This window comes from Paracidovorax oryzae ATCC 19882 (assembly GCF_000687165.1).
GTDB classification, from domain to species: Bacteria; Pseudomonadota; Gammaproteobacteria; order Burkholderiales; family Burkholderiaceae_C; genus Paracidovorax; species Paracidovorax oryzae.
In genome coordinates this window covers 112,570-163,714 of record NZ_JMKU01000014.1, presented here as the reverse complement: position 1 = coordinate 163,714, position 51,145 = coordinate 112,570, and the positions used below count along the sequence as shown (strand labels likewise).

The following is a 51,145-nucleotide window of genomic DNA, read 5'->3' as shown; positions in this document are numbered from 1 at the left end:
CGGGGGCCCTGGCAGTGCCGCAGGCCCCGGCACGGGCTCCACGGGCTACCTGCGCGACAACCTGGTGCGGGTGTACGAGGACAAGCGCTTCGCCTACGACGGCTTCGCGCGGCTGCGCGAGAAGCGCATCGGGCGGCACACGGTGCAGCGCTTCGAGTGGGACGACGAAGACCAACTGGTGGCCGTGGAAACCACGCGCCAGCCGGGCACGGCCCAGGCCACGCGCCAGCGAGTGGAGTTCCGCTACGACGCGCTGGGCCGGCGCATCGCCAAGCAGGATGCGTTCGGGCGCACGGAGTTCATCTGGGAAGGCATGCGGCTGATCGAGGAGCGGCGCGGCTCCAAGGTGGTGAGTTACGTGTATGAGCCGGGCAGCTACGTGCCGCTGGCGCGCATCGATGCGGACGGGCAGCGGCTGGAGGGCAGCGGGCATGGTGGGCTGGTGGGCGGTGACGGCGCGGGCCCGGCAAACATCGAAGGCCATCCAGGCAACCCTCGTGGAGGCTACGCCGCGCTGAACCCGATGGCCGCGCCCGGCAGCAGTGCGGCAGGGCATGCTGCTTCTGCTTCAACCCAGGTACCGGCACAAGCCCAAGCACTGACCCGGACCCCGGCTGAATCGCGCCTGCGCGCCAGCGCCCAGGTGAGCTACTTCCACAACGACCCCTCGGGCCTGCCGGAAGAGGTGACGGATGAGGCCGGCGAGGTGCGCTGGCGCGCGAGCTGGCGCACCTGGGGCAGCGCATTGGAGGAGCGCTGGGAGGCCGTGCGCATCGACGGCAGCGCCATTCCTGCGGTGCAGCAGCGGCACCGGGACGAGGACACGCTGGAGCAGAACCTGCGCCTGCAGGGCCAGTACCTGGACCGCGAGACGGGGTTGCACTACAACACCTTCCGGTACTACGACCCGGATGTAGGGCGGTTCATCAGCCCGGATCCGATCGGGCTGGCGGGTGGGCTCCACCTGCAGCGGTATGCGCCGAATCCGTCTTCATGGATTGATCCATGGGGCTTGGCTACTGTTGATGCGACCTTTGAAATAGATGGTCAAGTCTTTACTGGGGCCAATCCTACCGAGCGAAACCCGAGAACTTCAGGAAAAACCCTGCCAGGGTTGGGCTATCCGAATAATGACAGATTTACGATGCATGCCGAGATCGACGCAATGATGAAGGCCCACGACGCGGGTATTCGTGGAGGAACCGGAAAACTAACAGTTGAAGGCCTGCCTGTCTGCAATTTCTGCAAGCGTAGTTTGAAGAATATGGCCCAGCATCTCGATTTGGATAGCTTTGAAATTCATGAAAAATCTACCGGAAAAGTTTTCAAATTCAACAAGAAAGATTTGATGAAGATAAGGCAGGGCGGAAAGGGGTTCAAAGGTTGTTGATATGGTTGATATTCTAAAAGCTTCAGAGATATACTTGGATAATGAGGAATCCGATGATGGTTATTATTCTGCCGGATTTTTGATTGATAAAAAGGAAGCAGGCGCTCCAAATAATGTGGGATTCTGCCGGGACGAGGTTGAAGATCCCGGTTGGATATATGTCGAGGCTGATGATCAGATTTATGGATTCAAAACGAAAAGAATTAAATTTTCATTTGAAGATTCAGTTCTCGTTGTGGAGTTGCTGGATGGAAATAAGTTTTACTGGAATAATGGAAAGATTTTAAAAATACTAATACCCGATAGCAGGATCAAGGAGGTGGCAGATTGCTTGAGTTGCATTTTTGAGTTGAATGATTAACAATGAAAATGTGACTTTGGCAATGGATGAATTTCACCGCTACGTCTGAAACGGGGTGCCGTTGATGCCGAGGTGCTTAGAGCGGCTAACACGACCCTTCTGGCGTCGTTGCCGCATCTTGTCGTACTACCCGTACTGCCTGCGATACGGCGTCTAGCCAGAACCGCTTCGCTGGGTCGTGTTAGCCGCTCTTATTGCTGCCTTTGCGATCAATGAATACGCGCTGGGGCAAAATCGAACTGCTGCTTCTCGATCCTGTAGATCTCGTCGTTGTGGTTGTTGACCCAACATGAGAAACCGGGATTTCTTCAGAAGACTGAAGCCTTCGATGGCACTGCCGGTGCCGGAGGTAACGGGTTGGAATGCGGCAACCTGGACGGGGATCCGAGATACCGGCCGCACCCGAGCACAATGGCGATGAAGGACATCATGCGCCGCTACGGGCAACCGATGTCATTCCCCCTTTCAACACAGACCAGTAAACCACCATGCCGATCATTTCACCGGACCTCATCGCCGCCCTGGCACCCACCGGCCGGCTCCGCGCTTCCATCAACCTGGGCAACCCCCTGCTGGCCCACCGGAAGACCGATGGCGTGCCCGATGGGGTGTCCGTGGACCTGGCCCGTGCATTCGCCCGCCAGCTGGGTGTGGAACCTGAGTGGCTGGTGTTCGACAAGGCGGCCGAATCGGTCCAGGCCGTCAGGCAGGGCCAGGCGGATATCGGCTTCTTCGCGGTGGACCCATTGCGCGGCGAGGGCATCGCCTTCACCGCGCCCTACGTGCTGATCGAGGGCGCCTATCTGGTGCGGGACGGCTCGCCCATCACGGACAACGCGCAGGTGGACCAGGCCGGGACGACGGTCACGGTGGGGCAGGGCAGTGCCTATGATCTTTTCCTGACGCGTGAGTTGAAGGCTGCGCGGATCGTGCGCGCGGCCAATTCCCAGGCAGTGGTGGAAACCTTCCTGGCGCAATCGCTCGACGTGGCTGCGGGCGTGCGGCAGCAATTGGAGGCCGATGCACTCCACCATGCAGGATTGCGCCTGCTGCCAGGGCGGTTCATGGTGATCCAGCAGGCCATGGGTCTGCCCGGGGACCGCCCGGAAACGGCCGTGCTGTACCTGCGGGATTTCGTGGAGGACATGAAGGCCCGGGGTTTCGTGGCCGAAGCGCTGAAGCGGCATGGAGTCCAGGGCGCGTCGGTCGCACCCGCCGCAGCGGCCACCTGATCCGCTGGGGCCTGCACTCCCGCTGCGATGGGCGGCCGGCCGACATGGGACTGCTGCTCGTACCGACAGGCAGGTGGAGCCGTGACGCTGCAGCATGGGTGTTTTGCTTCCAAGGAGAACCGCCGTGCGATTCCTGTCGCCCCGTCATCCCGTCCCCTCCCGTCGCGACGCCCACCTCGCCCTTGCGGCCGTGGTGCTGGCCTGTTCTGCGGCGGGGCCCGTCCTGGCCCAGCAGACTGCTCAGCCGCCCAAACCCATGTCGGCGCCCCTGCCGGAAAAGAAGACCCAGGGTGCCTTGCGCTACACCTGCGGCGGTATCGGCCTGGACGAGTCCACTGCCATGCGCGCCGCGATGAAGGACCATCCCCTGTCGCTGCTGTTCGCCGCGGGTGGTGGCGACTACCTGGCGGACGTGCAGGTGAAACTGGTTCCGCAGGGCTGGGGCGATGCCGGGGCACTTTCTTTCACCGCCACCGGTCCCGTCTGCCTGCTGGACCTGCCGGCGGGCAGTTATGAAGTGGAGGCCACGTCCGCCGGCAAGCAGAAGCGCCAGACGGTGATGGTGGACAAGGAGCCGAAAACGCTGGACTTCCGGTTCTGAGGCCGGTCACCGCACTTCCAGCATGTGCTGGACGATCTCCTTCCATTCCTCGGGCTCGACCGGAGTGATGGACAGGCGATTGCCGCGCTGGAGCACCCGCATGTCCGCCAGCGCGGGACTCTCCCGCAGTTCGGCCAGGCCGAGCAGGCGGGTTTTGCGCAGCGCCTGCACATCCAGCAGCAGCCATCGGGGTCGGGCGGACGTGGACTGGGGGTCGTAGTAGGGCGACGCCGGATCGAATTGCGTCGGATCGGGCCGGGTGCCCGAGGCGACGCGCGCGATGCCGGCAATGCCAGGCTCGGGGCAGCTGGAATGGTAGAACAGCACCCCGTCGCCCACGCGCATGGCATCGCGCATGAAATTGCGGGCTTGGTAATTGCGCACGCCGGTCCAGGGCACCGTGGCGCCGGGCGCCGCCAGCGCATCGTCGATGGAGCATTCGTCCGGCTCGGACTTCATGAGCCAGTAACGGGGCGCGCCAGGTTCGGCGCTGTCGTCGGGGGCAGGAGCGGGCGCTGTCATGGCCCGATTGTGCGCCGCCTGCCCGTACCGCCCCAGCGTGGGTCACCATCATCCGGAATGGCCAGGGGATTGCTCAACGGCTCCGACAAGGGCGCCAGCAGGGCACGCAGGTCGTCTTCGCTGAATTTCGGCGCGCCGGCGGTGTCGTGGCCCAGCACGCCATCCGCCAGCGCCTGCTTGCGCGCCTGCAGCTCCAGCATGCGCTCCTCGATGCTGCCTTCGACCACCAGATGGTGGACGAAGACGGGCTTGTCCTGGCCGATGCGGTGGGCGCGGGCCGATGCCTGCTCCATCACTGCAGGATTCCACCAGGGGTCGAGGTGGATCACGGTATCGGCGGCCGTGAGATTCAGCCCCGTCCCGCCGGCCTTCAGGCTGGCCAGCAGGATGGGGGCAGAGTCTTCTGCCGATGGATCCTGGAACCGGCGCACGACGGATGCGCGCTGGCGCGGCGCGGTGGCACCCGTCAGCGACAGCCAGGGCAGGCGCAGCGCGTCCAGCCGCTGCCCAGCGAGTTCGAGCATGCCGGTGAACTGCGAGAACACCAGCACCCGCCGTCCTTCGGCGACCAGGGGTGGCAGCAGTTCGGCCAGCCGGTCCAGCTTGGCGCTTTCCATGCCATGGGCGTCCGGCAGCCCTTTCACCAGCCGAGGATCGCAGCACACCTGCCGCAGCTTGAGCAACGCGTCCAGGATGGTGAGGAGTCCACCTTCGAAGCCCCGGCGCTCGAGCACGCGCCGCACCTGCTTGTCCGCACCGGTGCGCACCGCCTCGTAGAGCTCGCGCTGCCGGCCCTGGAGCGCGACGCGCTCGGTGATGGTCGTGCGCGGCGGCAGTTCCGGTGCGACATCGTCCTTGCGGCGCCGCAGGATGAAGGGCCGCACGCGCCGGGCCAGCAACTCGGCGCGCAGGGTTTCGCCGTTCTCCTCGATGGGTTTGCGCCAGCGCTGCGCGAAGCTGCGCGCGTTGCCGAGAAAGCCGGGCATGAGGAAGTCGAAATGTGTCCAGAGCTCGCCCAGGTGATTCTCCAGCGGCGTCCCGGTCAGGCACAGCAGATGGTCCGCGCGCAGCCGGCGCAGCACGCGCGCCCCCCGGCTGCCCGCATTCTTGGCCATTTGCGCCTCATCGAGAATGAGCAGGTGCCAGGATTGGGCCGCCAGTGCATCGGCATCCCGCCAGAGCAGGGGATAAGTGGTCAGGACGAGGTCGCTGGCGGCCGTGCGCGGAAAGTCGCGGGCCCGGTCGGGGCCGTGCAGAGCCAGCACGCGCAGGCCGGGTGCCATGCGCGCGGCCTCGGCCTGCCAGTTGAAGAGCAGGGAGGTCGGCACGACGACCAGGGCCGGCCGCTGCAGCCTGCCTGCCTCTTTCTCAGCCATCACGTGCGCCAGGGCCTGCGCGGTCTTGCCCAGGCCCATGTCGTCCGCGAGGATGCCGCCCAGGCCCTGGGCGCGAAGGTACTGCAGCCAGTCCAGTCCTTCGCGCTGGTAGGGGCGCAGAGTGATGGCCAGGCCGCCTGGGACCGGCACGGGCCGTGGCGTGCCTTCGTCCTGCAGCCGCTGCGCGAGCTGTGCGAGTCCCGCGTCGCCCAGCAGTTGCCAGCCGAGATCGTGCCCGGTGTGCGCCTGCCTGCGTGCCACGCGGCCGGACTGGTCCAGGGCCGCGCGCAGCGCCTCGATGCGCCGTGCCTCCCAGGCGCCGAGCCGGAACGGATCGCCTGGACGCCGCAGGTGCAGCGCCGGGTCGGTGAGCAGATCGACCATGGCCCCCACGATGGCCTTGAGCGGCGCGGCGGGCGCGTCGATGCGGCGCCCGCCCGGCGCACGCAGCTGGACCGTGGAGTAGTCATCGATGGCCGCGAGAGCGCGGGCATCCAGCCATCGCGGATCGCGGCGCAACAGGTCGGCCACCATGGGCGCGAGATCCAGGGTTTCTCCGTCGATGTCCACGCCCAGGCTGAGCAGCCACGCCCCTTCGCGCTCCGGCAGCCGCAGCTTCTGCACGGGCCGCGCGCGCGGCGCCACGGTGTCCGCCTCCCGTCCGAGCACCTCGCCCGTGGCGTGGTCCAGGATGAGCCGCCAGCGCGATACCGGAGTGCTTTCGTGGGCAAACCCGGGGGCCACGACCACCGACCACCCGGCGGCCCGCAGGCGCGGCACCGCATCGGCCCAGAAGTCGCCGAAAGCCGCTTCCTGCGGCAGCGTCCACGCCGGTCCCGGAGGGATGGCTACAACGGCGGCGCCGTCCCGCACAGGTGCCTGATCCGCCAGCGCACTGCCCACGAGGCCCACTGCGTCGCCCGGCCCGCGCCACTGCAGCCGATCCGCGGGTACCGGCACGAGCCCCGTGTCGCGGATGGCGTCCATGGCGTCGGCCTCTGCATGCACATCGCGGTGCAGCCACACGCCCGCGGCGCCGGGCACGGCCATGCGCGCAGGCGGCCGCGTATTGAGGATGCTGGCGGGGGCGGGCGCCGTCCAGAAGGTTCCATCTGGCAGCCGGTAGGTCCAGTCCACCCAGGCCAGCGTCACCTGGCCACCGCGGGGGCCCGTGCCGCCGTGCGCCCGCATGCCCAGAAGGCCGTCGCCACGGCCCAGCGTGCGCAGGGTGAGCCGGGGTTGGAAGGGGCGCGCGCTGGAGGAAGGAGGGACGGTAGTGGCACCGCCCGCGGAGGTGATGTGTGCCGGGGGGGACTCCGGCGCGGGGGATGCCTGCCGTGCAGCGCGTGCCTCCTGCAGCCGTTCCATGGCCTGGCGCGCCTGGACATCCGTCAGGGGCGGAAGGCTGGCCAGGGCCTCCGCACCGAGCGATGCGCCCAGCGTGTCCACCCAGGCCTGCACGGCAGAGTCATCCGGCACGCCGGAGGATGAGGGAGAAGGCAGCGGCGCGCCGGGAGGACGGGGCATGGCGGCATTGTGCAGCCAGGCCCGGGCGGCTGGCGCACCCGGGGCTGCGGCCTCAGTGCGCCGGGGGCACGCCCTCGCCAGGGGCGGGCAGCAGCAGCCCTGCCGCCTTGGCCACCTGCACGCAGTCGCGCAGGTGGAGTTCGCCCAGGTAGCGCAGCGTGGCGTAGCCCAGTGCGGCGGATACGGCCTGGCCTGCCAGGGGGGCGAACTTGGCTGCCTGCTGGGCAGTGAGGCGCACGCCGATGAGGCGCAGGGCCCGCATCACCAGTTCCCGCGTGACGATGCGGCCGATCAGTGCAGAGCCCACCATGCCCACCGCCTTCTGCACCTGCTCGCGCTTGTGCGGCGTGAGCCGGTCGATCTGTTCGGGCGTGAGGCCGAACTCGGCGTTGATTTCCGGTATGAGGCGGGTGAGCAGGGCCGCATCCACCGCCCAGTCGAGTCCGGGAACGGGAACGACGCCGGCAGCGGCGGCCATGAGGGCGCGGCGATGGAGAAGCTTCCGGCTTCGCTTCACCGCCGATTCCAGCGCCGGGTGGCCGCTGGCCATGGCGCGGGCATCCGGTGCCGGTACGGAGCCGGCGGCCTGCTTGGATTCGCGGGAAGTGGAGGTAGACGGACCTGCCATTGCCTTGCGGTGCAGCGGCCGGGTCAGGACTTGCTGCGGATCATGCCGTAGAGAACCAGCAGCACGATGGCGCCGACGATGGAGGCGATCCACCCCGCGGCTTCGCCCTGCTGGTACCAGCCCATGGCGACACCCACGTAAGTGGCGAGGAAGGAGCCAGCCACCCCGAGCAGGGAGGTCATGATCCAGCCTAGCTTGTCATCCCCGGGCTTCAAGGCACGGGCGAGCAGACCGACGACGAGGCCGACGAGCAGGGTACCGATCAGGGAAAACATGGCGTTCGATCGCTTTCGATGGAAGAAGGGGAAGCGGGAGGAGGGCCGGCACGGATTGTCGCGTGCCTGTTCCTCAATCTACCCGGCCCGGCAGTACCGCCGTGTCGGACAAGGCGCCTAGCGGCCGCTGAAGGCTTTTCGTGTCTTCCGGATATGGGCGCGGTGTCGGAGCCTTCCCACATCCGGACGGGAGGGCTTCCGGTGGCAGGGGATGGGCGGCGCGTCTATCGTTTGAACCTGTGCAGGCCAGCGAAGGGAGCCAAGTATGGCGAGACGGCACAGGGCAGTTCCGTGCATGCGGATGGACTGCTGCGCAGCAGAACCAGAACGCCCGGCAGAACCGGGCGTGAAAGGCGATCAGTTCAGCGGATTCTGTGCGGAAGCGGACGGGGTGGCGGCCGCCTGGTCTTCGCTGAGCACGCGGCGCGCGCCGTTGAAGCGGCGTTGCCAGTACGAAGCGCTCATGTCTTCCACCCGGACTTCCGCACCGCTGCGGGGCGAGTGGATGAACTTGCCGTCGCCCAGATAGAGGCCCACATGGCTGTAGGCGCGGCGCATGGTGTTGAAGAAGACGAGGTCTCCGGGCTGGAGGTCCTTCTTGTCGATGGTTTCCGTGGCTGCGGCCTGTTCATTGGCCCGGCGCGGAAGGGCGAGACCGATGGTCTGGCCATAGATCGCGCGGATGAAGCCGCTGCAATCGAAACCGCTGTCGGCCGTGTTGCCTCCACGGCGGTACGGGACGCCGAGAAAGCCCATGGCAGTGGAGATCAGCTCCCCGGTGCGGTCCTGAACGCTGGCCCGCACTTCCCGCAGCTGGTTGAGCACCTGGTGCCTGTCGATCAGGAATCGATCCAGGTCATCAGGCGCCGAAGTGGCTGCGTTGTTGTGGGGAGCGGCATGGGCGGTGGCGCAAACCAGTAACAAAAGGCAAATCCAACGTGACATGGGGCGCGAGGGTATCACGCGTTGGCCTTGTTTTAATTGCAAAAAATGTAGCTGCAGGTCTTTTTTCATGGCTTGGGGCTATCGCCGAGCGTGTCTCTGCAGCACGTTATCCAGTAACACCCTGGAGGTGGAATGACTCTCCGTCCGACACAAGGAAGCGCTTTGGAATCACAAGAAATCGGTGCAATTGCGAAAAATTCGCTGAAGTTCGCCACCGTTTGCGTGTTCATGACGGCGGGTGCAGGGAGTGCCACGGCAGCGGAAACCTCCCCTCCGCCGGTCCGTCCCGTGGAATCCCCGGTGTCTGTCACAGTTGATGACATCGCGGATGGGTTGTCCAATCCATGGGGGCTGGCATTTCTCCCCGATGGCCGTTTCCTCGTGACGGAACGGATCGGCCGGTTGCGGGTGGTGGAGGCCGACGGTAGGAAGGGGGCTCCTTTGCTAGCACTGCCTCCCATCGCCGCGGGTGGCCAGGGCGGGCTGCTCGACATCGCGACGGATGCGCAATTCGAGCGCAACCGCCGCATCTTCTTCTGCTTCTCCGAGCCGGATGGGCGCAATGGCGATGTGAACAGTACCGCATTGGCCAGCGCCGTGCTGCCGCCGGGCGAAAAGGCGCTGCAGGACGTGCGCGTCATCTTTCGCCAGCAGCCCAAGGTGGCCAGCCGCCTCCATTTCGGATGCCGCATCGCCCAGGCGGGAGACGGGTCGGTCTTCCTCACGCTGGGTGAGCGTTTCGAACGCAAGGACGATGCGCAGAAGCTGGACAACCACCTGGGCAAGGTCGTGCATGTGATGCCCGATGGTTCGCCCGCACCCGGCAATCCGTTCGTCGGGCGCTCCGGAGGCCTGCCCGAGATCTGGAGCTGGGGACACCGCAACTCCCAGGGCGCCGTGATCGGGCCGGATGGAAGGCTGTGGATGCACGAGCACGGCCCGCAGGGCGGCGATGAAATCAACGTGCCGCAGGCCGGCCGCAACCATGGATGGCCCTTGGTCACCTTCGGCGAGAACTATGGGGGCGGAAAGATCGGCGAGGGGCTGACGCAGAAGGCCGGCATGGAGCCGCCGCTGCATTACTGGGTACCGTCGATCGCCCCTTCGGGCATGGCGTTCCTGACGAGCGATCGCTACGGGCCGGCTTGGAAGGGCAGCCTGTTCATCGGTTCGTTGAAGTTCGCGCGCCTGCACCGCCTGGAACTGAAGGATGGGAGGGTGGTGCGAGACGAGTTCCTGCTGGCGGGCCTGGGCCAGCGGATCCGCGACGTGCGCCAGGGACCCGATGGGTGGCTCTATGTGCTGACGGACAGTCCGCAGGGCCGGCTGCTGAGGCTGCGTCCGCCCGGCTCCTGAAGACGCGCCGCGCCGGACAGGCCGGCCATGTTGCGACAATGCACCTTTCCTTGTTCATGGCTTGCCTTTTCAAACGATGCTGCTTGATGCCCTCGAATCCCAACTCGTGCTGGTGGACTACCAGGAACGCCTGATGCCCGCCATCTCCGACGGCCCGTCCGTGCTGGCCAATGCACGGCTGCTGGCGCAGGTGGCCCGCGCGCTCGACGTGCCCGTGTGGGGCACCGAGCAGAATCCCTCCCGGCTGGGACCGAACGATGCCGCGCTGCGGGCGCTCTGCCGCAGGACGCTGGCCAAGATGCAGTTCAGCGCGGCGGAAGAAGGCCTGGGCGAATGGCTGCGTCCGCCGGCCAGGCCGCAGCAGGGCGGCAACGCCCGCAGCCTGCCGCGCCACCTGCAGAAGCCCGCCCAGCCGCAGGCCGCGGCCGATGCGCGCGGCAGCATCGTGATCGCTGGCTGCGAGGCGCACGTGTGCCTGCTGCAGACGGCGCTGGACCTGCTCGAGGACGAGTTCGAGGTCTGGGTGGTGACCGACGCGTGCGGCTCGCGCACCGAGCGCAACCGCGACGCCGCGTTCGACCGGCTGGCGGGGGCGGGGGCGGAGCTGGTCACCACGGAAATGGTGGCGTTCGAATGGCTGCGGGGCTGCGAACACCCGGCATTCAAGGAAGTGCTTGCATTGGTGAAATAGCGGGTGGCGGCGCGGCTGTCAGCCTGCCGCAAGCGGGGGGTGAATGATGTGGTCTGCCGAGCCTGCGCGCGAACATGCGCGGGCCATAACGACAAGCAGGAGACACCCATGGGCCGCTATGCCGATTTCCACCGCCGCTCCCTGCAGGAGCGCGACGCTTTCTGGGCCGAGCAGGCCCGCCTGATCGACTGGCAGGTGCCGCCCCGGCGCATCTGCAACTACGACCGGCCGCCGTTCGCGCGCTGGTTCGAGGGCGGCACCACCAACCTCTGCCACAACGCGGTGGACCGGCATCTCGCGCAGCGCGGCAGCGAGGCGGCGCTGATCGCGATCTCGTCCGAAACGGATTCCGAGCGCATCTACAGCTTCGCGGAACTGCATGCGGAGGTGCAGCGCATGGCGGCCGCCCTGCGGTCGCTCGGGGTGCAGGCGGGGGACCGGGTGCTGATCTACATGCCGATGGTGGCCGAGGCTGCGTTTGCCATGTTGGCCTGCGCCCGCATCGGGGCGCTGCACTCGGTGGTGTTCGGCGGTTTCGCGTCGGGCGCGCTGGCTTCGCGGATCGACGATGCCGAGCCGGTGGCCATCGTCAGCGCGGACGCGGGCTCGCGTGGGGGCAAGGTGGTGCCGTACAAGCCGTTGCTGGACGAGGCGCTGCGGCTGTCGCGGCACCAGCCGGGCGCGGTGCTGCTCGTGGACCGGGGGCTGGCCCCGATGGAACTGCTGCCTGGACGGGACCACCGTTGGGAGGATCTGCGGACGCGGCATCTGGACGCGCGGGTGGACTGCGAGTGGCTGGAGGCGACCCATCCGAGCTACACGCTCTACACCAGCGGCACCACCGGCCGGCCGAAGGGCGTGCAGCGGGATACGGGCGGGTACGCGGTGGCGCTGGCGGCCAGCATGCGGCACATCTTCGATGCCGGGGTGCAGGGTTCCGGTGGCGCGCAGGCCCCGGGCGTGTTCTTCGCCACCAGCGACATCGGCTGGGTGGTGGGGCACAGCTACATCGTCTATGGCCCGCTCATCGCCGGCATGGCGACGGTGATGTACGAGGGCCTGCCGATCCGTCCGGACGCAGGCGTCTGGTGGCGCATCGTCGAGCGGCACCGCGTGACGCACATGTTCTCGGCACCCACGGCCGTGCGCGTGCTGAAAAAGCAGGATCCGGAATGGCTGCGGCGCTACGACCTGTCGAGCCTGAAGGCGCTGTGGCTGGCGGGCGAGCCGCTGGACGCGCCCACGGCGCAGTGGATCGGCGAGGCCCTGGGCGTTCCCATCGTGGACAACTACTGGCAGACGGAGACCGGCTGGCCGATCCTCACGCTGGCCAACGGGGTGGAGCCGCAGCCGTCCCGCGCGGGCAGCCCGGGCAAGGCCATGTACGGCTACGACGTGAAGCTGATCGACCAGACCACGGGCGACGAGCTCACGGAGCCGGACCGCAAGGGCGTGCTCGCCATCGAGGGGCCGCTGCCTCCGGGCTGCATGCAGACCGTGTGGCGCGACGACGAGCGCTTCGTCCAGGCGTACTGGAAGAGCATTCCCGGGCGCCTGGTGTACAGCACGTTCGACTGGGGCATCCAGGACCGGGACGGCTACTACTTCATCCTGGGACGCACCGACGACGTGATCAACGTGGCCGGGCACCGGCTGGGGACACGGGAGATCGAGGAGGCGATCGCCGCCCATCCGCAGGTGGCGGAGGTGGCGGTGGTGGGCGTGGCCGATGCGCTGAAGGGCCAGGTGGCGATGGCCTTCGCGGTGGCGCGCGATCCGGCGGCCGTGGCCGACGCCGCAGACCGCCGGCGGCTGGAAGGGGATGTGATGCAGATCGTGGACCAGCGCCTCGGCGCGGTGGCCCGGCCTTCGCGCGTGCATTTCGTGACGCTGCTGCCCAAGACGCGCAGCGGCAAGCTGCTGCGCCGCGCCCTGCAGGCCGTGGCCGAGCAGCGCGACCCGGGGGACCTCACCACCATGGAAGATCCCTCGGCGCTGCAGCAGGTGCGGGACCTGCTGGCTGGAGCAGCGTAGCGCAGTGAGCCGGGGGCGGTGCATGCACCGCCCCCGGCTCACCCGGCGGTGCGCAGCTGCGCGCGCAGGATCTTGCCCACGGGTGACTTCGGCAACTGCGTGCTGAAGACGATTTGCCGGGGCACCTTGTAGGCCGTGAGCTGCGTGCGGCAATAGCGCTCGATGGCCTCCGCGTCCAGCCCGGTGCCGCGGGGCACCACGTAGGCCCGCACGGCTTCGCCGGTGGCGGCATCCGGTACACCGACCACTGCCGCCTCGAGGATGCCGGGATGCGCCGCCAGCACGTCTTCCACTTCATTCGGATAGACGTTGAAGCCCGACACGAGAATCATGTCCTTCTTGCGGTCCACGATGCGCACATGCCCATCGGCATCCATTTGCGCGATGTCGCCCGTGCGGAGCCAGCCATCGGCGATGGTGCTCGCGCTGTCCTGCGGCGAATTCAGGTAGCCGGCGGCCACCTGGGGCCCTTGCACGAGCAGCTCGCCCCGTTCGCCGACGCCCAGGTCGTTGCCGTCCGGATCGACGATCCGCACCTGGCAGCCGGGCATGGGCAGGCCCGCGGAGCCCGTGCGGGGTGCCCCGGTGGGTGGATTGCACGACACGATGCAGGTGGTTTCCGTCATGCCGTAGCCTTCCAGGATGGGGCAGACCAGGGCCGTCCATGCCTGTGCGGTGGAGGGGCGCAATGCCGTTCCGCCCGAGAAGGCGAAGCGGAGCTTCGGGGGGCGCTCCTGGAACCATGGCTCCGCGAGCAGCCCGGCGTAGAGCGTGTCCACCCCGGACATCCAGTCCACCTCGAAATCCTCGAAGGCGCGGCGCAGGTTGGCGACCGGCCTGGGATTGGGCACGAGCAGGTTTCTCGCGCCGAAGGTGAAGAACACCAGGAAGTTCACCATGAAGGCGAAGATGTGGTACAGGGGCAGCACGGTCAGGATGGTCTCGCCGCGGCGGGGACCGTCGTAGGCCTGCAGGAAGTCCCGCGTCATCTGGAGCGTGGCGAGGATGTTCTGGTGGGTGATCACCGCACCCTTGCTGCGACCCGTGGTGCCGCCGGTGTATTGATAGAGTGCGACGGGGTGGTTTCGCCAGGTGGGCCTGCCTCGCGCCTGTCCTGTCTGCAGGGCATCGACCATGCGGATGGGCGCCGCGTCCGGTGCGGGGCGGCCTGATGCCGGGAGGGCATCGCGGATGGCCGAGGCGACGGGCTCCGCGAAGAAATCCGCCGGGCTGGCGGTCATGAGCCGGAGCCCCAGTTCCGCGGCGACGGGCTGCGCCACCTGCAGGAACAGGTCGGAAGCCACTAGCAGCTTCGCACCGGAGTCCTGCAGCTGCAGCCTCAGTTCCCGCCCTGTGTACAGGGGGTTGACGTTTGTCACGATCAGCCCGGCCTTCCACGCGCCGAAGACCGCGATGGGGTAGTGCAGGCACGTGGGCAGTTGCACTGCGATGACCTCTCCGGCTTCGAGCCCCATCTCGTGGACCAGGAACGCCGCGAAAGCGTCGGACAGCGCATCCACTTCCTCGAAACTGTGGAAGGTGCTGGCACCCGCCGGGAGCACGAAGCCGAATGCAGTGTCTCCCTGGTAACGGCTTGCGGCTTCGGTGGCCAGCGTGGCGGCATTCGCGGGCAGGGACGCGAGGTCCACGCGGTAGCCGCGCAGGCTGGGGGGAAAGGAGGCTTCCCAGAGTCCTCGGTGCAGGGCGGTCATGTCTCTTGTGTCTCCATTCTTTTTCTTGTGCTTCCGGCGTCAGGCGCGGGTCTTGAATGCGGGCATGCTGTCGGCGAGGCGCCTGCCCATTTCCGCTCCCAGGGCCTGCAGGCCGCTCATCGGACGCACCATGACCTCGAATTCCACGATCCGTCCCTGTTCATCGAAGCGGATGAGATCGATGCCCTTGAGGTCCTTGCCGGCGACGCTCGCGCTGAACTCCAGCACCACGTTCAGGCCGTCGCCGCTGACCAGCTGGCGGTGGTAGGTGAAGTTCTCGAACACCTGGATCACGGTGGTGAGCGCCAGGATGAGCGCCGGGGCCGGCGCATAGGCCGTGTGCGCCATCGGCGAGCGGAACACTGCGTCCGGATGGACGATGGCGTGCAGATCGCCGAGATCCTTCCTGGCGATCATTGCGTGCCACGAGTCGAGCGATCGGGCGACTGCGGGATGGGTGTGGGATGGTGACTGGGTCATGGGGATGTCTCCTCTGTGGGGTGGAACGACGGGGATGGAACGGGCCCTGCGATCAGATGCGCGCGGCGAGGGTGGTGCCCTGGAGAATGGCGCGCTTGGCGTCCAGCTCGGCGGCCACGTCGGCGCCGCCGATCAGGTGCACGGAACAGCCGGCGTCGCGCAGGGCGTCGTGGAGTTCGCGCAGCGGTTCCTGGCCGGCGCAGACCACGATGTTGTCCACCTCGAGCACCTGGGGCTGGCCGTCCACGGTCACGTGCAGGCCGGCGTCGTCGATGCGGTCGTAGGACGCCCCGGACGTCATGGCGACGCGGCGGGCCTTGAGGGAGGTCCGGTGGATCCAGCCTGTGGTCTTGCCGAGCTGGTCGCCGACCTTGGTGGTTTTGCGCTGCAGCAGGTGCACCCGGCGCGCGGGCGGCTCGACCTGGGGGTGGCCCAGGCCACCCGGATGCGCGTAGGTGGTGTCGATGCCCCATTCCTCGTAGAACCTGGCCGGGGCGACCGCGCCGCTCTCTCCGACATGCGTCAGGAATTCGCCCACGTCGAAGCCGATGCCGCCCGCGCCGATGACCGCCACGCGCTGTCCCACGGGCTTGCCGTCGCGTAGCACGTCCAGGTAATTCAGGACCTTGGGGTGCCCCACGCCATCGATCGCGGGAACGCGCGGTGCGATGCCCGTGGCGAGGACCACCTCGTCGAAGCCGGCGCCGGCCAGTTCGTCCGCGCCGATGCGCGTGCCCAGCTTCACGGTCACGCGGTGCAGTTCGAACTGGCGCTGGAAATAGCGCAGCGTTTCATGGAACTCTTCCTTGCCGGGCACCTTCTTCGCGATATTGAGCTGGCCGCCGATCTCCGCGCCCGCATCGAACAGGGTCACGTCGTGGCCGCGCTGCGCGGCCGTGACCGAAAAGGCGAGGCCGGCCGGACCGGCCCCGACCACGGCGATGCGCTTGCGCGCCCTGGTGGGTTCGATCACCAGTTCCGTTTCGTGGCAGGCGCGGGGGTTGACCAGGCAGGAGGTGATCTTGCCGCCGAAGGTGTGGTCCAGGCAGGCCTGGTTGCAGGCGATGCAGGTGTTGATCTCGTCGGCGCGGCCCTGGCGGGCCTTGCGCACGAAATCGGCATCGGCCAGCAGCGGGCGGGCCATGGAGACCATGTCCGCGTAACCATCGGCCAGCAGCCGCTCGGCCACTTCGGGCGTGTTGATGCGGTTCGAGGTGACGAGCGGGATGCCCACGTGCCCCATGACGCGCTGCGTGACCCAGGCGTAGGCTGCGCGCGGGACCTTGGTGGCGATGGTGGGAATGCGGGCCTCGTGCCAGCCGATGCCGGTGTTGAGGATCGTCGCGCCTGCCGCCTCGACGGCCTTCGCCAGTTCGATGACTTCTTCCAGCGTGGAGCCGCCCTCGACCAGGTCCAGCATGGAAAGCCGGTAGATGATGATGAAGTCCCGGCCCACCCGCTCTCGGGTGCGGCGCACGATCTCGACCGGAAAGCGCATGCGGTGGGCATAGCTGCCGCCCCACTCGTCGTCGCGGTGGTTGGTGCGTGCGGCGATGAATTCGTTGATCAGGTAGCCCTCGGAACCCATGATCTCGACGCCGTCGTAGCCGGCGTATTGGGCCAGCGCGGCGCACCGCACGAAATCGTCGATGGTCTGTTCGACCTCGTCCGCGGTGAGCGCATGCGGCACGAAGGGGTTGATGGGGGCCTGCAGCGCACTGGGCGCCACGAGTTGCGGATGGTAGGCATAGCGCCCGAAATGCAGGATCTGCATGGCGATCTTGCCGCCTTCGGCATGCACGGCCTGGGTGACGGTGCGGTGGTGCTCCGCCTCGTTTTCGTCCACGAGCATGGCGCCACCCTGCATGGGCCGGGCGCGTTCGTTGGGGGCAATGCCGCCGGTGACGATCAGGCCGGCCTCGCCGCGTGCGCGTTCGGCGTAGAAGGCCGCCATGCGCTCGAAGCCGTCGGGAGCTTCTTCCAGCCCCACGTGCATGGAACCCATGAGCACGCGGTTGCGCAGGACGGTGAAGCCCAGGTCGAGCGGAGCATGCAGGTGGGGATAGGGGGATCGTGGGTCCATGGCGGTCTGCCTTTGAAAGTTATCACCGATAAGATCTGTGCAACAAAAATGCGCCAAGCGGTGGCGCATCGGTAAGCGGGCCCATGGTAGGTCTTAATCTTATTGCTGTAAAGATACTTGCCTGTGCTAAGTTCCGCCACCCATGAAGACATCCTCCCCGCGCTCCCGAGACACGTACCACGTGGGCAACCTCGCCCCGCGCCTGCTGGGGGCCGCACGGGAGATGCTGGAGGAAGTGGGGCCCACCAAGCTCTCGCTGCGGGCCGTGGCCGAGCGGGTCGGCGTCAGTTCGGCCGCGGCCTACCACCACTATGCCCACCGGGCGGAACTCATCGGGCACCTGGCGGGCGAAGGCTTTCGCGAATTGGCCGAGGCCATCGCCCGGCGCGGGAAGGAGGCCTCCGGCGTGCGCAAGCTGCGCGACGCCAGCCTGATCTACTTCCGCTTCGCGCGCAGTAATCCAGCCCTGTACCAGCTCATGTTCGGGGCGGAATTCGCCACCGGAGAGATGATTCCCGAGCTGCGCTCCGCGCGGGAACTGGCCTTCGGCGAGCTGAGGAGCACGATCGCCGAGGTGCTCGGAAGGGATGTGCACAGCCCCGAGGTGCGCCGGGCCGCCCGCGCCGCCTGGTCCTATACGCACGGGCTCACGTCGCTCGTGATCCACGGTGTGCTGCACATCCCGGCAGGCATGACGGAGGAGCGTTTTCTGGACGGCACGCTGCAGGGCCTGGGGCATCTCTTCCAGACGGGAGCGCAGGGCAGCTCCGGGGCGGGCTGACCGCATTCCGCGGCCTGCAGTCCGCTACAGGCCGGCGTCAGACGACCACGGGCGGGCGCCAGGTTTCCGGGGCGCGCCACTGCGCCACCCAGCCGGGAAATTCCTCGGGAGGCATGGGCCGGGAGATGCAGTACCCCTGGGCCAGGTTGCAGCCCAGGCGCATCAGGGTCAGGCCCTGGGCTTCCGTTTCCACGCCCTCGGCCACGATGGAGTAACCGAAGGAGCGCGCGAGCCCGATGACGCCCTGCACGATGGCGTAGTCGCCCCGGTCGCTCATCATGCCGTGCACGAAGCTGCGGTCGAGCTTGAGCGTGTCCATGGGCAGCCGGCGCAGGTAGGACAGCGATGAATAGCCCGTGCCGAAGTCGTCGAGGGACACGGTGGTGCCGAGTTCGCGCAGTTGCGTCAACTGCGGCGCCACGTGGTCCATGTCGTAGAGGGCCGCGCTTTCGGTGATTTCCAGGTCGAGCAGGCGGTGCGGTATGCCGGGCCGCTGGGCCATGCGGTCTGCCAGCCACTGCGCGAATCCTGTCTGCTGCAGGTGGCGCGCCGAGATGTTCACGCTCACCGGCAGTTCCAGGCCGCCGGCACGCAGCTGCTCGATCAGGTCCAGCGCCGAATCGACCACCCATTCACCGAAGGCGGCTTCGAGTTCCGCGCCCTCGATGAGGTGCAGGAAGGCGCCCGGCGCGAGGATGCCCTGGTCGGGGTGTTTCCACCGGGCCAGCGCTTCCGCGCCGACGACTGCGCCGGAGCGCATGTCCACCTTGGGCTGCAGGTAGAGCATAAACTGTCCCCGGGCCAGGGCTTCGCGCATGCGCTCGGCCTGCTCGCGCAACGTCTGCCGGGCGCGCTCCTGCGCAGCGTCGAAGGGTTGCACGCGGTTGCGTCCGCCCTGCTTGGCGCCGTACATCGCATGGTCGGCATGGCGCAGCAGCGTGTCGGCATCGGAGGCGTCTTCCGGATAGAGGGTGTAGCCCACGCTGGCCGTGACCGTGACACGCTCCGTGCCCAGCGTATAGGGCGCGGCGAGGTTGTCCATGAGGCGGCGCAGCAGCTGTTCGGCATCGGCGCGCGATTGCAGTTCGGGCATCAGCAGCACGAATTCGTCCCCGCCGAGCCGTGCCACGCAGTCCACGGGCCGCAGGGCCCGGGTGAGCCGGCCGGCCACGATCACCAGGAGCCGGTCGCCCGCGCTGTGGCCCAGCCGGTCGTTCACCGGCTTGAATCCATCGAGGTCCAGGTAGGCCACGCCCAGCTGCCATCCGCCGGCGCGCGCCTGCGCCATGGCCTGCTCCAGGCGGCGTGCGAGCTGCACCCGGTTGGGCAGGCCGGTGAGCGCATCGAAATGGGCCAGTTGCTGGAGCATGTCCTCCTGAACGCGCTGGCTGGTCACGTCGATGGAGACGCCGAGCATGCGCCCGGGGCGGCCCCGTTCGTCGTGGCCCACGATCTTGCCGAGGTTGCGTACCCAGCGGCCCGCGGGAGCGCCCGGGGGGGCGGACGGGCTGGGTGCCACCTGCCAGGTCGCATCGAAGTGGGAGTCGGGGCGGGCGACGTGCCGCTCCAGGGCATCGGTGACGTTCTCGATGTCGGCGGGCGCCATGCCGCTGGTCCAGTGCACCCCCGTGTCCCCCGGAGGCCCGGCGGTGGCCGCCACGCCGTGCAGTTCGCGCCAGCGCGCGTCGCCCGTGACCGTCCCGGTGGAGATGTTCCAGTCCCACAGTCCGAGGGACGCCGCCGACAGGGTGAGCGACAGCAGCGCCTCGCGGTCGCGGATGAGGTCTTCGTTGCGCTTGCGTTCGGTGATGTCGTGCGCGGAAACCAGCCAGACGGGTGTTCCGTCGAGCTCGGCGGCATGCATGGACTGCAGCAGGGTGCGGTCGCCGCCGGTGCGCGGGTGGATCGTGATTTCGAGCGCGTTGTGGACGGTGCGGCCGCTCATGGTGTCGAGCAACTGCCGGCGGCCCTCCGCCGAGAACAGGCCGAGCTCCACGGCCGTGCGGCCCAGCGCCTGGTCGCGCGGAATGCCGGTCAACCGCTCCCAGGCCTCGTTGACCATGAGGTAGACGCCATCCGCGCGCCGCGACATGAGCACGGGGTAGGGCATCAGCTCGAAGATGCGCATGAAGCGGTCTTCGGACTGGCTCAGCCGCTCGGCCGCCCGCTTCCACTCGTCGATGTCCTGCATGACGCCCCGCACGCCGGTGACGGCCCCGGCTTCGAGCACCGGTTCGGCATGGACGCGCACCCAGACCGCGCGGCCGTCGTCCGCCCTCAGGATCTGCGCCTCGCAGGACCATCCCACGGCGTTCTGGTGGCCGCGCCGGAACAGGTCCGCCAGGGTGTTCCTGAACGGCGCGGCGACGAAGTCGCGCAGGTATTCGACCGGCCCGGGCAGCAGGCCGCCGCGGGGCAGGCCGTGGATGTCGAAGCACACGTCCGACCAGTACACCAGCCCCTGGCCGTGCCGGTGCTCCCAGACGCCCAGGCCCGCCATGCGGCCGGCCTGCACCAGCAGGCCGTGGGCGGCGGCCAGCTGGTCGTGTGCGCGCTGCGTGGCGGACAGGTCCTGGAACACCGAAACGATGCATTCTTCGCCGCCGATGCTGGCACGGCTGGCCGAGAACAGGCCCGGAACGGCCCGCATGCCCGCGCCCTGCACCTGGATGGGCATCTTCAGCACGCGGCCTTCGCGGCGCAGGGTGGCCAGCATGTCCTCTCGCGCCTGCTGCGACGGCCAGAGCCCGAGTTCGAGCGAGGTGCGGCCGACGGCGGCGGCGCGGGGAATGCCGAACAGCGCGGAGAAGGCCGGGTTGATGTCGATGCAGCGGCCATCTTCCAGGCGCGTGATGCAGGCCGGATCCGGCAATATCTGATAGACGACGGAGTGCTGCTCTTCGGAGATCCGGACGGCGTCCTGCACCTGCCGCAGGGCCGTCGCATCCAGGTGGATGCCGGCCATGCGGAGCACCTTGCCCTGGGCGTCGCGCTCGCATACCTGCCCGCGGGAGATGATCCAGCGCCAGCGGCCCTCCGTGTCGCGCATGCGGTATTCCGCGCTGAAGGTGGCTTCGAGCCCGGCCACCATGTGCTGCAGTTGCGCGGCGAGCCGTTCGGTGTCGTCCGGATGGCGCAGGGTGGTCCATCGGTCCACGTGGCAGCCTTGGCCGCCGGGCTCGATGCCGAGTGCTTCATAGACAGGGCCGTGGCAGACGAGGCGCCGCTCCTGGACGAACCATTCCCAGCGCCCCCCGCCGCTGGCGTCCAGCATCGCGTTCAGGTCGGCCTGCTGGCGCCCGAGCGTATTGGCCGCCTGCGCACGGCCGAGCACCAGTTTCACGCCCCCTCCCAGGAGCAGCACCCCCGCGAACCCGGCCCAGGGCGCGTGGCCGCCCCATGCGCGTACGACGAGTGCCAGCATGAGCCCCAGGCCGGCCAGGTCGAGCCAGGCCATCCGGGGCGGGAGGCGGCGCTGTGCCAGGCGCCATGCGAGGCCCAGCGCGCAGGCAGTTACGAGCAGGCCGGCCGCCTGCGGCGTGGCCGCGGGCAGCAGCACGGCGCTGCCCAGGGCCGCCACCAGGGCACTCACCGCGCCGGCCTGCAGGCCGAAGCAGAGCGCCGCGACGCCCGTGGGGACGGCGTCCATCCAGGCGGCGGTGGCCAGGGAACCCCATGAGGCCGCGCCTGCGGCCAGGCCTGCGAGCACGGGGAGGATGCGCCGGGAGGACGCACCGGCCAGGAGGCGCGCAGGCACGGCGGCCAGCAAGCCCACCAATGCCAGGTGGAGCCAGAAGGAGAGGCCCGCTTCACCCGCCATGGGGCGCCCCCCGTGCAATGCCCGGCCCCCCGGACCTGGCGGCCGGGAGTGCTCGGGCTTGGCGGGCAATGTCGGGCATATGGCCGAGTTTAGGCTCGCGGAGCGATCCTCGCGGCAATTGCTGCCGCCATTCCACAAATTATCGGGCTGCCGCAGCGCGAAGCGCCGCGGCTTCCGGATCAGCGTCCGCGCGGGCGGACCAGCCCGGTGGAGAGCATGGTGCCGCACACGATGACCGCGCCGCAGCCGACCATCCACGGCGTGATCGTTTCGCCTAGGAACAGGGCTCCGTAGGCCACCGCGAACACGGGGGCGAGGAAGGTCACGGCGAGCGCCCGGCTCGGACCGGCATGCGCGATCAGCCGGAAGTACAGGATGTAGGCAATGCCCGTGCACAGCACGGCGATGGCGATGACCGCGGCCCAGGCCCCGGGACCCGGGGCTCGCGCCGGCCAGGACCACAGCGCGGGCAGGGCAAGCGCGAGGGTGGCGCCCAGCTGGCTGCCCGTGGCGGTGGCGAGCGGCGGCAGCCCGACCAGGTGCTGCCGGGCATAGCTGGCGCCCACGGCATAGCAGGTGGTGGCCAGGAGGCAGGCCCCGACCGCCCAGATGGCATGGTCCGATTTGAAGCCGATCGCCGCGGGCGCGCGCCAGGCCAGCAGTGCCACGCCAGCGAAGCCGATCGCCAGTCCGGCCCACCGCAGCCGGCCGATGCGGTCGCCGAGCCACGCCCAGGCCACGAGCGCGCCGAACAGCGGCACGGTGGCATTCAGGATGGACGACAGCCCCGTGGTGATGTGCAGCACGGCCCAGGCATACAGTGCGAACGGGATGGCGGAGTTGATGACGCCGCCCAGCAGGATCGGCTTCCAGTGGCGGCGCAGCGCGGGCCACTGGCCCTGGCGCAGCAGGATGGGCCAGAGGAACAGGGTGGCCAGCGACACGCGCAGCCCCGCCGTGGGCAGGGGGCCGAATTCGGACGCGCCCAGGCGCATGAAGAGGAAGGAGGCGCCCCAGAGTGCGGACAGCAACAGGAATTCGCCGAGCCAGTGGCGGGCGGGCAGCACGCCGGCCGCTGCGTTCACGCCGCCACCCCGGTGCGCGGGCCGCCGGTGCCGAAGGCGATGGCGTCGCCTTCCGGCCAGAGGGGCAGGGTGCGCAGGTGGTGCGGAAGCGCTCCTTCCAGCCGCAGCAGGGCGGTTTTGCGCGGCAGGCCGCCGGCGTACCCGGTGAGGGTGCCGTCCGATCCGAGCACGCGGTGGCACGGCACGATCACGCTGACCGGATTGCGCCCGACCGCCGCGCCCACGGCCCGCACTGCGAGCGGGCGGCCCATCGCGCGGGCCAGGGCCGCATAACTGGTGACGGCGCCGTGCGGTATCTCCACGAGGGCCTGCCAGACATCGCGCTGGAAGGCGGTACCGGCCGTGAGATCGAGGGGAATGTCGAACCGGCTGCGCCGGCCTTCCAGGTATTCGCGCAGTTGCGAGGCCGCGGCGACCAGGACAGGGTGCGAAGGGTCATGCGGCCAGGCGCCGGGGCCGTCGAGGCGGCCGGTGGGCTGGTGGCGCTGGCCGTCGAACCAGATCCCGGCCAGGCCCGCGGCCGAGGCGGCGAGGCGGATGTCGCCGAGCGGGCTGGCGATGCGCATCTGGACGAGGGGGGCGGGAGAAGCGGTGGGGAGCGGCATGGCGGGAGTCTGTCGATGGAAAGGGAAGGATCGGAGGCGCCAGGTGGGGCGGGCGTGCAGCGTGGCGTGGGCTCAGGAGGAGTCGGCCCATGCACGCACGACGGCGTAGCTGCGCCACGGCCGCCATGCCTGGGATGCATCCTCCGCCGCCCGCGCAGGCCGGGGGGCGGACTGCACCGCCAGTGCCTTGTGCAGCGCGACGTCGCCTGCGGGAAAGGCGTCGGGCCACCGCAGCGCGCGCATGGCGATGTACTGCGCCGTCCAGTCGCCGATGCCGGGCAGGGCGCGAAGTGCCACGATGGTGGCTTCCACATCGGCCGCGGCGTGCAGTGAGAGACGGCCTTCCGCCACCGCGCGGGACAGCGCCAGGATGGCCGCCTGGCGCTGGCGCACGATGCCGAGCCGGCCCAGCGCGTCGCCGTCGCAGCCGGCCAGCACCGAAGGTGCAGGGAACAGCCGGCAGAGATCCGGCCAGGGGGTGGCGATGGGTTCGCCCCAGCGCTCGACCACGCGCTGCGCCAGAGTGCGTGCCGCGGCGACCGTAACCTGCTGGCCGAGCACCGCGCGCACGGCGAGCTCGAAGCCGTCCCATGCGCCCGGAACGCGCAAGCCGTCGCCGTGCGGGAAGTCGCGGTGCAGCACGGCATTGATCGCTTCGGGGTCCGCGTCCAGGTCCAGCATGCCGCGCACCCGGGCGATGACACCCGGCAGGGCTGGCAGGAGGCTGCTGGAGACGCTCAGGACCACATGGGGCTTCGGCGCACCGCCCCGCGCGGCGGCCGTGCCGCTGGTGAAGCGTGCCGCCAGCCAGCCCGTGCATTCGCGTCCTTCCGCGTCCGGCAGCCTGGCCGTGCGGCGCAGTTCGAGGCCCTCAGCCGCATCCACGGCTTCCATGCCGTGGATGCGGCGCTGCGCGAAAAAGCCCAGCAGGGCCGCGATGTCCAGCGGCGGCCGGTAGGCCAGGCGCACCGCTCCGGAGGCCGGGCCCGCGGCGGCCTGGCTGCCCGCGCGGCGCAGCGCCGTGGGCTGCAGCCGGTAGTGCCCGGAAAAGGCGGCATTGAAGCGCCGGACGCTGCCGAAGCCGCTGGCCAGCGCGACCTGGGTGACGGGCAGGTCGGTGTCGGTGAGCAGTTGCTTGGCCGTCAGCAGCCGGCGCGTTTGCAGGTACTGGAGCGGCGAGATGCCCAGGGCCGCCTCGAATACGCGGCGCAGGTGCCGGTCGCTCACGCCCAGCCGGGCCGCCAGGCGCTGTACGGGCGCGCCGCCGCTGGCTGCCGCAGCGGGCGTGTCCCAGGCGCCTTCCGCATCCAGGAACCGCAGGGCCTCGCGCACCAGGATGCTGCGTGCATCCTGCACGGACCAGGCCGGCACGCGCGGCGCGAGCTCCGGCCGGCAGCGCAGGCATGGTCGGAAACCGGCATTTTCCGCCTGGGCGGCCAGTGCAAAGAAGCGGCAGTTCTCGCGGCGCGGCGTGCGGACCGCGCAGACGGGCCGGCAGTAGATGCCCGTGGACGTGACGCCGGTGAAGAACCGCCCGTCGAAACGCGCATCGCGTGCCGCAAGGGCCAGATAGCGGCCGTCGTCCAGTGCATCGGCGGTGGGCGGGGCGGCAGGGGCGTCGGGCGATTGCATGCAGGCCATCATAGGCGCCGGCCGGCGCGGCGCTGGCCGTTTCCGGACCTGTGCCTGCCGCACCGAGGGGCCTGGACGTCGGGCGCCAAGAAGCGGCCTCCGCCTACGCGTGGCCCGCCCGCCGGTCGTGTGCGCGACGCCTACAATCCCCGCGAATCCGCAGATGGCGCGCCTCCGTTACCCGCAAGCGCGCCGCATCCGCTCCACCGGCCCATGCACTGCCGCCGCGGCCCCCGATCCGGGCGCCGCGGCCGCAATGCGGGCCTGCCAGCAAAGGAACCATCTCGTGCAGCTTCATTCCGCCATTTTCAAGGCCTACGATATCCGCGGCGTCGTGCCGACCACCCTGACCGAGGATGTCGCGCGCGCCCTGGGCCGTGCATTCGGCACGGCGGCCCGCCGCGAAGGCCAGTCCACCGTGGCAGTGGGACGCGACGGGCGGCTGTCCGGCCCGGCACTGTCCCGCGCGCTGATCGAGGGGCTGGTGGATGCCGGCATCGAAGTGATCGACGTCGGCGCCGTGACCACGCCGATGCTGTACTTCGCGGCCCACACCCTGTGCCAGAGCGGCATCCAGGTGACGGGCAGCCACAATCCCAAGGACTACAACGGCTTCAAGATGGTGCTGGCCGGCCGTGCCATCTACGGCGAGGAAATCCAGGGCCTGCGCCGCACGATGGAAGAGGAAAGCTGGGACCTGCAGCCCGGCGGCTCGGTGCGGCAGGCCGACGTGCTGGCCGCCTACGTGCAGCGCATCACGTCCGACGTGAAGCTCGAGCGCCCGATCAAGATCGTGGTGGACAGCGGCAACGGCATCGCGGGCGCCTCTGCACCGGGCATCTTCCGGGCCCTCGGCTGCGAGGTGATCGAGCTGTTCTCGCAGGTGGACGGCAACTTCCCCAACCACCATCCCGATCCCAGCAAGCCCGAGAATCTGCGCGACCTGATCCGCGCGCTGCAGGAGAGCGACGCCGAGCTGGGCCTGGCCTTCGACGGCGACGGCGACCGGCTGGGCATCGTCACCAAGGACGGGCAGAACATCTTCCCCGACCGCCAGATGATGCTGTTCGCGCGCGACGTGCTTTCGCGCGTGCCGGGCGCTCCCATCCTGTTCGACGTGAAGTGCACCCAGCGCCTGGCGCCGGCCATCGAGGCCGTGGGCGGGCAGGCCGTGATGTACAAGACCGGGCACTCGCTCATCAAGGCCCGCATGAAGGAGCTCGACTCCCCGCTGGGCGGCGAGATGAGCGGCCACATCTTCTTCAAGGAGCGCTGGTTCGGCTTCGACGACGGCACCTACGCAGGCTGCCGCCTTCTGGAGATCCTGAGCCGCCATGACGACCCCAGCGCGGTGCTCAACGACCTGCCCACCAGCCATTCCACGCCCGAGCTGAACGTGGCCTGCGAGGAAGGCGAGCCTCACCGCCTGACGGCCGAGTTGCAGGCGCTGGCGCAGAGCGCATTCCCGGCGCCGGCGCGCATCAGCACGATCGACGGCCTGCGGGTGGACTGGCCGGACGGCTTCGGCCTGATCCGCGCGAGCAACACCACGCCGGTGCTGGTGCTGCGTTTCGAGGGGCATACGCCCGAGGCGCTGCACCGCATCGAAGGAGCCATGATGGAGCTGCTGCAGCGCGTGAAGCCCGGCGCCGCTCCAGGCGCGGCCGCGCATTGAGGACCGCGGCCATGCGCGTCGCGGCGGCCCAGGCCAGTTCGCTGCCAGGCGGGCTGGTAGCCAATGTCGGCAATCACCTGCGCTTCGCCGAGGCTGCGGCGGCGGAGGGCGTGCGGCTGCTGGTCTTTCCCGAGCTCTCGCTGTCGGGCTACGACCTGGCGGGCCTGGCGCAGTCGGCTGTCCAGCCGCTGGACGAAGCGCTCGCGCCGCTGCGCAGTGCCGCGCGTCGCCATGGCATGGCGCTGGTGGCCGGTGCGCCGGTTCCCGCTGCGCAGGCCGGCGGCAAGCCCGGGATTGGCGCCATCACCTTCCTGCCGGACGGCGGCGTCACCGTGTACCGCAAACGCCATCTGCACCCGGGGGAGGAACTCTACGCCGAGCCGGGAGCGGAAGAGGCGCAGGTACACCGCTTCGAGGGCCTGCCGGTGGCCATGGCGGTATGCGCCGACGTCTCCCACGCATCGCATGCCGATGCGGCTGCGCGCGCGGGAGCAGCGCTGTATGCCGCGGGAATGGTGGTCTCCAGTGGCGGGCATGCGCACGACACGGCATGTGCGCAGGGCCACGCGAAGCGCTGCGGTATGGCGGTGCTGCTGGCCAACCACGGGGCACCGACCGGAGGCTACGACTGCGTGGGCCGCAGCGCATTCTGGGCACCCGGAGGTGAGCGCATGGCCGAAGCTCCCGGCACGGGGGACTGGCTCGTCATCGCGGAACGCACCACGGCGGGCTGGACCGCTTCCACGTGCCGCGTGGCGCCGTGAGCTTCTCGCGCACCGTCTACTCCGCGCTCATGTGGGCCGTGCGGCCCCTGCTGTTGCGCAAGCTTCGACGCCGCGCCGTGGCCGAGCCGGGCTACGGCCATGCGGTGGAGGAGCGCTTCGGGCGCTATGGCCAGGCCGCGGCAGCAGGGAGCGATTCGCCGGCCGGGCCGCTGGTCTGGATCCATGCAGTGTCGCTGGGTGAAACCCGTGCAGCGGCCATCCTGCTGAAAGAGTTACGCACCCAATTGCCCGGCATGCGCCTGCTGTTGACCCACGGCACTGCCACAGGGCGTGCAGAAGGAGCAAGGTTGCTGCAGTCCGGAGACTTGCAGGCCTGGCAGCCGTGGGACACGCCCGGAGCCGTCGGCCGCTTCCTGGAGCATTTCCGGCCCGCGATCGGCGTGCTGATGGAAACCGAGATCTGGCCCAATCTGGTGGCGGGCTGCCGGCAGCGCGGCATTCCGCTGGTGCTGGCCAATGCCCGTCTCAACGAGAAGTCGCTGGCCGGCGCGCGTCGCTGGGCCTGGCTGGCGCGGCCTGCCTATGCAGGCCTGTCGGCGGCCTGGGCGCAGACCGAGTCCGATGCCGGACGCCTGCGTGCGGCCGGCGCCCGGGTGGAGGGCGTCTTCGGCAACGTGAAATTCGACGTGGTGCCCGATGCGGCGCAGCTGGCGCAGGGCAGGGCGTGGCGCGACGCCAGTCCGCGCCCGGTGGTTCTGCTGGCCAGCAGCCGCGAGGGCGAGGAAGCGCTTTGGCTGGAGGCTTTGCATGCCTTGCAGTTCACCGCTGGAGGCATGGCCCATGCCGGCGTGCAGTGGCTGGTCGTGCCGCGCCATCCGCAGCGCGTGGCCGAGGTGCGCCAGCGCATCGAGGCGGCCGGCCTCACGGTCTCCAGCCGCAGTGGCTGGGCCGGTGCGCCTGGCGCGGCGGACGTGTGGCTGGGCGATTCGCTGGGCGAGATGGCGCTCTACTACGGCATGGCGCACGCGGCCCTGCTGGGCGGCAGCTTCGCGCCGCTGGGCGGGCAGAACCTGATCGAAGCCGCGGCCTGCGGCTGCCCCGTGGTCACCGGCCCGCACACCTTCAACTTCGCCGAGGCGGCGCGGCTCGCCTGCGAAGCGGGCGCCGCGCTGCGCGTGGCCGACATGGCTGAAGGCGTTGCGGCCGCCAGGGCCCTGGTGCACGACGCGGCCGCGCTAGCAGCCACCGGGAACCGTGCACTGGCTTTCACCCAGGCGCACCAGGGCGCCGCGCGGGCCACGGCAGCGGCCGTGGTGCATCAACTGCAGGGGCGCTGAAGTCTGCCGGCCGCGGCCGAGTCTCCGGCGCAGCCCGAATGACTCCGGGAGCGTGAATTCGATCTTTGACCTGCCGCTCAGCACATGGCGATCCCGTGGCGCACAATCGACGGCAGACCGTTCCTTGTCCCGCGCCTTCTCCGCGGGACCGCCGCCTGCCATGCTCGACAAGCACTACCTCACCCCGTTGTTCGCGCCCAGTTCCATCGCCGTGCTGGCGGGGCGCGCGGACGCACCCGAGACCCTCACCCCCGCCGCGCACGCCCTGCACGAGGCGCTGCGCGCGCAGCGCTTCACGGGCACGCTGCAGTTCCTCGACATCCATACCAGCGGCACGCTGGCCGACCTGGCGCAGACGCGCGCCGACCTGGCCGTGATCGCGCTGCCGCCGCAGGACACGGCCGCCGCGCTCGAAGTCGCCGGCCGCATCGGCTGCCGTGCCGCGCTGGTGCTGTCGCACGGTATGGATGCGGACGGTGCACTCAAGCTCAAGAAGATCGCGCGCCGCGAGGGCGTGCACCTGCTCGGACCCAACTCGCTGGGCCTGCAGCGGCCGCACCTGCAGCTCAATGCGAGCGCGGCCGGACCGCTGGCGCGCGAGGGCTCGCTGGCGCTCGTGTGCCAGTCCGGCGCGTTGACGGCGTCCATCCTCGACTGGGCGCACAAGAATGCCGTGGGCTTTTCCACCGTGGTGTCGCTGGGGCCGAACACCGACGTGGACATCGCCCAGGTGCTGGATTTCCTGGCCAACGACGGGCGCACCCAGAGCATCGTGGTGTACATGGAGGGCATCGGCAGCGCGCGGCGCTTCATGAGCGCACTGCGCTCGGCCGCCAACGCCAAGCCCGTGGTGGTGCTCAAGGCCGGCCGCAAGCCCGCCGGCAACGAGGCGGCCCAGACCCACAGCGGCACCATCGTGGGCAGCGACGACGTGTTCGATGCCGCGCTGCGGCGCGCCGGCGCGGTGCGCGTGCGTTCGTTCGTGGAGCTGTTCTCAGCGGCCAAGTGCCTGGCGTCGCGTTACCGGCCGGTGGGCCGGCGGCTTGCCCTGATCACCAATGGCGGCGGCCCGGGCGTGCTCGCCGCAGACTGGGTGAACGAGATCCTGCTGGAGATGGGTCGCCTGTCGCCCGATGCCGCGCGTGCTCTGGCGCCGCAGCTGCCGCCCCTGGCCTCGCTCGCCGACCTGATCGACCTTTCGGAGGAGGCCGGGCCCGCGCACTACCGCGCCGCCATCGAGGCGGCCGAGAAGGACCGGCAGATCGACGGCGTGCTGGCCATCCACTCGCCCAAGCCGGGCACCGACTCCACCGAGGTCGCGCAGGCGCTGGCCGATGCCAAGCGCCTCATGGGCAAGCCGCTGCTCGCCTGCTGGATGGGCGACGCCACCGTGGGGCCGGCGCGCGAGGCGCTGCGCGCCGCCGCCATTCCGAACTTCCGCACGCCCGAAGCCGCGGTGGGCGCGTTCGGCAACATCGCCTCGTTCTACCAGAACCAGCAGCTGCTGCAGCAGACGCCGCCGCCGCTCTCGGCCCTCTCCAAGCCCGACATCGAGGGCGCGCGCCTGATGATCGAAAGCGTGCTGGCCGAGCGCCGCCATGTGCTGACCGAGATGGAGTCCAAGACGCTGCTCGCGGCCTTCCAGGTGCCGGTCACCAAGACCCTGCTCGCGCGCAGCGCGCACGAGGCGATGATGATCGCCACGCAGCTGGGCTTTCCCGTGGCGCTGAAGATCGATTCACCCGACATCGCGCACAAGTCCGACGTGGGCGGGGTGGCCCTGGACATCCACACGGGCACGGCCGCGCGCGATGCCTATACCGACATGGTGCAGCGGGTGGCGCGCCTGCAGCCCGGCGCGCGCATCAACGGCGTGACGGTGCAGAAGATGGCGCGGGCGCGGCGCGGGCGTGAAATCTGCATCGGCCTGGTGACGGACGACCCGTTCGGGCCGGTGATCACCTTCGGCGCGGGCGGCACCATGATCGAGCTGATCGACGACCGCGCGATGGAACTGCCGCCGCTCAACCAGTTCCTGGCACGCCGGCTCATCGAACGCTCGCGCGTGGCGGAGACGCTGGGCGAATGGCGCGGCGCCAGCGCCGTGGACCGCGACGCGCTGGAGCAGACCCTGCTGCGCGTCTCGGAAATGGTGTGCGCGCTGCCGCAGCTGCGCGAGATGGACATCAACCCCCTGATCGTGGATGCCGGCGGCGTGGTCGCGGTGGATGCGCGCATCGTGGTGCGCGACACCGCCCAGGGTGCCACCGGCCGCAGCGAGGGCTACGGACACCTGGCGATCCTGCCGTACCCGGCGCGCTACGAGCAGCTCTGGCCGATGCGCGGCGGGGGCGAGTTCCTGGTGCGGCCCGTGCGGCCCGACGACGCGCAGATGCTGCAGCGGCTCGTGAAGGAGCTGTCGCCGGAAAGCCGGTATTTCCGCTACATATCGCAGATCGCGGAACTGCCCGCGTCCATGCTGGCGCGCTTCACGCTGATCGACTACGACCGGGAGATGGCCCTGGTCGCCGTGCACCGCGAGCGCAGCGCGGGCGAGGACGGGGAGATCCGCAACACCGAGCGCATCGTCGGCGTATCGCGCTACGTGACGAATCCGGACCAGACCAGTTGCGAATTCGCGCTGGTGGTGGCCGACGATTTCAACGGCCGCGGACTGGGATCGCGGCTCATGCTGAGCATCATGGAGGCCGCGCGCGACAAGGGCCTCACCGAGATCCAGGGCCTGGTGCTGGCCGGCAACCCGAGCATGCTCAAGCTGATGCGCCGGCTGGGCTTCGAGGTGCGAGCCTATCCGGACGATCCGGATTTCAAGCTGGTGGCGCACCAGTTGTGACGTGCCCGGCCCGGTGCCGCTTCGGCGGCGGGTGCGGCGCTTCGGAAGGGGGGTGGCGCGGCACCGCCGCCATCGCTGCAATCGGGGCCTCCTCCAGGATCCCCCTCCACCACGACCATGGCCGGCCTGCCTCCGCTTTCCATTCCCTCGGTACGCCCGGCCCGTGACGGCGAGGGGACTGCAAATCCGGAGGCGGCTCACCCCGGCCCGCCGCGCCCGCCAGGACCGCAGTCCGTCGCCCATGTGCCGCTGCTGGCACGCCGGCGCGGGCAGTCCGGCGAGGGGCCGTCGGCAGAGCGCGCACCGCGGCTGGCATCGCTCGATGCCCTGCGCCGCGCCAGCACCTTCGTCCTCCCGCGCTCGCCATCGTCTTTCGATCATGGGGGACGGTCCGGCGCGGGGCGCGCCAGCCCCTCGCACGGTGCGGGCAGCAGCCAGCCCCCCTCGCTGGCATCCCTGCTGGACCCATCCACGCCGATCGCCCGGGAACTCGACGGTGCATGCTGGAGCCCCGTCCGCGCATTGAGGCGGGAGCGCCGGTGGCGGGCGGAACTGCGTGCCTCCTCCAATGCCGGCGTCCTGAGCCCGCACGTGGTGCATTCCATGGGCAGCCCGCCCGGCTGGGAAGCGCGGCTGGCGGCGCTGAAGCCGGGTGCGGCCGAGGTGCGGCAGGGGTTCGAGCGGGTCGATCTCGATGCGGCCTGGGACGGGCCGGACGCTGCCGGAACGGCATGGCAGCGCATCGGGGGCGGCGCGTCCGGCGAGGTGTATGCCGTCCGGCTGGCGAGGAATTTCATGCAGGGCGGCGAGGACCATGGGCGGGACTTCGTGTTCAAGGCCATGCTCTCCCTCGATCCCGAAGACCGCCTGCCACCGCGGCTGCATGCGCAGGCGCCGCAGGACGGCGAGGCCCTCCGGCAAGCCATCGAGGCGCACAAGGACCGCATCCACCAGGAGTTCCAGGTGGCCATCTCGCTGCGGGGAACCTCCCAGGTCATGCAAGTGTGCGGGCTCGTCCAGATCGGGAGCCGGCTGGGCATCCTGTCGGAGCGGATCGACGGCGTGCAGGCCGCCGAACTGATCGGCGAGGCCCCGTACGCCCTGGAAGACGGCGACGTCGCTGCGCCGGCGCACCTGGAGATGGCGCGCACCATGATCGCGGACGTGCTCATCGCCCTGGCGCGGTTCCACGACGAAGGCGTGGTCCACCAGGACATCTCCCACAACAACGTGATGTATGACCGGCAACGCGGCATGTTCCGGCTGCTGGACATGGGGCAGGGCGCAGAGCCGGGTGGGCCGAGGGCGCAGGGCACCGCAGGCTACATGGACATGCACGCCGCGCGGGCGGAACACCGCAGCGACGTGTATGCGGCGGCCCAGTTGCTGGTGCGCCTGCTCAAGGCGCCGGGATACCAGCTCGGCATGGCGGGCATGTCCGGGTCGCGGACCGTGGAGGACTTTCCGTTCGCGCCCGCCCTGAGAGCGGTCGCGCCAGGCCGGCTGGACGCGGCGGTGCGGTTCATCAACCGCATGATCGGCAGGCAACCGGACGCTCGCAGCACGGCCGAGGAACTGCTGGGCGACCCGTTCCTGCAGGAACTGGAGCCCCGTGCACGGACGCGCGCCACGGTGGAGAAGGTGCTGAACCCCGAAATGCCGCCGGGATGAGGCCAGCCCGCCCCGCGGCGTCCGCCACAGGGGGTGTCAATGCGCAGTGATCGCGTCCACGGCCCGCAGGTCTTCGGGCGCCAGCGTGCCTGCGGCCTGGCGCAGCTTCAGCGTGCCCAGCAGCACGTTGTAGCGCGCCTGGGCCAGGTCGCGCTTGGTCTGGTAGAGCTGGCTCTGTGCATTGAGCACATCGATGTTCACCCGCACGCCCACCTGGTAGCCCAGGCGGTTGGCCTCCAGCGCGCTCTGGCTCGATGCCTCCGCGGCCTCCAGCGCACGGACCTGGCCCTGGCCGGACTGCACGCCGAAGAAGGCGCTGCGCACGGCCTGCGCCACGGTGCGGCGGGCATTTTCCAGGTCCGCGCGGGCCTTGTCCTCCAGCGACAGGGTTTCGCGGATGCGGTTCTGCACCGCGAATCCCGCGAACAGCGGCAGCGTCATCTGCACGCCGACCGTGGCGGCGCGGGCGGTGGAATGGATGTGCGGGAGCGTGGTGGTGCCGTTGGGGTTGCGGACCACGTTGTAGCCCGCCTGCAGGTCCACCGTGGGCAGGTGACCGGTCTCGGCCTTGCGCGTTTCCAGCCGCGCCACGTCCAGCGCGATGGTGGCCTGGCGCAACTGCGGCTGCAGCTCGTCCGCCGTCCGCACCCATGCTTCCGCATCGGCCGGCGCCACGGTGGGCAACTGCACGGGCTGCGCCAGAGGCAGGGGAGAGACGCCCGGCCGGCCCACCAGCTGCTCCAGCGCGAGCTGCTTGACGCGCAGGTCGTTGTCCGCCGCGATCTCCTGGGCCTCGACGAGGTCGAAGCGCGCCTGGGCCTCGCGCGAATCGGTGATGGTGGCGTTGCCCACCTCGAAATTGCGCTGTGCCGAGGCGCGCTGTTCCGACACCGCGGCTTTCTGGGCCTGCAGGAAGGTGAGGGTGTCCCGGGCCGCCAGCACGTCGAAATAGGCCTGCGCCAGCCGCACGACCAGGTCCTGGCGCGCGGCCTCTACGCGGGCCTGGGCGATGTCGGCGCCGCGCTGCCCCTGCTCGAACGCGATGCGGTTGGCAGGGCGGTACAGCGGCTGCGAGGCCGTGATGCCCGCCGCCTGCTGCGGCGTGCCGATATCCAGCGGCGGACGGTTCACGTCGGTGCGGGTATAGGAGGTGCCCGCCGAGAGCCCCGCGCTAGGAAGCAGCCCGGCGCGCGCCTGCTCCGCGCGGCTGCCCGCGGCCTGCGCATCGGCCAGCGCCGATTGCAGCGGGGCGTCGTAGCCCTGCGCCAGTTCGTAGAGCTCCGGCAGGCTCTGCGCGGAGACGGTTCCGGCCGCCGCCGCGAGGACGAAGGCCAGTGCGCCGGCAGCGCGGCGGGAATGCAGTTGCGTGCGTCGGGAGGTCATGGCGGACAAGCGTCTCTTCCTGGCTGATGAACTGTGGGGCGGACCGTTCGGGCGGCAGGCATCCCGCCCGGCCTCCTGGAGGGCGGGCGCGGAGCCGTTACCGCGATGTCAGTAGCGGGGCACCCCGGGGTCGCGCTCGTGCGACCAGGCGTCGATGCCGCCCGAGATGTTGGCCAGCCGCTGGAATCCGTGCTGTTCGAGGAAAGCCGCCACCCGCAGGCTGCGCATGCCGTGGTGGCACAGGCAGGCGACGGGGCGCTCCGCATCCAGGTCGCCGAGCCGGGCGGGGATCTCGCCCATGGGAATGGCGGCGATGTCGAATCCGCCGCCTTCCGGAGCGCGCACGCTCGCGGTCTGCAATTCCCAGGGCTCGCGCACGTCCAGCACCAGGGGGCGTCCACCGCCGGCCTGGGCGGAGAACCATGCGTCGAGCTGGGCGGGACGTACTTGGTCGATCATGGAAGAGAGGTCCTGTGTCAGAAGGTGAAGCGGGGGCGCTCCGGGAAGTGCAGCAGGCGCGATGCGTTGGTGTCCCACGGATAGGTGGCCGCGAAACGGTCGCCCGTGCGGCGCACGAAGGTGGCGCGCATCACGGGCTCGTCACCGGTGATCGCGGCCAGGCGGCCGCCTTCGCGCAGCAGCGCCAGCAGGTGCTGGGGCACTTCGTGCACCGAGCCGCTCAGCACGATGACGTCGAACGGGCCGTCCGGGATTGCGTCGCGCGCACCGTCGCCCTGGCGCACCGTCACGTTGTCGATGCCGGCGCTCAGCAGGTTCTCGCGGGCGAATTCCACCAGGTCGGGCACGATCTCCAGCGTGACCACATGCTCGGCGCGGTGCGCGAGCAGGGCCGCCATGTAGCCGGAGCCGGCGCCGATCTCCAGCACCCGGTCGGTCGGCTTGACCTGCAGGTCCTGCAGCATGCGGGCTTCCACGCGCGGAGCCAGCATGCACTGGCCCAGGCGCTGGGCTTCCTCGGCGGAAGGGTTGAGAGGGATCTCCATGTCCATGAACGCCATGCCGCGGTAGGCCGGGGGCACGAAATCCTCGCGGCGCACGACGTTCAGCAGATCCAGCACCTCGGTGTCGAGCACGTTCCACGGGCGGATCTGCTGCTCGATCATGTTGTAGCGGGACAGCGTCACGGGATCGCTGGCGTCGGCGGTCGTGTTGTAGGGAAGGGTCATGGGGGATTTCTCCGGTGCACGGGATCAGGACAAACCGTCGATTTTAGGCGCGCGGCCCGGCTGCTGTGCCTGCGGCACCGCGGCGACCCCGTCCTGCCGCACGCAGAAGCCCGCCAGCAGGTTGTCCACCTGCGCGTCGATGAAGCGTTGCGGCGTCACCTCGTCCGACTCCGGCATGCAGACACCCGAATGGCGCCACATCATCATGAACACGAGCGGCGCGGCCACGACCTGCACTGCGCAGTCGAGGTCGAGCTCGCGGAACTCGCCCCGCTGCACGCCGCGCTCGAGCAGGCGGCGGATGAGGCGGTTGCCGGGAAGCACGACCTCGTCGCGGTAGAAAGCCGCGATGTCCGGAAAGTTGTGCGCCTCGCTCAGCACGAGCTTGGAGATGCCGGAGGCCTTGGTGGCACCGATGTGCGTCCACCAGAGTTCGTAGGCATGGCGCAGCAGTTCGGCCGTGCTGTGGGGATAGTGCTCGATTTCCACGTCCCATTCGGCGAAATGCCGGGCCAGGTTCTGGCGCACGACTTCCTTGAAGAGGTCTTCCTTGCTCGGGAAATACAGGAACAGCGTGCCCTTGGACACCCCGGCCCTCGCCGCCACCTCGTCCACCTTGGTGGCGGCATAGCCGCGCTCCACGAACAGGTCGAGCGCGGCCTCGAGCAACTCGCCCGGACGCGCTTCCTTGCGGCGGGCGCGGCGGGGCGATGGCGCGGAGGGTGGAGGAGGGGAGGAAGAGCGGGAGGCCATATTAATGACTGACTGGTTAGTAATGTAGCGACCGGCTTCGGCTGCGTCAACGGGTCTCCGGGCATCCACCGCCGGAACGGGCAGGGCGACGGCGTCCTACTGCAGCACGGCGGGCGGATGGCTAGCATGGCGGCACGCCACCCTCCACACAGCACAGGAAAACCATGGAAAGCCCTCGCAACAACCCATCCGAAACCATCACCCTGGGCGGTGGCTGCTTCTGGTGCACCGAAGCCGTCTTCGACCGCGTGCGCGGCGTCACCGACGTCGAGAGCGGCTACGCCAATGGCCAGGTGCCGCACCCGACCTACGAGCAGGTCTGCTCGGGCAGGACGGGCCATGCGGAGGTGGTGCGTCTGACCTTCGACCCCGAAGTCATCGGCCTGCGGGAGATCCTGGAAATCTTTTTCGCCACCCACGACCCGACCACCCTCAACCGGCAGGGCAACGACGTGGGCACGCAGTACCGCAGCGGCATCTACACCGCCACCCCCGCGCAGCAGGAACTGGCGGAGGACATGGTGCGGCAGATGTCGCAGGACCGGCTGTTCGGTGCGCCGATCGTCACCGAAGTGCAGCCGCTGGAGTCCTACTGGCCGGCGGAGGACTACCACCAGGACTACTACCTGAACCATCCGGAGCAGGGCTACTGCGCCTTCGTCGTGGGGCCCAAGGTGGAGAAATTCCGCAAGACGTTCGCGCGCTACCTCAAGCCCGAATAGCCACCACCGGCCACTGGCGCGCGGCCTGGATGCATAATGCAACACGATTGCATTAACAGGCTTGCATTGCCAGGCCGCACGCCATGCCGATTCCCGCCGCATCCACGGACCCGTCCGCGCCATCGCCTTCCGCCGCGCAGCGTGCTTTGCCGCAGGGCCTGCGCTCCACGCGGGCCGTGCGGGCCGTGCTGGCGCTGATGGAGTCCGATCCTTCGGCGGCGCGTTCGGGCACGGAGGTCGTCGCGGCGCTGGAGCGGCGCGGCGTGCCGGCCAACCGCGTCACGGTCTATCGCCTGCTGGACCGCCTCGCCGTGGCCGGGCTGCTCGACCGCCATGTGGACGCGCAACGCGTGACGCGCTACACGCTGGCGGGCAGCTCCCAGGAGCGCTGGGGTGCGCGCTTCGAGTGTGCCGAATGCCACCGCCAGTTCCGCATCGCCGACGGGGCGGCTCCGCTGCGCGCCGCCATGCGCCGCGTGCTCCAGGCCTTGGCGGAAGCCGGCCACGCCGAGCTGGCCGCGGATGTCTCCGTGCGCGGCCGGTGCGCGGAATGCGCGGGCACCGGGGCCGGGGAGACCCGCGGATGATCCGGTCGCGCGGGCTGGAATTTACCCATTCCGGCGGCCCGTCCCTGCGTTTTCCGGATGTGGACCTGCCCCAGGGCGGCTGCCTGCTGTTGCGCGGGCCTTCGGGCTCGGGAAAGTCCACCTGGCTGGCCCTGGCTGCCGGCCTGCGCTCGGCATCGGCCGGCACGCTGGTGGTGGCGGACCGGGATCTGGCCGGAGAGGCCCCGCCCGGCCAGGCGGGGCGCGACGCATGGCGCGCGCGCACCGTCGGCTTCCTGCCGCAGGCACTGCATCTTTCGCCGGCGCTTACCGTTTCCGAAAACCTCGCGCTGGCCTTCTTCGCGGCCGGACTGCCCCGGGACGACCGGGCGATCGCCGCGGTGCTGGACCGGCTGGGCCTCGGCGGGCTGGCCCGGCGCCATCCGCACCAGCTCTCCGGTGGCCAGGCCCAGCGGGTGGCGCTGGCGCGCGCCGTGCTGCTCTCGCCGCGCGTGCTGCTGGCCGACGAGCCCACTGCCAGCCTGGATGACGAGGCCGCCGCCGCTGCGCTGGCGCTGCTGGCCGGCAGCGCTGCCGGCTGCGGTGCCACGCTGGTGGTCGCCACGCACGACCGCCGCGCGATCGACGCGCTCGCGCCCCGGGCCGCCACGGTGTCGCTGGAGCGGGGGGCGCAATCCCTGGCCGGGGAGGCCGGGCCATGAGCGCGGCAGCCCGTGCCGGCGAACTTCTGCGGCTGTCGTGGCGCTACCTCTGGTCGCGCCCGCTGGCATCGGCGCTCAACCTGTTGCTGCTGACGCTGGGGCTGGCCGCCGTGGTGCTGGTGCTGCTGGTGTCCGAGCAGGTGGACCGGGGCTTCGAGCGCGATGTGCAGGGAATCGACCTGGTGGTCGGCGCGAAGGGCAGCCCGCTGCAGCTGATCCTGGCGGGCGTGTTCCACATCGACGTGCCGCCCGGCAATATCGCGCTGCAGGATTTCGAGGCCCTGCAGCGCAATCCGCTCGTGGCGCAGGCGATCCCGCTGAGCCTGGGCGACAGTTTCGCCGGCTACCGCATCGTCGGGACGACGCCGGAGTATCCCGCCCACTACGGTGCCGCATGGGCGGCCGGGCGCGTCTGGATCCGCCCCATGGAGGCCGTGCTGGGCGCCACCGTGGCAGGGGCGATGCGGCGCGCTGCCGTTGATGCCGGACGCACCACCCTCGGCAGCGGGCCCGGCGGGTTGCTGGGGCAGTCCTTCGTGGGCACGCACGGCCTGGCCCCGGGAGGCGAGGCGCATGGCGACAATCCGTACACGGTGGTGGGCGTGCTGCAGCCATGCGGCTGCGTGCTCGACCGGCTGGTGCTCACCGCCACGGAATCGGTGTGGAAGGTGCACGAATCCGCGCAGGCCGACGACCCGGACGACCTGGAGGTGCTGCGCCAGGAGCGCGAGGTCACGCTGGCGCTGGTGCGCTACCGCAGCCCATTGGCGGCGGTGACGCTGCCGCGTGCCATCAACAGCGGCACCCCCATGCAGGCCGCGTCGCCCGCGGTCGAGATCACCCGGCTCGTGGGCCTGCTGGGCGTGGGGGCCGACGTGCTGCGCGCCTTCGGCGGCGTGCTGCTGGGCGTGGCCGCGCTGAGCGTGTTCATTGCGCTGTGGAACGCGGTGCGCGAGCGCCGTGCCGACCTCGCCATGCTGCGCATGCTGGGCGCGCCGCCGGCCCGCGTGGGCGGGCTGCTGCTGTGCGAGGCGTTGTGGCTCGCCCTGATCGCGTCGCTGCTGGGCCTGGCCTGCGGGCACCTGCTGGCCGAAGGAGTGGGGCGCCTGCTGGCCGCGCGCAATGCCATGCCGGTGACCGGCTGGGTCTGGCTGCCCGGGGAATGGGCCGTTCCCGCGCTTGCCGCGGCGCTGGCCGTGCTGGCCGCCCTGCTGCCGGCCCTGCAGGCCTACCGCGTCGATGCGGGCGAACTGCTGGGGCGGCCCTGAACACCGCAGTCCCGCTGCCTTCTTTTTTGTTTTTTCACTGTCCGAAAGGAACCTCCATGCACCGCACTTTCCGATCCACCGCCATCGCCCTGGCCTGCGCGCCGCTGCTGGCCTTGGGCGCACTGTCCGCCCATGCCCAGGACACCAAGGAGCATGCGCACGGCGACAAGGAGATCCAGGCCGACATCCAGCGCCACCGGGCCATGGCCGCGGCGCATGAAGCCGCCGCCAAGTGCCTGGAGTCCGGCAAGGGGCACGACCAGTGCGTGAAGGAACTCCAGGCCGCCTGCAAAGGCCTGGCCATCGGCAAATTCTGCGGAATGAAGCACCAGCATTGAGTGCGCCGGCCCCGGGCCGGTGCCGCATGCGATGATCTCCCCCGCGAACACCGTGTATCCGATGAAATTCCCGCTTTCGTTCCTCGCCTGTGCCCTGGCATGCACGGGCACCCTGGCCGCGCAGGGGGCTGCACCGGCCTCCGGCGGCGGGGGCGCGGCTGTTCCTGAACTTTCGTCGCCGCTCGGGGCACCCGCCGCTGGCGGCCTGCCCGGCCCCGGGGGGCTCCCGGCCGGTTCCGGGCCCGGCTACCACAGCCCGCAGAGCCCGATCAAGCCCTTGCCGCGGCGCGAGGATGTCGTGCCATGGTCCACGCTGACCAATCTCACCAAGAAGACCCTGAAGACGCGTATCGCACCCGTTTTCAATGCCGAGCAGAAGGCGCTGGACGGCAAGGTGCAGCGCCTGCAGGGTTTCATGGTGCCCATGGACACGCGCCCGCTGCAGCGCCATTTCCTGCTGACTTCCGTACCGCTGACCTGCGCGTTCTGCATTCCCGGCGGGCCGGAGAGCATGGTGGAGGTGAAGGCCTCCGTCGGCGTGCCGTATTCGCTGGAGCCCATCGTGGTGCAGGGCGAATTCAAGACGCTGGGCAATGACGAGTACGGCCTGTTCTACCGCATGGTCAACGCCGAGCCCGTGAAGTGATCCGGCCCGCCGCCATCATCCGCCGCTGCTCCCTGGACGCGCTGCCGCCAGCAGGCGCCCTGCGGATGCGCAGCCGCGCGTTCGCGCTGTGGATGTGGCTGGCGGCGGCCCTGGTGCTCGCTCCGGCGCTGGGCCGCGTGCACCAGGTGGTGCATGGGCCGGTGGCGGCCATGGCGCTGCAGGGCGGCGGGGCCGGTCTCATCCCGCCTTCGCATGGCCACGATGCGGGCCTGCTGCAGGTGCTGTTCTCGCACCATGCGGACAGCGATTGCCATCTGCTCGACCAGTCGCTCTTCGGAGCGGCCCTGCTGCCCGCGCTGTTGCCGGTAGCGATGCCGGCGGCGGCGCCGGCACCTGGCGACCTGCCCGCAACGGGCGTCGGCGCGCGGCCGCAGCGCGCCTTCCTGGCCCGCGCGCCGCCGCATTCCCGCGCGGCCTGATCCAGCCTCGCCGCTCGACCCGCCAGGGCGCAGCGGCCTTCCTCCTTTTTTTGCATCCGCTGTGCGCCTGCCGTGGCGCCTGCATGCCTGCACGGGGCATGCGGGCACCACGCGTGCGGCGCCGTGTTCTCTTTCTTTTTCGTCGCCCGCCATGAATTCCAACGCTTTTTCCTTCCCGGGCCGCTCCGGCCGCGCGGCGCTGCATCCGCTCGCCTGTGCCGTGCTGCTGCTGGCGGCCTCCGGTGCCCGCGCGCAGACGGCCGCCGACGCTGACACGTCCTCCGCCGCACCCCGCGCGCGTTTGCCCGAGGTGACCGTCACCGGCAATCCGCTGGGCGCCGACACGGTGGTCGTGCCCGCCGCCCAGCTGTCCGGCGACGACCTCACCCTGCGCACCGAATCGACCCTCGGCCAGACGCTGGATGGCCTGCCGGGCGTCAGCAGCACCTACTTCGGCCCCAACGCCAGCCGGCCCATCATCCGCGGCCTGGACGGCGACCGCATCCGCGTGCTGCAGAACAGCGGCGCCACGCTGGACGCCTCGGCCCTGAGCTTCGACCACGCCGTGCCCACCGAGGCCCTGACCACCGAGCGCATCGAAGTGCTGCGCGGCCCGGCGGCGCTGCTCTATGGCGGCAGTGCGGTGGGGGGCGTGGTGAACGTGATCGACAACCGCATCCCGCGCGAGCCGCTGAACGGCGTGGACGGCAAGGCCGAAGCCTCGGCCGCCACCGGCAACGGCGAGCGTGCGGGCGCGGCGATGGTGGAAGGCGGCAACGACCGCTTCGCCCTGCATGCCGACGTGTTCGACCGCAATACGGACGATGTGCGCGTGCCCATCGACCTGACCTGCACCAAGCCCGGCTCTCCCGGCCTGGCGCGGCGCATCTGCAACTCCGCCAGCCATACGCGCGGAGGCGCCGTGGGCGGAACCGCCTTCTTCGACCAAGGCTACCTGGGCCTGTCGGCCAGCACCTACCGCAGCGATTACGGCACGGTGGCAGAAGACGACGTGACGATCGGCATGCGTTCCAACCGCTACGCGCTGGATGGCCTGTGGCGCTTCGGCGCAGGCCCGCTGCAGAGCGTGCGGGTGCAGGCCAGCCATACGGACTACCGCCATACCGAGTACGAAGGCGGAGCGCCTGGCACCACCTTCCGCAATGGCGGCAACGACCTGCGGGTGGAGGCCCGGCACGCGCCCATCGGCCGGCTGCAGGGCGTCATCGGCCTGCAGGCCGAGGCCTCTCGCTTCTCGGCAGAGGGCGAGGAGGCCTTCGCGCCCCGCAGCCGCAGCCACAGCACCGCGCTGTTCCTGCATGAGGAGCTGGGCATGGACTGGGGCAAGCTGACCTTCGGCGCCCGCGCGGAGCGGGACTCGGTCGAATCCTTCGGCAGCCCGGACGTGGACCGCTTCGCCGTGGGCAGGCACGATTTCCATCCGCACAGCGCCGCCGTGGGCGCGCTGTTCAACCTCGCGCCCGACTGGCAGCTCACTTCCAACCTGTCGTACACCCAGCGCGCGCCCAAGGATTACGAACTGTTCGCCAACGGTCCGCACGTGGCCACGGGCGCCTGGGAGACGGGAGACCCGGGCCTCGGACTGGAAAAGGCGACGAGCGTGGATGTGGGCGCGGCCTGGAAGAGCGGCCCCAACCGCTTCGCCGCCACGGCCTTCCTGAGCCAGTTCTCCAACTACATCGGCCTGACGCCCACCGGGCTGCTGCGCTCGGAGGAGGGCGACGTGGTGCCTGCCGGCACGGACGGCGCACTGCCCGAGTACCGCTACCAGGGCGTGCGCGCGCGCTTCTACGGCCTGGAGGCCAGCGGCAGCGTGCGCCTGGTGGGCGAGAGCGGCGTGGTGGCCCCGGAATCCCGCCTGCTCGGCGACGGCTCCACGCTGGATTTGCAGCTGCGCGGCGACATCGTGCGCGCCACCAACCGCGATACGGGCCAGCCGCTGCCGCGCATCGCGCCCCTGCGCCTGGGCAGCACGCTGCTGTGGGCGAGCGGCCCCTGGCGCGCAGGGCTGGGTTTCGACTACCTGGCCGCCCAGGACCGTGTGCCCGACGACGGTACGCGAGCGACCGGCGCATACACGCTGTGGAACGCCTCGCTCGGCTACCGCACGCAGTGGCAGTTCGGCGCCACCCGGAGCACCGCACTCTGGTACGCACGGCTGGACAACATCACCGACAAGCTGGCCTACAGCCCCACGTCGATCCTGACGACCACGGCGTTCCCGAAGGCGCCGCTGCCCGGACGCAGCCTGAAGGTGGGCGTGAAGGTGGACTTCTGACGTAACCCCGGTGGGCAGGGGCGCCTGCCCCTGCTCAGGACAGCCTGTCCTTGAGCCGGTACCAGGCGCCGACGAGCGGCAGGAACCAGGGCTTGCCGAAGTGGCCCGCGATGGCCGGCCAGTCGAAGTCCTTCCAGGGGTTGAGGTCGGTGCGGCCGTCCATGACCTCCGCCATGATGGAGCCCATCAGGGTGGACATCTGGGTTCCGTGGCCGCTATAGCCCATGGAGTAGTAGATGCCGTTGCGCTCTCCGGCGCGCGGCAGCCGGTCCCGCGTCATGTCCACCATGCCGCCCCAGCAGTAGTCGATGCGTGCCTGGCCCAGGTCGGGGAATATGCGGCGCAGCGAGGCCTGCAGGATGGCCCCGCTCTTGCGGTCGGACGTCTCGTTGGACACGGCGAAGCGCGCCCGTCCGCCCAGGAGCAGGCGGTTGTCCGGCGTGGTGCGGAAGTAGGTCACCATGTGGTTGGTGTCCACGGCCATCCGGCGTTGCACAGGCCGCCTTTGCGTCCCGACGCGGCGTTGCCGATGGTGGAGGCTTCGAGCAGCACCACTTTCGCCCCTTTCCTGGCCTCGCTGCAGCACGAAGCCCTGGCCCTGGCCGAGCGCAAAGCGCCAGTCTTCCAGCCGGTAGGGCCACGACATTTCCCGGGAGAGCTTCCAGGCGCCCTCCACGTGCATGTGCGAGAACACGGCGAGTTCCGGGTGCATGGTCGCCTAGAAATCCGCGACCTTGCCCCATGCCGAGTGCCGGAACCGCTCGGGATCGTAGGGGCGGGGATCGAAGATGGGTGTGTCGCCGCTGGCGAGGTCGGCGATCAGGTGGCCGGCCCCCGGCCCGATGCCGAAACCGTGGCCGGAGAACCCGGCGGCGAGGATGAACCCGGGGATGCCCTGTACCTCGCCGATGCCCGGCACGCCGTCGGGCGTGCTGTCCACGTAGCCGGCCCAGGCGTTGGCGATCTGCGCCTCCCGCAGCGCCGGCAGCAGGGCGACGGCCCGGCGGTGGGTTTCCCGCACGGCCGCCGGGTCCGCCTTCGGATCGAGCACGCGCATGCGTTCCATGGGCGTCGTCGCATCGAGGCGCCAGCGGCCCAGCGTCTCATGGCCGCCCCGGATGCCCTCCAGGCCGCCGGGGAACACATTGCGCCAGCGCTTGGCGAACATCGGGACGAACTGCGGCGCGAAGCGCAGCAGCTGTGGCGTCGGGTCCACCCGGCCACGTCCGCTGATCGCCAGCGTGTAGCTGCCGTCGCTGCGCCGGGTGAGGGACACGCCTGCCGTGTGCAGCGTATCGGGCAGTGCCTCGGCGACCGCCGAGACGCGCACGATGGACTGGCGGACCGTCGCCTGGGGAAAGCGGACTCCCAGCTGGCGGCAGAACGAGGAGGCCCATGCGCCCCCGGCGTAGATGGCGATGCGCGTGCGGATGGTGCCGGCTTCGGTGACCACGCCGCTGACGCGCCCGCCCTGCAGCTCGATGCCCCGGGCGGCGCAGTTCTGGTGCACGGTGCCGCCGAGCTTCATGAATGCGGCGGCAGCGGCTGGAGCGGCCTTGGCGGGATCGGCGGTGCCGTCGCTGGGGGAGAGCACGCCGCCTTTCCAGGGCCGGCCCGTAGCGCTGCCGCGCCGCGTGGCTTCCTCGGCGCTCAGCATGTGGGTGACCACGCCGGCGGACTTCGCGAAGACGCCCCAGCGGGCCCAGCGGTCGAGTTCGGCCTCGTCGTTGCTCAGGTAGAACAGGCCACAGCGCCGGAAACCCGTGTCTTCGCCGGACTCGGCGGTGAACTGCTCCCAGAGTTCCAGGCTCTTGGTGGCCATGGGCAGTTCCCGGGCGTCGCGGTTCTGCTGCCGGCACCATCCCCAGTTGCGGCTGGACTGTTCCGCGCCGATCCAGCCCTTTTCGACCAGGGCGACCGACATGCCCCTGCGCGCCAGGTAGTACGCAGTGAAGACGCCGATGATCCCGCCACCGATCACGACGGCATCGGCGCTGGTGGGCAGGGGGGACGACGTCTCGATGAGGCGCAGCGGCTGGTGCATGGAGGGATCTCGCTTTTCGGTCGGAACGGAACGCAGGGATGGTGCTGGGCGCCGGGGCAGCGATGCGGTGGTCATGCGTCCGGCTCCCCGGCCCAGCCCAGGATCGCCTTGGTCTCCAGGTACTCGTGGAGACCCTCGACGCCGTACTCGCGCCCGTTGCCCGATTGCCTGTAGCCGCCGAAGGGGGCATGCGGGCTCCAGGCGGGGTTGTTGATGTGCACCTGCCCGGCACGGATCCGCATCGCGACCGCCCGGGCCGCCGCCAGGTCCGCGCCCTGCACGTGGGCGCCCAGGCCGTAGATCGTGTCGTTGGCGATGTCCACGGCTTCATCGACCGTGTCGTAGGGAATGAGAACGAGCACCGGCCCGAAGATTTCCTCCTGGGCGATCCGCATCCGCTGGTGCACGTCGGAGAAGATGGTCGGGCGCGCGTAGAAGCCGCGCTCCAGGCCCGCCGGACGGCCGGGGCCGCCGCAGACCAGGCGCGCACCTTCCTCGATACCGGCGGCGATCATTTCCTGCACGCGTTGGAACTGGGCCTGGTTGGCCACCGGGCCGTGCGTGGTTCGCTCCGAGCGGGGATCGCCGACGACCATGCGCGACACGGCCTCGGCCGCGAGGCGCTCGGCTTCGGCGAGTCGGTCGCGCGGCACGACCATGCGCGTCGGGGCGCTGCAGGACTGGCCCACGTTGCGCATGCCTGCCGCCACGCCGGCCGGCACGGCCACGGAAAGATCGGCATCCGGCAGGATGACGTTGGGGGACTTTCCGCCCAGTTCCTGGGCCACGCGCTTGACCGTGGGCGCGGCCGCCTGGGCGACGAGTACGCCCGCCCGCGTGGAGCCGGTGATCGAGACCATGTCCACGTCGGGATGGGACGCCAGCGCGGCCCCCACCTCCGGGCCTTCGCCGGCCACGAGGTTGAACACGCCGGCGGGTATCCCCGCGTCCTGCACCGCCTCGGCGAAGAGCATCGCGCTGAACGGGGACAGCTCGCTGGGCTTGAGCACCACGGTGCATCCAGCGGCCAGCGCCGGGCCCACCTTGGCGGTGATCTGGTAGAGCGGCCAGTTCCAGGGCGTGATCAGGCCGCAGACACCGATGGCCTCGCGCACGATGGCCATGCCGCCGCGGTGGGTGACGAAGGGATGGCTGGCCGCCAGGTCGCGGGCCACGCGCAGGTGCTCCGCGGCAATCGGGACCTGCGCGCCGCGCGCCACGGCGATGGCGGATCCCATTTCCAGCGAGATCGCCTGGGCGAACGCTTCCGCACGCTCCAGGACCAGGGCATGCAGCCGGCCCAGCAGGTCCGCACGCTGCAGCGGCGTGGTTGCGGACCAGGCCGGGAAGGCGCGCCGGGCCGCGGCGATCGCTGCAGCGGCGTCCCGGGCATCGCCCAGCACGATGTCCGCCAGCGGCTGCTGCGTGGAAGGGTCGATGACGGTCGCACGGGACGTTCCCTCCGGCCGGCGCCAGCCGCCATCGACGAAGATGCGGTCCAGGCGGCCGTCGCGGGCCAGGCGTTCGATGAGGGGCGCAGTCATGGGAACGATCGGCTTCATTGCAGGCAATTGCACCATGCGGCACCGCACGGCCGGTTGGGAAAAGCGGGGCGCAGAGCGACGAAGCTGCGGTTTTTGGGGGGCTCGGCGGCATGCCATGCGGTGGGCCGGCACGCGGCCTGCACGCGGGATAATCCTCCGTCGCGCGACGCCCCCGACCTTTCCACATGACTCCCCCACCGCTCCATTCCGCCTGTGCCTTCCTTCTGGCCCTGTTCGCGTCGGCGCACGCCGCCGCCCAGCCCGCCGGACCGATACCGAAGGAGGAACTGCAGATCCTCGCCAGCGTGTACCGCGAACTACAGACATCCCTGGTGGAGAAGCCGGACGACCGCGCACTGCTCGTCGCGGCGACCAAGGGCATGGTGCGTGAGGCGGATCCGGACAGCGGCGAGTACTTCACGGCCGCGGAGCTCGAGGTGCAGCGCCAACCTGCAGCCCCCGACGCGGAGGCCATCGGGGTCCAGCTCCGTTACCGCGACCACCAATACCAACTCGTCCCGCTGGAGGGCAGTCCGGCCGCGCAGGCGGGCATCGCTTCCGGCGACCGGCTGTATGCGGTCGATGGCGCGCGGGTGAAGGGGCTGGAGCCCGCCAGGGTCCGTCAGCTCCTGTACGGTCCCGCCGGCAGCACGGTGGCGCTGACCGTATTCCGCGAGTCCTCGCTGTCCGTCCTCACCATTGCGGTCGAGCGACGGGCCTATGCGGCCCCCAGGGTGTCGCTGTCGCGGCCGGCACCCGGCATGGCGCAATTGCGCGTGCCGCACTTCAACGCCTCGGCGCTGCAGGAGGCCGCGGAAGCGATCGCCGGGGCGTGGCAGGCGGAACCGTTCAATGCCATGATCCTGGATCTGCGCGGTTGCCCGGGAGGCCTCGTCGAATCGACGGTGGGCATCGCCTCCATGTTCCTGCCCAGGGATACGGTGGTCATGAAGACTTCCGGCGCGGGGGCGCAGGCCGGCGCCACCTACCTGGCCACCCCCGATGCCTACCGGGGCGCAAGCCGGCAGGATCCGCTGGAGAACCTGCCGCCGCAGATCCGCACGATGGCGCTGGCGGTATTGGTGGATGCCGACACGGCGTCGGGCGCGGAAATCGTCGCGGCCGCCCTGCAGGACCACCGGCGGGCACGGGTCTTCGGCCGGCCCACGGCGGGGCGCGGCAGCATCCAGACCATCCGCCCGATGCAAAAGGGTGCGATCAAGTTCACGACGGCCTACTGGATCTCCCCGGGCGGCCGGAGCATCCAGGGAAACGGCGTGGCGCCGGACCAGATCGTGGCGGATCCCTCTGCGCAGAGCACGCTGCAGGCGGCGATGGCGTCCCTGCAAAAGTGACTCGCATCCGCCCGTGAACTCTCCCGTCTTCGCCTCCCTCGTTCCCGTCATCCTCTGCATCGCCATCGGCTTCTTCGCGGCCCGCATCGGCTGGGTGCGTGCCACGGCCATCAAGGACCTCTCCAACATCGTCTTCCTGGTGCTCACGCCGGCACTGCTGTTCCGCACCATGGGCGCGGTGCGGGTGCAGGACCTCAACTTCGAGCCGGTGGCGCTGTATTTCCTGGCGGCGAGCCTGGTGTTCATCGTCACCATGGCCTTCGCGGGCTTTTCCACCCGCGCGGCGGCGCGCGGCCTGGCCAACATGTTCAGCAACAACATCATGATCGGCGTGCCGCTGGTCGGGCTGGTGTACGGCAAGGAAGGGCTGGTGACCCTCTTCACCCTGATCTCGCTGCATGCGCTCGTGCTGCTCACGGCCGCCACGGTCGTGTTCGAGCTGGCCGAGGCGCGTGAAAACCAGCGCTCGGGCCGCAGCACGCCGCGCCCGGTACTGCACACCGTGCTGCAGGCGGTGCGCAACGGCATCGTGCACCCGGTGCCATTGCCCATCCTGGCAGGCCTGTTGTTCGGCCAGACCGGCCTCGTGTTGCCGGAGGTGATCGACAAGCCGCTGCAGGTGCTGGGCACCGCGCTCGGCCCCATGTCGCTGCTGCTGGTGGGCGTGACCCTGGCCTACACCAAGGTCGGCCACCATGCGCGGGAGGCGCTGGGCATCGCCGTGGTCAAGAACATCGCCCACCCGCTGCTGCTGTTCGCGCTGGCCTGGGGCATGGGCCTGTCCGGCCTTTCGATAGCGGTGATGTTCACGGCCGCGGCCCTGCCGGTGGGCGCCAATGTGTTCCTCTTCACCCAGCGCTACGGCACCATGCAGGACGAGGTGTCGGCCAGCATCGCGCTCTCGACCACGCTGGCGCTAGTCACCGTGCCGATCATGCTGCTGCTGGCCCAGCGGCTCTGGCACTGAGCCCATGCCCGGTGGCCTGCGGGTTCAGAAAGGCCGTGTCAGCAGGCCATGGACGGTGCGGATACCGTCGATGTAGTTGCCCATGCGCATGTTCTCGTTGCTGGCATGCTGGTTGTTGTCGGCATTCACCAGGGGCACGATGACGAAGGGCACGTCGAGCACCTTGACGATTTCCGCCGTGGGCACGGTGCCGCCCATCATCCGGATGCGCACCGGTCCGGGCTGCGCGCCGAAGGTCCCGGCCATCGCCTGGTACGCCCACTGGCCCACGGCCGAATCGATCGGCGTGCCGGCGGCGTCCCCGCCTTCGCTCTGGTAGGAGAAGCTGGCCAGCTTCTCGTAGCGGGCCCGGTCCTCGTCGCTCGGCTGGCCCTTCACCAGGTGGTAGCCCTGCTGGCGGATGTGCGCCTCGATGCGCTGGCCGAGGTAGCGGGCGTCCGAATCGGGCGTGGTCCGCAGGTCGAGTTCGGCGACGGCGGTATGCGGCACGATGTTGGCGACCTTGTCGCCCACCGCGGCCGAGGCCATTCCGCGCACGTTGAGCGACGGATACTGCATCGCCTCCTGGTAGTTCGCACCGACGCTGTCGGGCTTCGCGATGCCCAGGCGCTTGCGCATCGCGCCCTCGTCGTCGGGCACCGCGGCCATGATCCTGCGCTCTGCGTCGCCGAGCCTGACATGGTCGTAGTAGCCCGGCACGGTCACACGGCCTTGGTCGTCCTTCATCGACGCCAGCAGCGTCGCCAGGCGTTGCGCGGGGTTGGGCGAGTAGTTGCCGTAATGCCCGCTGTGCAGCGCCACCTTGGCGCCGTACACGGTCAGGGTCGCCTGGGCCGCGCCGCGGTTGCCGAAGATCAGCGTCGGGCGGTTGGTGGCGTGCATCGGGCCGTCGTGGATGACGATGGCATCGGAGCGCAGCAGCTCGCGGTGGGCGGCCATCACCGTGCCGATGGACGGCGAGCCCTTCTCTTCCTCGCTGTCGAGCACCACCTTCACGTTCACCCCCAGCGTGGCGGAACCAGCCTGGATGGCATCGATGGCCGAGAGGAACATCATGATCGGCGCCTTGTCGTCCGCGGACGAGCGGCCGAACACGCGCCATTCCGGATCGACCCGGCCTTCGAGGAGCTGTGCGGAATCGATCTCTTCCCATTCACCCGCCGCCGAGCGGCGCTTGAGCACGGGAACCCACGGACTCTTCTGCGCCCACTGCTCGGGGATGACGGGCTGCCCGTCGAGGTGCATGTAGAACAGCACGGTCTTGCGCTGCGGATCGGCGCCCGGCAGTTCGGCGAACAGCATGGGCTTGCCGTCGTTCTCCAGCTGGCGGGTCACGAAACCGCGCTTGCGGAAGGACGCCTCGAGAAACTCCACGTTCCTGCGCACGTCTGCCGGGACGATGGCGTCATTGGGCAGTTTCAGCAGATCGAAGTATTCGCGGTAGCCGGCCTGCGCGAAATGCTCGGCGGAGGCGGCGGACAGTTCGGCGGCATGGGCGCCGGCACAGGCAGCGAGGGCGGCTGCGGCGGCCAGG

The 51,145-nt window shown here is 69.9% G+C and carries 43 protein-coding genes (1 of these 43 cut by a window edge); 23 read left to right on the top strand and 20 right to left on the bottom strand.

The window, feature by feature from the left end; all coding sequences use genetic code 11:
- From T336_RS0113905 to T336_RS0113895, 4 genes are all read left to right on the top strand, one after another.
- A partial coding sequence (locus tag T336_RS0113905) for an RHS repeat-associated core domain-containing protein (RefSeq protein ID WP_026433014.1) occupies nt 1-1,390 on the top strand: 1,390 nt, incomplete at its 5' end.
- Nucleotide 1,391: 1 nt separating this feature from the next.
- Nucleotides 1,392-1,751, top strand: coding sequence for a hypothetical protein (locus T336_RS26115; RefSeq protein WP_084151433.1), 360 nt, complete (start codon nt 1,392-1,394; stop codon nt 1,749-1,751).
- Nucleotides 1,752-2,239: 488 nt separating this feature from the next.
- Complete coding sequence (locus T336_RS0113900; RefSeq protein WP_019701979.1) at nt 2,240-2,983, top strand: ABC transporter substrate-binding protein; 744 nt, start codon at nt 2,240-2,242, stop codon at nt 2,981-2,983.
- 124 nt (nt 2,984-3,107) lie between these two features.
- On the top strand, nt 3,108-3,584 hold the full coding sequence (locus T336_RS0113895; protein ID WP_019701980.1) for a hypothetical protein: 477 nt from the start codon (nt 3,108-3,110) through the stop codon (nt 3,582-3,584).
- Between the two features lie 6 nt (nt 3,585-3,590).
- Here the strand turns inward: T336_RS0113895 and T336_RS0113890 are convergent, their stop codons facing one another.
- From T336_RS0113890 to T336_RS0113870, 5 genes are all read right to left on the bottom strand, one after another.
- The gene (locus T336_RS0113890; protein ID WP_019701981.1) at nt 3,591-4,106 is read right to left on the bottom strand and encodes an EVE domain-containing protein; all 516 of its coding nucleotides are present in this window, start codon (nt 4,104-4,106) and stop codon (nt 3,591-3,593) included.
- Nucleotides 4,103-7,009, bottom strand: a complete 2,907-nt coding sequence (locus tag T336_RS0113885; protein WP_237711443.1) for a DEAD/DEAH box helicase — start codon at nt 7,007-7,009, stop codon at nt 4,103-4,105. The genes T336_RS0113890 and T336_RS0113885 overlap by 4 nt, the downstream gene beginning before the upstream one ends.
- Before the next feature lie 52 nt (nt 7,010-7,061).
- Nucleotides 7,062-7,559: a hypothetical protein gene (locus tag T336_RS0113880; RefSeq protein ID WP_035226025.1), complete on the bottom strand. Its 498-nt coding sequence runs from the start codon at nt 7,557-7,559 to the stop codon at nt 7,062-7,064.
- Between the two features lie 101 nt (nt 7,560-7,660).
- The gene (locus tag T336_RS0113875) at nt 7,661-7,912 is read right to left on the bottom strand and encodes a GlsB/YeaQ/YmgE family stress response membrane protein (protein WP_013594825.1); all 252 of its coding nucleotides are present in this window, start codon (nt 7,910-7,912) and stop codon (nt 7,661-7,663) included.
- Between the two features lie 357 nt (nt 7,913-8,269).
- Complete coding sequence (locus T336_RS0113870) at nt 8,270-8,857, bottom strand: C40 family peptidase (RefSeq protein ID WP_026433010.1); 588 nt, start codon at nt 8,855-8,857, stop codon at nt 8,270-8,272.
- Between the two features lie 228 nt (nt 8,858-9,085).
- On the opposite strand from T336_RS0113870, the gene T336_RS0113865 reads away from it, so the two are divergent.
- The 3 genes from T336_RS0113865 (at nt 9,086) to T336_RS0113855 (ending at nt 12,938) form a co-directional block, all read left to right on the top strand.
- The gene (locus T336_RS0113865; RefSeq protein ID WP_026433009.1) at nt 9,086-10,213 is read left to right on the top strand and encodes a PQQ-dependent sugar dehydrogenase; all 1,128 of its coding nucleotides are present in this window, start codon (nt 9,086-9,088) and stop codon (nt 10,211-10,213) included.
- A gap of 76 nt (nt 10,214-10,289) precedes the next feature.
- Nucleotides 10,290-10,904, top strand: a complete 615-nt coding sequence (locus T336_RS0113860) for an isochorismatase family protein (protein ID WP_019701986.1) — start codon at nt 10,290-10,292, stop codon at nt 10,902-10,904.
- A gap of 48 nt (nt 10,905-10,952) precedes the next feature.
- On the top strand, nt 10,953-12,938 hold the full coding sequence (locus T336_RS0113855; protein ID WP_280513499.1) for a propionate--CoA ligase: 1,986 nt from the start codon (nt 10,953-10,955) through the stop codon (nt 12,936-12,938).
- A gap of 38 nt (nt 12,939-12,976) precedes the next feature.
- On the opposite strand, the gene T336_RS0113850 is transcribed toward T336_RS0113855, so the two are convergent.
- From T336_RS0113850 to T336_RS0113840, 3 genes are read right to left on the bottom strand one after another with little or no spacing between them, the layout of a single operon-like run.
- Nucleotides 12,977-14,650 (bottom strand): long-chain-fatty-acid--CoA ligase, encoded by a 1,674-nt coding sequence (locus T336_RS0113850; RefSeq protein ID WP_026433007.1) that lies wholly within the window; start codon nt 14,648-14,650, stop codon nt 12,977-12,979.
- Nucleotides 14,651-14,689: 39 nt separating this feature from the next.
- Nucleotides 14,690-15,130, bottom strand: a complete 441-nt coding sequence (locus tag T336_RS0113845) for a nuclear transport factor 2 family protein (protein ID WP_026433006.1) — start codon at nt 15,128-15,130, stop codon at nt 14,690-14,692.
- Between the two features lie 52 nt (nt 15,131-15,182).
- Nucleotides 15,183-17,213: an NADPH-dependent 2,4-dienoyl-CoA reductase gene (locus T336_RS0113840; RefSeq protein ID WP_026433005.1), complete on the bottom strand. Its 2,031-nt coding sequence runs from the start codon at nt 17,211-17,213 to the stop codon at nt 15,183-15,185.
- Nucleotides 17,214-17,355: 142 nt separating this feature from the next.
- Between T336_RS0113840 and T336_RS0113835 the strand changes: the two genes are divergently transcribed.
- A complete protein-coding gene (locus T336_RS0113835) occupies nt 17,356-17,994 on the top strand; it encodes a TetR/AcrR family transcriptional regulator (protein ID WP_026433004.1) in 639 nt (212 codons plus the stop codon).
- A 37-nt stretch (nt 17,995-18,031) separates the two neighbouring features.
- Here the strand turns inward: T336_RS0113835 and T336_RS0113830 are convergent, their stop codons facing one another.
- The 4 genes from T336_RS0113830 to T336_RS0113815 form a co-directional block, all read right to left on the bottom strand.
- A complete protein-coding gene (locus T336_RS0113830; protein WP_026433003.1) occupies nt 18,032-21,814 on the bottom strand; it encodes a sensor domain-containing protein in 3,783 nt (1,260 codons plus the stop codon).
- A 179-nt stretch (nt 21,815-21,993) separates the two neighbouring features.
- On the bottom strand, nt 21,994-22,899 hold the full coding sequence (locus tag T336_RS0113825; RefSeq protein WP_026433002.1) for a DMT family transporter: 906 nt from the start codon (nt 22,897-22,899) through the stop codon (nt 21,994-21,996).
- On the bottom strand, nt 22,896-23,504 hold the full coding sequence (locus tag T336_RS0113820; protein ID WP_026433001.1) for a methylated-DNA--[protein]-cysteine S-methyltransferase: 609 nt from the start codon (nt 23,502-23,504) through the stop codon (nt 22,896-22,898). The genes T336_RS0113825 and T336_RS0113820 overlap by 4 nt, the downstream gene beginning before the upstream one ends.
- Nucleotides 23,505-23,576: 72 nt before the next feature.
- The gene (locus T336_RS0113815; protein WP_244883947.1) at nt 23,577-25,136 is read right to left on the bottom strand and encodes a DNA-3-methyladenine glycosylase 2 family protein; all 1,560 of its coding nucleotides are present in this window, start codon (nt 25,134-25,136) and stop codon (nt 23,577-23,579) included.
- 286 nt (nt 25,137-25,422) lie between these two features.
- Here T336_RS0113815 and T336_RS0113810 point away from each other — a divergent pair, with 286 nt between their 5' ends.
- The 5 genes from T336_RS0113810 (at nt 25,423) to xopAU (ending at nt 33,398) form a co-directional block, all read left to right on the top strand.
- Nucleotides 25,423-26,811, top strand: a complete 1,389-nt coding sequence (locus T336_RS0113810; RefSeq protein ID WP_026432999.1) for a phosphomannomutase/phosphoglucomutase — start codon at nt 25,423-25,425, stop codon at nt 26,809-26,811.
- 11 nt (nt 26,812-26,822) lie between these two features.
- Entirely contained in the window at nt 26,823-27,575 is a 753-nt protein-coding gene (locus tag T336_RS0113805) for a carbon-nitrogen hydrolase family protein (protein WP_026432998.1), read from the top strand.
- A 29-nt stretch (nt 27,576-27,604) separates the two neighbouring features.
- A complete protein-coding gene (locus tag T336_RS0113800; RefSeq protein ID WP_051647218.1) occupies nt 27,605-28,873 on the top strand; it encodes a 3-deoxy-D-manno-octulosonic acid transferase in 1,269 nt (422 codons plus the stop codon).
- A 160-nt stretch (nt 28,874-29,033) separates the two neighbouring features.
- The gene (locus T336_RS0113795; protein WP_026432996.1) at nt 29,034-31,727 is read left to right on the top strand and encodes a bifunctional acetate--CoA ligase family protein/GNAT family N-acetyltransferase; all 2,694 of its coding nucleotides are present in this window, start codon (nt 29,034-29,036) and stop codon (nt 31,725-31,727) included.
- Nucleotides 31,728-31,844: 117 nt separating this feature from the next.
- Nucleotides 31,845-33,398, top strand: coding sequence for a XopAU family type III secretion system effector serine/threonine kinase (gene xopAU / locus T336_RS0113790; RefSeq protein WP_244883946.1), 1,554 nt, complete (start codon nt 31,845-31,847; stop codon nt 33,396-33,398).
- 36 nt (nt 33,399-33,434) lie between these two features.
- On the opposite strand, the gene T336_RS0113785 is transcribed toward xopAU, so the two are convergent.
- From T336_RS0113785 to T336_RS0113770, 4 genes are all read right to left on the bottom strand, one after another.
- Nucleotides 33,435-34,781: a TolC family outer membrane protein gene (locus tag T336_RS0113785; RefSeq protein WP_026432994.1), complete on the bottom strand. Its 1,347-nt coding sequence runs from the start codon at nt 34,779-34,781 to the stop codon at nt 33,435-33,437.
- Between the two features lie 108 nt (nt 34,782-34,889).
- Complete coding sequence (locus T336_RS0113780) at nt 34,890-35,240, bottom strand: rhodanese-like domain-containing protein (protein ID WP_019701999.1); 351 nt, start codon at nt 35,238-35,240, stop codon at nt 34,890-34,892.
- Between the two features lie 17 nt (nt 35,241-35,257).
- Nucleotides 35,258-35,968 carry a protein-L-isoaspartate O-methyltransferase family protein gene (locus T336_RS0113775; protein ID WP_019702000.1) on the bottom strand — a complete coding sequence of 237 codons (711 nt, stop codon included), beginning with the start codon at nt 35,966-35,968 and terminating at the stop codon, nt 35,258-35,260.
- Between the two features lie 24 nt (nt 35,969-35,992).
- Complete coding sequence (locus T336_RS0113770) at nt 35,993-36,721, bottom strand: TetR/AcrR family transcriptional regulator (protein WP_026432993.1); 729 nt, start codon at nt 36,719-36,721, stop codon at nt 35,993-35,995.
- A gap of 164 nt (nt 36,722-36,885) precedes the next feature.
- Here T336_RS0113770 and msrA point away from each other — a divergent pair, with 164 nt between their 5' ends.
- The 8 genes from msrA (at nt 36,886) to T336_RS0113730 (ending at nt 43,701) form a co-directional block, all read left to right on the top strand.
- On the top strand, nt 36,886-37,443 hold the full coding sequence (gene msrA / locus T336_RS0113765) for a peptide-methionine (S)-S-oxide reductase MsrA (RefSeq protein ID WP_019702002.1): 558 nt from the start codon (nt 36,886-36,888) through the stop codon (nt 37,441-37,443).
- An 83-nt stretch (nt 37,444-37,526) separates the two neighbouring features.
- Nucleotides 37,527-38,030, top strand: coding sequence for a Fur family transcriptional regulator (locus tag T336_RS0113760; protein ID WP_019702003.1), 504 nt, complete (start codon nt 37,527-37,529; stop codon nt 38,028-38,030).
- The gene (locus T336_RS0113755; RefSeq protein WP_019702004.1) at nt 38,027-38,710 is read left to right on the top strand and encodes an ABC transporter ATP-binding protein; all 684 of its coding nucleotides are present in this window, start codon (nt 38,027-38,029) and stop codon (nt 38,708-38,710) included. Before T336_RS0113760 ends, T336_RS0113755 begins: the two co-directional genes overlap by 4 nt.
- Nucleotides 38,707-39,978: an ABC transporter permease gene (locus tag T336_RS0113750; RefSeq protein WP_019702005.1), complete on the top strand. Its 1,272-nt coding sequence runs from the start codon at nt 38,707-38,709 to the stop codon at nt 39,976-39,978. The genes T336_RS0113755 and T336_RS0113750 overlap by 4 nt, the downstream gene beginning before the upstream one ends.
- A 56-nt stretch (nt 39,979-40,034) precedes the next feature.
- Nucleotides 40,035-40,316 carry a hypothetical protein gene (locus T336_RS0113745; RefSeq protein ID WP_026432991.1) on the top strand — a complete coding sequence of 94 codons (282 nt, stop codon included), beginning with the start codon at nt 40,035-40,037 and terminating at the stop codon, nt 40,314-40,316.
- Between the two features lie 61 nt (nt 40,317-40,377).
- The gene (locus T336_RS0113740) at nt 40,378-40,962 is read left to right on the top strand and encodes a DUF3299 domain-containing protein (protein WP_035208091.1); all 585 of its coding nucleotides are present in this window, start codon (nt 40,378-40,380) and stop codon (nt 40,960-40,962) included.
- Nucleotides 40,959-41,402, top strand: a complete 444-nt coding sequence (locus T336_RS0113735; protein WP_019702008.1) for a hypothetical protein — start codon at nt 40,959-40,961, stop codon at nt 41,400-41,402. Before T336_RS0113740 ends, T336_RS0113735 begins: the two co-directional genes overlap by 4 nt.
- 151 nt (nt 41,403-41,553) lie before the next feature.
- A complete protein-coding gene (locus T336_RS0113730; protein ID WP_019702009.1) occupies nt 41,554-43,701 on the top strand; it encodes a TonB-dependent receptor in 2,148 nt (715 codons plus the stop codon).
- A 34-nt stretch (nt 43,702-43,735) separates the two neighbouring features.
- Here the strand turns inward: T336_RS0113730 and T336_RS0113725 are convergent, their stop codons facing one another.
- The 3 genes from T336_RS0113725 to T336_RS0113715 form a co-directional block, all read right to left on the bottom strand.
- Nucleotides 43,736-44,347 (bottom strand): NAD(P)/FAD-dependent oxidoreductase, encoded by a 612-nt coding sequence (locus T336_RS0113725; RefSeq protein WP_404821588.1) that lies wholly within the window; start codon nt 44,345-44,347, stop codon nt 43,736-43,738.
- A 72-nt stretch (nt 44,348-44,419) separates the two neighbouring features.
- Entirely contained in the window at nt 44,420-45,745 is a 1,326-nt protein-coding gene (locus T336_RS0113720) for an NAD(P)/FAD-dependent oxidoreductase (RefSeq protein ID WP_026432988.1), read from the bottom strand.
- Between the two features lie 71 nt (nt 45,746-45,816).
- Nucleotides 45,817-47,289: an aldehyde dehydrogenase family protein gene (locus tag T336_RS0113715; protein WP_050858881.1), complete on the bottom strand. Its 1,473-nt coding sequence runs from the start codon at nt 47,287-47,289 to the stop codon at nt 45,817-45,819.
- A gap of 185 nt (nt 47,290-47,474) precedes the next feature.
- Between T336_RS0113715 and T336_RS0113710 the strand changes: the two genes are divergently transcribed.
- Both T336_RS0113710 and T336_RS0113705 read left to right on the top strand, forming a co-directional pair.
- Nucleotides 47,475-48,644 carry a S41 family peptidase gene (locus tag T336_RS0113710; RefSeq protein WP_026432986.1) on the top strand — a complete coding sequence of 390 codons (1,170 nt, stop codon included), beginning with the start codon at nt 47,475-47,477 and terminating at the stop codon, nt 48,642-48,644.
- 13 nt (nt 48,645-48,657) lie between these two features.
- Nucleotides 48,658-49,611 carry an AEC family transporter gene (locus T336_RS0113705; protein WP_019702013.1) on the top strand — a complete coding sequence of 318 codons (954 nt, stop codon included), beginning with the start codon at nt 48,658-48,660 and terminating at the stop codon, nt 49,609-49,611.
- Between the two features lie 24 nt (nt 49,612-49,635).
- Here the strand turns inward: T336_RS0113705 and T336_RS0113700 are convergent, their stop codons facing one another.
- Nucleotides 49,636-51,145, bottom strand: partial view of a M20/M25/M40 family metallo-hydrolase gene (locus tag T336_RS0113700; RefSeq protein WP_051647210.1) — the 3' portion only. 17 nt of this gene lie beyond the right edge of the window; only the last 1,510 of its 1,527 coding nucleotides appear in the window; its start codon lies off the right edge, out of view — the gene reads right to left on this strand; its stop codon occupies nt 49,636-49,638.

Bases quoted from the DNA above. Each gene is read 5' to 3' on its own strand.
- T336_RS26115 (WP_084151433.1), top strand. From the start codon at position 1,392: ATGGTTGATATTCTAAAAGCTTCAGAGATATACTTGGATAATGAGGAA.
- T336_RS0113900 (WP_019701979.1), top strand. From the start codon at position 2,240: ATGCCGATCATTTCACCGGACCTCATCGCCGCCCTGGCACCCACCGGC.
- T336_RS0113890 (WP_019701981.1), bottom strand. From the start codon at position 4,106: ATGACAGCGCCCGCTCCTGCCCCCGACGACAGCGCCGAACCTGGCGCG.
- T336_RS0113885 (WP_237711443.1), bottom strand. From the start codon at position 7,009: ATGCCCCGTCCTCCCGGCGCGCCGCTGCCTTCTCCCTCATCCTCCGGC.
- T336_RS0113880 (WP_035226025.1), bottom strand. From the start codon at position 7,559: ATGGCCAGCGGCCACCCGGCGCTGGAATCGGCGGTGAAGCGAAGCCGG.
- T336_RS0113875 (WP_013594825.1), bottom strand. From the start codon at position 7,912: ATGTTTTCCCTGATCGGTACCCTGCTCGTCGGCCTCGTCGTCGGTCTG.
- T336_RS0113870 (WP_026433010.1), bottom strand. From the start codon at position 8,857: ATGTCACGTTGGATTTGCCTTTTGTTACTGGTTTGCGCCACCGCCCAT.
- T336_RS0113865 (WP_026433009.1), top strand. From the start codon at position 9,086: ATGACGGCGGGTGCAGGGAGTGCCACGGCAGCGGAAACCTCCCCTCCG.
- T336_RS0113860 (WP_019701986.1), top strand. From the start codon at position 10,290: ATGCTGCTTGATGCCCTCGAATCCCAACTCGTGCTGGTGGACTACCAG.
- T336_RS0113850 (WP_026433007.1), bottom strand. From the start codon at position 14,650: ATGACCGCCCTGCACCGAGGACTCTGGGAAGCCTCCTTTCCCCCCAGC.
- T336_RS0113845 (WP_026433006.1), bottom strand. From the start codon at position 15,130: ATGACCCAGTCACCATCCCACACCCATCCCGCAGTCGCCCGATCGCTC.
- T336_RS0113840 (WP_026433005.1), bottom strand. From the start codon at position 17,213: ATGGACCCACGATCCCCCTATCCCCACCTGCATGCTCCGCTCGACCTG.
- T336_RS0113835 (WP_026433004.1), top strand. From the start codon at position 17,356: ATGAAGACATCCTCCCCGCGCTCCCGAGACACGTACCACGTGGGCAAC.
- T336_RS0113830 (WP_026433003.1), bottom strand. From the start codon at position 21,814: ATGGCGGGTGAAGCGGGCCTCTCCTTCTGGCTCCACCTGGCATTGGTG.
- T336_RS0113820 (WP_026433001.1), bottom strand. From the start codon at position 23,504: ATGCCGCTCCCCACCGCTTCTCCCGCCCCCCTCGTCCAGATGCGCATC.
- T336_RS0113815 (WP_244883947.1), bottom strand. From the start codon at position 25,136: ATGCAATCGCCCGACGCCCCTGCCGCCCCGCCCACCGCCGATGCACTG.
- T336_RS0113805 (WP_026432998.1), top strand. From the start codon at position 26,823: ATGCGCGTCGCGGCGGCCCAGGCCAGTTCGCTGCCAGGCGGGCTGGTA.
- T336_RS0113800 (WP_051647218.1), top strand. From the start codon at position 27,605: ATGTGGGCCGTGCGGCCCCTGCTGTTGCGCAAGCTTCGACGCCGCGCC.
- T336_RS0113795 (WP_026432996.1), top strand. From the start codon at position 29,034: ATGCTCGACAAGCACTACCTCACCCCGTTGTTCGCGCCCAGTTCCATC.
- xopAU (WP_244883946.1), top strand. From the start codon at position 31,845: ATGGCCGGCCTGCCTCCGCTTTCCATTCCCTCGGTACGCCCGGCCCGT.
- T336_RS0113785 (WP_026432994.1), bottom strand. From the start codon at position 34,781: ATGACCTCCCGACGCACGCAACTGCATTCCCGCCGCGCTGCCGGCGCA.
- T336_RS0113780 (WP_019701999.1), bottom strand. From the start codon at position 35,240: ATGATCGACCAAGTACGTCCCGCCCAGCTCGACGCATGGTTCTCCGCC.
- T336_RS0113775 (WP_019702000.1), bottom strand. From the start codon at position 35,968: ATGACCCTTCCCTACAACACGACCGCCGACGCCAGCGATCCCGTGACG.
- T336_RS0113770 (WP_026432993.1), bottom strand. From the start codon at position 36,721: ATGGCCTCCCGCTCTTCCTCCCCTCCTCCACCCTCCGCGCCATCGCCC.
- msrA (WP_019702002.1), top strand. From the start codon at position 36,886: ATGGAAAGCCCTCGCAACAACCCATCCGAAACCATCACCCTGGGCGGT.
- T336_RS0113760 (WP_019702003.1), top strand. From the start codon at position 37,527: ATGCCGATTCCCGCCGCATCCACGGACCCGTCCGCGCCATCGCCTTCC.
- T336_RS0113755 (WP_019702004.1), top strand. From the start codon at position 38,027: ATGATCCGGTCGCGCGGGCTGGAATTTACCCATTCCGGCGGCCCGTCC.
- T336_RS0113750 (WP_019702005.1), top strand. From the start codon at position 38,707: ATGAGCGCGGCAGCCCGTGCCGGCGAACTTCTGCGGCTGTCGTGGCGC.
- T336_RS0113745 (WP_026432991.1), top strand. From the start codon at position 40,035: ATGCACCGCACTTTCCGATCCACCGCCATCGCCCTGGCCTGCGCGCCG.
- T336_RS0113740 (WP_035208091.1), top strand. From the start codon at position 40,378: ATGAAATTCCCGCTTTCGTTCCTCGCCTGTGCCCTGGCATGCACGGGC.
- T336_RS0113730 (WP_019702009.1), top strand. From the start codon at position 41,554: ATGAATTCCAACGCTTTTTCCTTCCCGGGCCGCTCCGGCCGCGCGGCG.
- T336_RS0113725 (WP_404821588.1), bottom strand. From the start codon at position 44,347: ATGTCGTGGCCCTACCGGCTGGAAGACTGGCGCTTTGCGCTCGGCCAG.
- T336_RS0113720 (WP_026432988.1), bottom strand. From the start codon at position 45,745: ATGCACCAGCCGCTGCGCCTCATCGAGACGTCGTCCCCCCTGCCCACC.
- T336_RS0113715 (WP_050858881.1), bottom strand. From the start codon at position 47,289: ATGACTGCGCCCCTCATCGAACGCCTGGCCCGCGACGGCCGCCTGGAC.
- T336_RS0113710 (WP_026432986.1), top strand. From the start codon at position 47,475: ATGACTCCCCCACCGCTCCATTCCGCCTGTGCCTTCCTTCTGGCCCTG.